The sequence below is a fragment of the Rathayibacter sp. VKM Ac-2857 genome, assembly GCF_013205025.1.
GTDB lineage: Bacteria > Actinomycetota > Actinomycetes > Actinomycetales > Microbacteriaceae > Rathayibacter.
In genome coordinates, this window is sequence record NZ_JABMLE010000002.1 from 726,270 (window position 1) to 782,773 (window position 56,504).

Consider the following 56,504-nt stretch of genomic DNA (forward strand, 5'->3'; position numbering starts at 1 on the left):
CACCGATATATCGTTAGTACATCGCCGACAGATCGTGAGCACTCGCTCCGACGGGCGAGACGGATTTCGAAAGGAATCCCCTGACACGAGACGAGACACCATGAACACCAGGAACTCCTTCCACGACCACAGCGACCGCTTCGACCGCTCGCACGGCGACCACGACCACGGCCACGGCGGCCACGACCAGCCCGGCCGGCGCGAGCGCCGCGGCCCCGGCGGGCACGGCCGCGGCTTCGGTCCCGGCTTCGGCTTCGGCCCGGGCTTCGGCGGCTTCGGTCCCGGCTTCGGCGGCCCCGGCTTCGGCCGCGGCGGCGGACGGGCCCGACGCGGCGACGTCCGCGCCGCCCTGCTCTCCCTCCTCGCCGAGAAGTCCTCGAACGGCTACGGCCTGATCAAGGCGATCGCCGAGAAGACGAACGGCTCGTGGCGCCCCAGCCCCGGCTCGGTCTACCCCACGCTCCAGCAGCTCGTCGACGAGGGCCTCATCACGGCCGTCGGCGAGGGCCGCGGCACCGAGTACCAGCTCACCGACGCGGGCGGCACCTACGTGCGCGAGCACGCCGACGAGCTCACCGCCGCCTGGGAGGCCACTCCCGGAGCGAGCGACTCGGACCGCGAGTTCGTCGAGAACTTCGGCAAGCTGATGGGCGTCGTCCAGCAGTTCCGCGGGGCCTCGGAGGCGCAGCGCGCCGCCGCCTCCGCGAAGCTCGACGAGACCCGCCGCGCGCTGTACCTGATCCTCGCGGACTGACGCGGCGGCGCCGCCGGCGGATCTCGATACGCCCGCGGAGCGGGCTACTCGATCAGCGTGAAGGGCACGCCCGCGGAGCGGGCTGCTCGATCAGCATGGATCGCCACGAGACGGCGGAGAACATGTTGGTCGAGTAGCCCCGCAGGGGCGTATCGAGACCCGGCGTCACCAGCAGGACGGGTCTGCAGACCCAGCGTCTTGACGGTGGGGGATCTCGATACGCCCGCGGAGCGGGCTACTCGATCAGCATGAAGGGCACGCCCGCGGAGCGGGCTACTCGATCAGCATGAAGGGCACGCCCGCGGAGCGGGCTACTCGATCAGCATGACGTCACGACGTCAGCGGTAGGAGGCGGCCAGGCGGGCGAGGCCCTCGTCGAGGGTGACCGCCGGCGTCCACTGGAAGTCGGCGCGGGTCGCGCGCTGGTCGAACCAGTGCGCGGTCGAGAGCTGCTCGGCGAGGAAGCGGGTCATCGGCGGCTCGTCGGCCCCCGGGCGCACCGCCCAGACGCGCTCCACGAGCGAGCCCGCGGCGCGCGCGACTCCCGCGGGGACCGACCAGGCCGGCGGCCGCACGCCCGCGGCCCGGCAGATCCCGGCGAGCAGCTCGGCCACCGGCCGGGGCTCGCCGTTGGTGACCACGTACGCACGGCCGTGCACCGCCTCCGCCCGGCCGAGCGCGGCGACGATCGCCGAGGCGGCGTTGTCGATGTAGGTGGAGTCGATCAGCGCCTGGCCGTCGCCGAGCAGCGGCAGCCGGCCGGTGCGGGCGCGCTCGACGATGCGCGCCACGAGCTGGGTGTCGCCCGGACCCCAGACCAGGTGCGGGCGGACCGCCGCGACGGCGAAGCCCGGCGCGTCGGCGCCCAGCGCCAGCAGCTCGGCCCGCGCCTTGGTGCGCGCGTAGTCGCCGCGGGCGCGCTCGGGATCGGCGGGCTCGGCGCCCTCGCCGATGATCGAGGCGCCGGAGTGCGCCACCGACGGCGACGACACCTGGACGAACCGCGTCACGCCCGCCTGTGCCGCGGCGGCCAGCAGCCCCCGCGTGCCGTCGACGTTCACCCGGACGAAGTCGGCCGGATCGCCCGCGAGCGACACCTTCGCCGCGAGGTGCACCACTCCCTCGCGGCCCTCGACCGCGCCCTCGACGGCGCTAGCGTCGGCCAGCGAGCCGCGCACGTCCTCCACCCCGGCCACTCCCGACGGACGGCGCTGGAAGGTGCGGACCTCGTGCCCCTCCGCCACGAGCCCCGCGGCCACGGCGCCGCCGAGCAGCCCGCTCGCCCCGGTGACGAGGACCCTCACGGCGCGACCATCCGGCCGCCGGCGAGGATCGACTCCGCCCAGCGCGCGAGCGCGGCCCGGTCGATCTTGGAGTTGTGCCGGATGTCGGTGGGCAGCGCCGGCACGACGAGCACGGCCGCGACCGGTGCGCCCACGGCCGCGCGGACCTCGGCGGCGAGCTCCTCGGAGGCGAGCTGCGTGCGGCGGGCGCCCTCGTGCCGCTCGACGACCGCGACGAGCTGCGCGACTCCGCGGGGCCCGACGCCGACGATCGCGGCGCGGGAGACGGCGGCGACGCGCGCCTCGATCCGCTGCTCCGGCCCGACGGGCGTCACGACGCCGTCGGCGGTGACGATCATGTGCGGCAGGCGGCCCTCGACCCAGAGCCGGCCGTCGGCGTCGATCCGCCCGACGTCGCCGGTGCGGTGCCAGCGCTCACCTGCGACGGCGCCGACGCGCGCGGCGCGGTCGGTCAGCCAGAGCCGCTCGTAGTGGTCCTCGACGTGCCCGGCCGAGACGACGATCTCGCCGGTGACGCCGACGAGCTCGGCCGGCTCGGGAGCCGCCTGTCCGTCGTCGTCGAGCGGCGCGATCCGGAGGCGGACGCCGGCGGCCGGCACCCCCACGCACACTCCCCCGCGCGGATCGTCGTCCGCGGCGGCCGCGCGGATGCCCTCGAGCGACGCGTCGGTGAGCAGCAGCCCCTCGGTCATCCCGTAGGGCGTGCGGGCCGACGCGTTCGGCATCAGCGCCTGGGCCTGCGCGAGCAGTCCCTCGGCGACGGGGGCGCCGGCCGAGAGGAAGGTGCGGACGCCGGCGAGCGCGCGGTGGTCGTCGGCGTCGAGGTCGCCGGCGGTGGCGACCACGTTGGCGAGCGCGGCGGGCGAGAGGAAGAGGACGGTCGCGTCGACGCGCGCCGCTGCGGCCGCCACCGCCCGCGCGGTCAGCGTGCGCGGGGAGGTGACGTCCATGTCCGGCGTCGCGGAGCGGGTGCCGAGCGCCGGGCCGAGCAGGGCGAACGGCGCGAAGCCGGCGACGAGCCCGGTCCCCGGTCCGATGCCGTACTGCCGGGCGAGTGCGTCGCGCACCCCGGCGAGCTGGCGGTGCGTGTAGACGACGCCCTTCGCCGGTCCGGTCGAGCCGGAGGTGAAGAGGATCGCGGCGGTCGCGTCGGCCGCGGGCGGCTCGCCGAGCGCTTCGGCGGAGGCTGCCAGTTCCGCACGGCCGAGCTCGATCAGCTGCCCGAGCGAGGTGTCGACGCCGAGCGCGAGGGCGGAGGCGCGCGGCAGCGTCTGCGTCGAGACGCGACCGCCCGGCCAGCCGAGCGCCCGGGCGACGGTGAGCCCCGGCAGCGCCCCGACGACGAGGTCCGGCCAGGCGCCGCGGACGGCGCGGGTCAGCCCGCGCAGGCCGAGGCCCGCGTCGGCGACGACCACGACGGCCCCGATCCGCAGGCAGGCGTAGAGCAGGGCGGTGAGGTCGGCGCCGGGCGGCACGAGCAGCGAGACGCGGTCGCCGGGCGCGACTCCCGAGGCGCGGAGCCCCGCGGCCAGCTCGCGGACCCGCCGCGAGAGCAGCCGCCAGGACACGGAGCGCGGGCCGCCTCCCCCGGGCGGCGCCATCTCGACCAGCGCGAGCGAGTCGTCCTCGACCCGCTCGTCGAGGTGCCGCCAGAGCGGCTCGATCGGCACCGTCGGGCGGTGCACGTCGGGCGCCTGGACGCCCGCGGTGACGTCGCCGAGCCAGGTGAGGACCGCGGCGGAGTAGTCGACGTCCTCCGCGAGCAGGTGGCCGGTGCCCTCGAAGCGGTGCACCTGCGCGTGCGGGAGGCGGTCGACGAGGTCGTCGAGGTAGCGGTCCGAGAAGATCGGGTCCAGCGGGCCCCAGAGCAGCAGCGCGGGGGTCTCGAGCGCGCGGACTCCGGACGCGATCCGCTCCAGCTCGGCGTGGCTCGGGTGCGCGGGGCCGACCGGGATGTCGGCGACGAACCCGCCGACGCCGCCGCGTCGCTCCGCCGAGCGGTAGGGGGCGCGGTAGCCGTCCTTGACGGCCTTCGGGATCGCGGGGTGCCCGAGGGCGAGCGTCGTCTCGAGGAACGCGGGCGTTCCGACCGTGGAGGCACCGAGCACGCCCGAGGCGAGGGCGAGCCGCAGCGGCGCGGGGATCGGCGCGTCGGCCGGCTGGTGGATCGCGGTGTTGAGCAGCATCGTGCCGCGCAGGAGCCCCGGGTGGTCGACCGCCCAGCCGAGCGAGACGACTCCGCCCCAGTCGTGGCCGAGGGTGACGACGTCGGTCAGGCCGAGCACGTCGGTGAGGTTCGACAGCTCGCGGACGCGGTCGGCGAGGGCGTGCAGCTCGCCGGTGCGCTCGGAGAAGCCCATCTCGAGCTGGTCGACGGCGACGACGCGCCAGGCCGGCTCACCGCGGCGGGCGGCGGCCACGGTGGCGGCGGCGAGGGCACGCCAGAGGTAGGACCAGGTCGGGTTGCCGTGCACGCAGAGGATCGTGCCGAGCGGCTCGGCGTCCCCCAGCGCGTCGGCGGTGTCGAGCAGGTGCCAGCGGCGCGGGACGCCGTGCGCGTCGGGCGCGTCGACGAGGCGCGACCAGGACGGATCGAGGCCGTCCAGTCCCGCCGGCGGCAGCTCCGCCGCCGAGGTCGAGCCGAGCGCGCGGCGGATCCTGGCGGCCGGGTGCCGGCCGGCGGCGGCGCTCACCAGGCGATCTCGAGCATCGCGGTGTTGATGCCGGAGCCGACGCCCAGCAGCAGGACGCGGTGGCCCGGCTCGAGGGTCTTCGACTCCTGCGCGAGGGTGATCGGGATCGACGCGGGGCCGACGTTGCCGAGCGTCGGGTAGGTGGTGGGCACCAGCTCGGGGTCGATGCCGACGGCCTTCACGAAGGCGTTGGTGTGCACGTCCGACACCTGATGCATGATGTAGCGGTCCATCCCGCCCCAGCTCCAGTCGCGCTTCGCCTCCTTCCAGGCGGAGACGACGAGCTCCATGCCGCCCTTGAGCAGCGCCTTCGCGTCGGTGAACATCCCGTCGACGCTGCCGACGCAGAGCTCGTTGAACTGGGTGGCCGCGCGGGTGATGCCGCCGAGGATCCGGTGGCCCTTGGGGTGCTCGTCGGCCGGGCCGAGGATCGCGGCCGCGGCGCCGGACCCGAGGGTCAGGCTCGCGAACTCGCTCATGAAGTCCTTGCGCTTGATGCCCTCGCGGCTGAGGCGCTCGATCGTGTTGACCTGGATCTCGTCGGCGTCCTCGCCGTCGATGATCATCGCGTACTTGATCTGCCCGGAGTCGATCAGCTGAGCCGCGAGCGTCATGCCGTTGACGAAGCCGAGGCAGGCGTTCGCGATGTCGAAGTTGATCGCGGAGGAGGGCAGGCCGAGCCCGTGGTGCAGGCGCACGGCGACCGAGGGCTCGAGGTGCTTGCGGGTGACCGAGGTGTTGATGATCAGCCCGATCTGGTCGGGCCGGATGCCGGCCTCGGCCAGCGCGCGCTTGCCCGCCTCGATCGCGGCGCCGTCGAAGCCCTGCTCGGGGCCCCAGTTGCGCCGCTCCTGCACACCGGCGACGCGCTGGAGGAGTCCGGTGGGGAGTCGCAGCCGCTTCAGCGCCGGCGCCAGTCGCGCGTCGATCTCTTCCGACGTGGTCACCCGGGGGGCCATCGTGGTAGCGACGGACAGCAATGCGACGTTGCGGTGCGTGGTCGTTGCGTTTCCGTCCAACGGAACTCCCTATCGAGTTGTCGATCTCGGCATGTGCCCCCGTGATTTTACGCTGTCGTTCCCCCGACGCTTGCTGGACACCGGCTGGACGCCAGCGACATGCACACTCCGGGGGCCTGCTGCGCGCTCTGGCGCGGAATCGCGCGCGTTCTCGACGGTGTCCTCCGGGGTGGCCACAGGCGACCCTCCGGTGTCAACCACCCGGCGCTCGGCAGCGGGAGTCGCGTCAGGTCCCCATCGCCCAGGGCTCGCGGTCGCCGCGGAGGCGGGCGGCGAGCGCCATCGCCTGCTCGTCGGTGAGGGTGGCGACGTAGTCGACGACGCCGCGGGCGCGGCCGAGGCGCTGCAGCGACTCCGCGTCGACGCGCGGGCGGCCGCGCTCGCCGGCCGGCAGCCAGTCGGGGCGGTCGGCGCGCAGGCGGAAGTAGCCGTCGGTCGCCAGCTCGATGAGGTCGAGCAGCTTCTGCGGGGCGCGCGGGCCGTCACGCGGATCGTCCAGCCAGGCGTCGAGGTGGGTGACCAGCGTCCCGAGCACCTGCGACTGGCCGCGCTGGTAGGTCGCGAAGTCGGGCCGGTCGATCACGAAGCGGGTGTGCACGAACTTCAGCACCGCGACGTCGTGCCAGGCGTCGGGCAGGAGGGTCAGGTGCCCCGAGCGCACGTTCGGCTCGGCGAGCACGAGCACCGAGCGCTGCAGCCGCCCGATCCAGGAGGAGACGAACGACTCGATCGCCCGCTCGGTGCGGGTGGAGCCGTCGAACGGCACCGCGAGCAGCCCCTCCACCAGCTCGGCCGAGACGCGCTCGACGGAGGAGCGGAAGTGCTCGTCGCTGGCGATCCACGGGTCGCGCGCCACCAGCCTCCGCCGCAGCATCTCCAGCGAGTGGCCGGGCGCCCGCGCCCAGAGCTCGTCCGCGTCGAGGGCGGCCAGGGCGTTCTGCTCGCGGAGGAACGCCCGGAACTCGACAGCCACAGCCGCCTGCTGCAGCACGCCCGCGCGGTAGAAGTCGTCGAGGTCGTGCAGCGAGTAGGCGATGTCGTCGGCGACGTCCATCACCGAGCACTCCAGCGTCTGCTGCCAGGGCGCGATCGCGGTGAAGCCGGTGCGGGAGTCGAGCAGGTCGTCGAGGTCGAGGGTGTAGGCCGAGAACTTGGGCGGCGCTGTCTCCCAGCGGCTGGCGGTCGAGCCGCGCGGCAGCTCGGTCGGGTCGGCGGTCTCGAGGTCCGGGCGGCAGACCGTGCGGCCCCACGGGTACTTGAGCACCGCGGCGCGGGAGGCGGCGGTGAGGTTGAGCCCCGCCTCGACCGTCTCGCAGACGTCGAGCTCGGAGAGGATCCGGAACGACTGCGCGTTGCCCTCGAAGCCCTCCTCGAGGCCGAGCTTCTCGCGGGCGAGGCGGTCGAGCGCCTGCTCGCCGAGGTGCCCGAACGGCGGGTGGCCGAGGTCGTGCGCGCTGGCCGCGGCCTGCACCACGACCGGGTCGCAGCCGCCGAGGCGCTCGACCAGCTCGCGCTGGGCGGTGTCGGTGGTGGTCAGCTGCATCGCGATCGCGCGGGCGACGGCGGTGACCTTGATGGAGTGGGTCAGCCGGTTGTGCACGACCTGGCCGACGCCGGAGGGCGAGATGACCTGCGTGACCGCGGAGAGCCGGGCGAAGTAGGGCGAGAAGCGGATCCGCTCGAGGTCGACCCGGTACTCCGGGAACTCCTCGCCGGTGGCGAAGCGGTCGACGGGCTCCGGAGTGCGCCGGTCGCGGCGGGTGTCGTGCGCCCGGTCGTCCGTGTGCGCGCGGTCGGTGTGGGGCAGTGCCGGTGTCGCCTCGTGCATGGGCCCACCCTACGGGCGGAGCTCCCCCGGCTCCCCGCGGCCCGGCTCGTCCCGCCCCGACTCGTCCCGCTCGAAGCGACCGCGAGGCGCCACCGCGATCAGCACGGCGGCGGCCACGACCGCGCCGAGGACGTACGCGGCGATGTCGAGCCAGGAGAAGGTGCTGCCGACGACGAGGCGCAGCGGCGGCCACAGCTCGACCAAGCGGGCGGCCGCTCCGATCGCCTGGAGCTGCTCCATCGCGATCGACCAGGCCAGCGCGACACCCGCGGCGGTCACCGCCGGGAGCCGCGGCAGCAGCACGCAGACGAGCAGCGCGACGAGCACGACGTAGAGGACGCTGCCGGCGAGGTCGGCGAACAGGCCGACCAGGAGGAAGCGCAGTGCGAGGCCGAGCGCGAGCGCGCCGAGGGCCGCGAGCGCGAACGGCAGCCGGGCCCTCATCGCGCCTCGCGGGCGCGGCGCACCCGGTCGAGGGCGAGGAGGAAGGTGCGGTCGTCGGCGACGGTCCAGCCGAGCGGCCCGGGGGAGGCGACCACGAGCGGCACCAGCACGCGGCGGCGCGCCCGCGCGGCGAGGGCGGCGGCGGAGGCGCGGGCCGCGTCGGAGACCAGGCCCCGGAAGCCCTGCCCCGCGGCGGCCCCCCGCTCCGGCCGTGCCGCCAGCACGGAGAGCACGACGGCCCGGACGCGGAACGCCCCGTGCGCGACCGTGCCGACCTCGACCGAGAGCACGTCGGTCCAGTCCGCGATGGCCAGCGCGTCGGCGCGCTCCCCGGCGAGCGCCGGTCCGTCGACACCGAGGGTGACGACGCCCGTGGCGTCCGGCGCGACGGCGGCGGCCGGGGCCGCGATCCGCCGCAGCGCCCGGTCGAACTCCCGTCCGCGCAGCAGCGCGATGCCGTCGGCGACGGCGGCGAACTCGGCCAGCCGCCGCCGGTTCTCCGGGGACGCCTGCCGCAGCTGCGCGGCGAGCGCGGCCCGCGCGCGGCGGACCTCGGCCGGCGAGGTGATCAGCGCGGTCGGCTCGAAGCGGCGGCGTGGCGGCAGCGGGTCGGAGGGCAGCGGATGCGCGGAGGCGTGCGGCGGCGGAGCGCCCCAGTCGGGTGTCTGTGCTGCGGCCATGTCCCCTCCTCCGGCGCGCTCGGGATCGTGATCGTCCTCCGGAGATTCTCTCCCCTCGCGCCTCCGCCTTGCCCGCGAGAAGCGCCGGGTCTACGATGGGGAGTACCCCCGGGGGGTATCTAGAACCGCCGGGCCCCCGCCCCACGCAAGGAGAACAGCATGACCGCGCACCTCGACCTCGGACTCACCGCCAAGGGCGCCGCCGGCGGATCCGGGGGTGGCTGCGGCTCGAGCGGCGCCTGCGCCTGCGGCGGCCACGCCTCCGCGCACGGTGGCCACGCCTCCGCGGGCGGTCGCCACGCCTCCGCGGGCGGCGCCTCCACGCAGAGCTTCGGCGTCGCCGGGATGACCTGCGAGCACTGCGTCCGCAGCGTCACCGAGGAGCTCGCCGCCTACCCCGAGGTCGACAGCGTCGACATCTCGCTCCTCCCCGACGGCGTCTCGACCGTCACCGTCGGCTCCTCCCGTCCGCTCGGCCGCGAGGAGATCGCCGCCGCCGTCGCCGACGCCGGGTACCGCCTCGCGCCGCTGGCCTGACGTGGCGGACGCAGCCCCGACCGGCCGCACAGAGGCACCCGCCGAGCTCGAGCTCGCGATCGGCGGGATGACCTGCGCGTCCTGCGTCGCCAAGGTCGAGCGCCGCCTGGACGCCCTCCCCGGCGTCCGCGCGAGCGTCAACCTCGCCCTCGAGCGCGCCACGCTCGCGCTGCCCGAGGGCACCACGGCCGCCGATGCGATCGCCGCGGTCGAGGCCGCCGGCTACACGGCGACGGTCACCGGAGCCGCGCCCGTCGCGGACGACGGCGCGGACGACGGCACCCCCTCCCGTGAGGAGGAGGCCGCCGAGGCCGAGCGCCGCGTCCTGCGCACCCGGCTCACCGTCTCGGCCCTGCTGGCCGCGCCGGTCGTGCTGCTGTCGATGATCCCCGCGCTGCAGTTCACGAACTGGCAGTGGCTCTGCCTCACCCTCGCCGCGCCCGTCGCGATCTGGGGCGCCTGGCCGTTCCACCGCACCGCCTGGCGGGCGCTGCGGCACGGCACGACCACGATGGACAGCCTGATCAGCCTCGGCACCACCGCCGCCTTCGCCTGGTCGCTCTACGCCCTCTTCCTCGGCGACGCCGGCCGCCCCGGGATGAGCATGCCCTTCGAGCTGCTCGGCACCCGCTCCGGCCACGACGAGATCTACCTCGAGGTCGCCGCCGCGGTCCCCGTGCTGGTGCTGGCCGGCCGCTGGCTCGAGGCCCGCTCCAAGCGCGACGCCGGTGCCGCCCTGCGCGCGCTGCTGCGGCTCGGTGCGAAAGAGGCGACCCGCGTCGCGGCCGACGGCTCCGAGGAGCGCGTCCCCGCCGCCGCCCTCGCGGTCGGCGACCGCCTGCGCGTCCGGCCCGGCGAGGTCGTCGCCGCCGACGGCACCGTCCTCGACGGCTCGAGCGCCGTCGACGCGAGCCTGCTCACCGGCGAGAGCGTGCCGGTCGAGGTCGGCCCCGACTCCGTCGTCACCGGCGGCGTCCTCAACGCGCACGGCGTGCTCACCGTCCGGGTCGACCGCGTCGGCTCCGACACGACCCTGGCCCGCATGGGCCGCCTCGTCTCGCAGGCGCAGGCCGGCAAGGCGCGGGTGCAGCGTCTCGCCGACCGCGTCTCCGCCGTCTTCGTGCCGGTCGTCGTCGTGCTCGCGCTGGCGACCCTCGTCGGCTGGCTGCTCGCCGGAGCGGACCTCGCCGCCGCCGTCTCGCCCGCCGTCGCCGTGCTGATCGTCGCCTGCCCCTGCGCGCTCGGGCTCGCCACCCCCACCGCCGTCCTCGTCGGCACGGGCCGCGGCTCGCAGCTCGGCATCCTGATCCGCGGACCCGAGGTGCTCGAGACGAGCCGCCGCGTCGACACCGTCGTCCTCGACAAGACCGGGACGCTCACCACCGGCGCCTTCACCGTCTCGGCGGCGAGCGACGACGAGTCGCTCCGCCTGCTCGCGGCCGTCGAGCGCGGTTCCGAGCACCCCCTCGCCGCGGCGATCGTGCGCGGCGCGGAGGAGCGCGGGCTGACCGTCCCGGAGGCGACCGGCTTCCGTGCGAGCGCCGGCTTCGGCGTCCGGGCCCGGGTCGACGGCCGCCTGGTCGTCGCCGGACGCCTGCGCTGGCTCGACGAGCAGTGGGGCTACGCGCCCGGCGACCTCGCCGCCCGCGCCGAGCAGGCCGCGGCCGACGGCGGGACCGTCGTCGGGATCGGCTGGGAGGGCGAGCTGCGCGGCTTCGCCGTCCTCCGCGACGAGCCGCGGCCCGAAGCGGCCCGCACCGTCGCGTCGCTCCGCTCTCGCGGACTGCGGGTGCTGATGCTCACCGGCGACAACCCGCGCGCGGCCTCGGCCGTCGCCGCCGCGGTCGGCCTCGACGAGGTCGTCGCCGAGGTGCTGCCGGAGGAGAAGCTCGCGGTGATCGAGCGCCTGCGCTCCGAGGGCCGCACGGTCGCCTTCGTCGGCGACGGCGTGAACGACGCGGCCGCCCTCGCCGCGGCCGACCTCGGCATCGCGATGGGCGCCGGCTCCGACGCGGCGATCGAGGCGAGCGATGTGACCCTCGTCGGGAACGATCTCGCCCGGGTGCCCGACGCGCTCCGACTCGGCCGGCGGACCCTCGGGGTCATCCGGGGCAACCTGTTCTGGGCGTTCGCCTACAACGTGGCGGCGATCCCGCTGGCGATGGCGGGCCTGCTCGGCCCGCTGGTCGCGGGGGCGGCGATGGCGTTCTCCAGCGTCTTCGTGGTGCTGAACAGCCTGCGGCTGCGCTCGTTCCGCGCGGAGTGACGTGCGCGGAGCGACGTGGTTGGCTGGGGGCATGCGCACCGAGACCCGCCAGGGCGTCCCCCTCCTCCTCGTCGACGACGACGGGCCCGCCCTCTCCACCTCGGAGGACGCGCTCGCGGTCATCGGCGAGATCTACGGCAGCGACGCCGAGACGATCGTCGTCCCGGTCGGCCGCCTCGACCCGGAGTTCTTCCGGCTCCGCTCCGGCATCGCCGGCGAGTTCGTGCAGCGCTTCGTGATGTACGGCAAGCGGCTCGTGGTCGTCGGCGACATCACCGAGCAGGTCTCGGCCTCGAGCACGCTGCACGACTTCGTCGTCGAGTCGAACAGCGGCGACCACCTCTGGTTCGTCCCCGCGCTCGACGCCCTCGACGCGCGGCTCGGCGCCTCCCCGACGGCCGAGGAGCCCGGCGCCGACGGCGGGGTGGAGCCGACCCCCGGCCCCGCGCGCTGATGCTGCGCCTGGACGGCCCGGTCCGGCTGCTCCTGCTCGCCGACACGCACCTCCCCAAGCGCGCGAAGGCGCTGCCCGACGAGGTCTGGCAGGCGGTCGACGAGGCCGACCTCGTCGTGCACGCCGGCGACTGGGTGGACGAGGCGACGCTCGACGCCCTCGAGGCGCGGGCACCGCGACTGCTCGCCGTCTGGGGCAACAACGACCCCGCCGGGCTCCGGACGCGCCTGCCCGAGGTCGCGCGGGCGGAGATCGCGGGCCTCGACGTCCGCGTCGTCCACGAGACCGGCCCCGCGGCGGGGCGGGAGGCGCGCGCCGACATCGCCCACGCCGGCGCCGACCTGCTCGTCTTCGGCCACAGCCACATCCCCTGGGACTCGCGGACCCCGACCGGGATGCGGCTGCTCAACCCCGGCTCGCCGACCGACCGCCGCCGCCAGCCCGCCGGCACCTACCTCACCGCGGTCGCCGACGCCGGCGAGCTGCGCGACGTGCGCCTCGTCGCACTCCCGGTCCGCGTCCCCGCCCGCTGAGGACGCCCTGGGCACCGCGACCTTCGAGACCGCTCAGCCGCGGGACGACCCGTTCCGGTCGTCGGCGCAAGGGGGTCACAGCGGAATACGGTCGGCCTAAGCTCTCGGAGATGACCAGCTCACACGACCACCCCGATTCCGCGCACCTGCGTCCGGACGGTCTCGACGACGCCACCGTCGCTGCGCTGGGCAAGCTCTCCGAGGCGCTCGAGACCGTCGAGCACGCGCGCGGTCTCCTCTACGGCTTCCACCGGCTGACCGGCGCCGCCGATCTCGCCCTCGGCGAGGCGGTCGACGCCTTCCGCGAGGCGGGGCGCGACGCGCTCGCCGACTCCCTGGAGAAGGAGCTGGTCGGCCGCAACGTCATCGAGGGCCGCTGGACCTTCCAGATCGTCGAGGACTACGACGACGGCTACTACGCCGCCTTCCGCGAGCAGGAGCGCGCGGCGCGCGACGAGCTCGCCGCCGGTCGCCGCCACCTCTTCGAGTCCGAGATGAAAGAGGACCGTCGCTCGCACGGTCTCCGCCACCACGAGTCCCGGCCGGGTCCCGAATGAACTCCGTGATCCGGATGCACGCCTCCCCGATGCGCGTGCGCGCCGTCACCCCCGGCTCCGACCGGCGCGGGACGCCGACGCCGAGCACCACGACGCGGCGCACCAGCCTCAGCATCGACGGCCGCCGCTTCCTGCTCGCGCTCTCCTTCGACACCGAGGAGCTGGAGAAGAAGCTCGTCGAGGCGGTCCGCGACCGCGGCGGCATGGTGAGCTTCACCGTCGCGGGCGACCGCGAGGTCTGCGTGCTCGTCTCCCCCGGCGTCGCCGTCATCCTCGAGCACGAGGAGGTGCCGGACGACGAGTTCGAGCCGGACGACGCGGTGCAGTACGACGACGTCGAGTACCTGACCTAGGCGCGGGCCGCTTCTGCGCGGCTCCGCTCCCGCGTCGCATCGCACCGTCCGCGGCTTTCGCGCTCTCCATTATTGACACGAGTAAACTCTGGTGCTGAACTGGGTCCGCCGCGCCACCGATCGTCGTCGGCACTAGGAGAAAACCATGACCTTCACCCTCGGAATCGTCGGCGCCGGCCAGTTCAGCCGCCACTTCGCCGATCTCTTCCACCGCCACCCCGGAGTCGGCGCGATCACCGTGACCGACGTCCTCGACGGCCGCGCGGAGACGCTCGTCGAGTCGGAGGGACTCGCCGGGACGCACGAGAGCTTCGAGGCGATGCTCGCCGATCCGGCGGTCGACGCCGTCGCCCTGTTCACGCAGCGCTGGACGCACGGACCCCTGGTGGCCCGGGCGCTGCGCGCGGGGAAGCACGTCTACTCCGCCGTCCCGATGGCGAGCGACGCCGACGAGATCGCGGAGATCATCGACCTCGTCTCCGCGACCGGCCTGACCTACATGATGGGCGAGACCAGCCAGTACAACCCGGCGACGGTCTTCGCGCGGCGCAAGTACGAGGAGGGCGCCTTCGGCCGGGTCTTCTACCTGGAGGGCGACTACCTCCACGACATGGACCACGGCTTCTACGACGCCTACCGCTACAGCGGCGGCGAGGACTGGAAGGCGACCGCCAGCTACCCGCCGATGTGGTACCCGACCCACTCCATTGGCGGCGTGCTCGGAGCCGTGCCGAGGCACGCGACCAGCGTGAGCTGCACGGGCATGCGCGACCACCTCGACGACGGGGTCTTCGACACGGACGTCAGCATGTTCGGCAACGACTTCTCCAACATGACCGCGCTGTTCGAGCTCGACGGCGGCGGCTCCATGCGCATCAACGAGTTCCGCCGGGTCGGCTACCCGTCCTTCCTCCGCGAGAGCCGCTTCCGCTTCTTCGGCACCGCCGGCGTGTTCGAGCAGCTCGTGCAGACGAGCGTCTGGCAGACCGGCGAGGGAGTCGAGGACGTGACCGAGCAGCTCGCCACGACCGCGACGATGGCGGACGACGATCCGCGCCTCGAGAACGTCTCCCCCGCGCTGCGCGCCGCCTTCGTCAGCGGCCACGCGCCGGTGCACGAGGAAGAGGCCGCGCGCCTGCCCGGCGAGCTCGAGGGCTCGCCGAACGGGCACGAGGGCTCGCACCACCTCCTGGTCGACGACTTCGTCCGGGCCGTCACGACCGGCACCCTGCCGACGGTGAACGCGTGGGTCGCCGCCCGCTACACGCTGCCCGGGCTCGTCGCGATGGAGTCGGCACGCCAGGACGGGGCGCGACTGCCCATCCCCGACCACGGCGACGCCCCCGTCGCTGTCGGAGCGCCGCTGCCGGTGCCGGCACGGGTCTGACGCGCTGAGCGGGGGCGGGCGCAGTGCCCGCCCCCTCTCACAGCGCCGGGTCCGGGCTCCCGGCGAGGAACGGCTCGAACGGGTCGGCACCGTCGGGGCCGACCCAGTCGTACTCGAGGACCTCGTCGCCCGCCGACCACCGCGACGGCGTGGGCGAGTGCAGCCAGTCGAGCGGAGCGACTCCCCCGGGCGTGCCGCCGTCCAGCGCCAGCCGCAGCGCCTGCGCGAGGTCGGCGTCGACGGCGTCGGTCCGCGTCGCGGGATCGACGGAGACGAAGAGCGCGGTCCCGCTTCGGGCGATCAGGTCGAGGAAGCGGCGGTTGAGCGCCCAGTCGGTGGCGGTCGTGCTGGGCACGCAGTCCGCATCGAGGGTGAAGAACGCGTCGTGCTGCGCCAGGCGGAACGCCAGGGCGTTGACGCCGACGCGGCGGGTGCGGTCCCAGTGCAGGCCGGAGGTGTCGTCGCCGACCCGCTGCGCGTGCACGAGCCCGGCAGCGAGGTGCCCGACGACGTTGCAGCCCAGCACCAGCGCCTCGCCGGCGGCGGCGCGCACCGTCGCGTAGAAGCGCACGAGCGCCTCGGCCGTGGTGACCGAGGGGTCGTGCAACGCGGGCCCGGAGCCGGGCGCCGCGCCGAAGTCCGGACCCCACGCGCCGAGGAGGTCGTAGGTCGAGAAGTCGTGCTTGATCAGCTCGAAGCCCCAGGCGCTGAACCGGGCCGTGTCCTCCGCGACGAGCTCGAGCACGGCGGGCGAGCTGGGATCGAGGGCGAGGGCCCCGTCGCGCCGGGCGCGGATCCCCTCGATCGACTCCTCCCGCGTCAGCAGCGGCCGGAACCAGACCCCCGGCCGCACGCCCTCCGCCCGGACGGCCTCCGCCGCCGCGGCCATGTCGGGGAAGCGGTCCGGGCGACCCGCCCGCCAGGGACCGGCGGAGGCCGCGAGCCCGTCGGCCGTCCCGGCGGAGCTCCAGCCGTCGTCGACGACTCCGAACGGGCGCACCGCGTGGTCGCCGACGAGCTCGGCGATGGTCCGCGCGTCGCGGACGACGGCGGCCAGGCCGAAGTCGCGGCCGTAGGCGTAGTACCAGTTGTTCGCGCCGACCAGGGGTCCGCCGGCGGTGAGCGGCTCCGGGCAGAGCCGCCGGAGGAGCGAGCGCTGGGCGGCGAGCGCCCCCTCGTCGCCGGAGATCACGTGCACGACGGCCGCGGTCAGCGTCCGGTCGCCGGGGACGGCCGCCGCGCCGCCGCTGCGCAGGTCGAGGATCAGGGTCACCCCGCGCCGGTCGACCTGCCAGAAGGCGAAGGACGCGCCGCCCACCTCGACGCCCCAGCCGTCGGTCGTGCCCGTGCGGGGACGGTGCACGAGGGCCGTCCAGGGCAGGATCCGCTCGGCGCGGACGCCGCGCCACTCGAGCTCGCCGTAGGAGCGCTCCCACGCGTCCCCGAGCACCAGGCAGTCCTCGGGGATCGCGCGGGCCCAGCGCAGCCGCACCCTCGACACGGCCGCGACGGCATCGACGTCGATCCGGAGACCGCCCGAGGCCGCCTCGCCGAGGTGGACGCGGACGCCCGATCCTCGGACGTCGGCGAAGGCGCCGTCGGGGTCGATCTGCACGTCGATCCGCGCGGGATCGCCGGGTGAAGTCGTCATCACTGCTCTCTCTCCGACCCGGCAGCACTGCACGGAGCCGAGGTCGACAGTAGTCATGTCCGAACATTCTTCCCAGTCTTGAATCCGCCCGGTTACTCGTGTAGCTTCCTTCGCAGCACGCTCCCCCGCATCGCGGAACGGGCGCCTCTCCCCCTGCTCGGACTATGACGAAGGAGTCATCTCTTGCTGCTTTCACGACGGTCGAACGCGCGACGAACCGGGTGCGGACGATGACGGCTCTCCGCGAGGGACGCACCCGCCAGGGCGCCGCCGCGGTCCGGATCCGCCCCACGATGTCGCTCGGCCGGCGCCGGGCGCGCCGCTCCGAGCTGCTCGTCGCGCTCGCCTTCATCCTCCCGGCCGCCGTCGGCTTCGGAGCCTTCTACGTCGTCCCGACGATCCGCGGCATCTACCTCAGCTTCACGGACTACAACCTGATGAGCGCGCCGTCGTACATCGGCTTCGACAACTACCTCCGCCTGGCGAAGGACCCGCTGTTCTGGAACTCGGTCGGCGTCACCCTCGAGTACGTCCTGATCAACATCGTCGTCCAGACGGTCGTCGCGGTCGGCCTCGCCGTGCTGATGCACCGCCTCACCCAGTCCGTGGTGATCCGCGGGGCGATCCTGCTGCCCTTCCTGATCTCGAACGTGATCGCGGCGATGATCTGGTTTCTGCTGCTCGACTACCAGCTCGGCCTCGTCAACAGCGTCATCGAGAACCTCGGGCTCACCCGCATCCCGTTCTTCGCCGACTCGAACTGGGCGATCCCGACGATCGCGCTGGTCAACGTCTGGCGGCACATGGGCTACACCGCGCTGCTGGTCTTCGCCGGTCTGCAGCTGATCCCGAGCTACGTCTACGAGGCGGCCGCGATCGACGGCTCGAGCGAGTGGCGGTCGTTCTGGAAGATCACGCTGCCGCTGCTGCGGCCGGTGCTCGCGCTGGTCCTCGTGGTCACCGTGACCGGCTCGTTCCAGGTCTTCGACACGGTCGCCGTGACCACCCGAGGCGGCCCGGTGAACGCCACGAGGGTCATGCAGTACTACATCTACCAGGTCGGCTTCGGCGAGAACGACTTCGGCTACGCCAGTGCGATCTCGGTCGTCCTCCTCGTCATCCTCGCCGGCGTCGCGCTGATCCAGCTCCGGCTGCTGCGCGCCGACCAGTCCGACCTCGCGTAAGGAACGCCGATGACCACTGCAGCTCCCATCGCCCCCGATCGCGCGGCCTCCCCCGCCGCTCCGATCCCCGCGCGCACTCGTCCGGCCCGTCGGCCCTCCCTCGGCCGCGTCGTCGCCTGGATCGCGCTGATCCTCGCCCTCGTCGTCACCCTCTTCCCCTTCTTCTGGATGGTGCGCACCGCGTTCTCGACCGGGAACGCCCTCGCCAGCGACACCACCTCGCTGCTGCCCGTCGACTTCACCTGGGGCGCCTTCGCCCGCGTGCTGGGCTTCTCCACCCAGGAGCAGGCCCTCGCCGAGGGCGGCTCGGGCGCCTCCGTGAACTTCTGGCTCTACCTGCGCAACTCGGTCGCCTACGCCACCCTGGTGACGCTCGGCCAGCTGCTCTTCTGCTCCCTCGCCGCCTACGCCTTCGCGCGACTGCGCTGGCCCGGCCGCGACGCCGTCTTCTTCCTCTTCCTCACCGCGCTGATGGTCCCGCCGATCTTCACCGCGCTGCCCAACTTCGTCCTGATGCGCGATCTCGGGCTCCTCAACTCCTTCATCGGACTCTCGCTGCCGACGCTGCTGATGACCCCCTTCGCGGTGTTCTTCCTCCGTCAGTTCTTCCTCGGCATCAGCCGCGAGATCGAGGAGGCGGCCGAGCTGGACGGAGCGGGCAAGCTGCGGATCTTCTTCCGCCTGATCGTGCCGATGAGCACGGCGCCGCTCGCGACGCTCGGCATCCTCACCTACATCAACACCTGGAACGACTACTTCTGGCCGCTGCTCGCCGGCAACACCGAGGACAGCCGCGTGCTCACCGTGGCCCTGGGCGTCTTCCGCTCGCAGACCCCGGGCGGCAGCCCGGACTGGGCCGGACTGATGGCCGCGACCGTCGTCGCCGCCATCCCCGTCCTCCTCCTCTTCCTCGCCTTCGGCCGTCGCATCGTCGACTCCATCGGCTTCTCGGGCGTCAAGTGACGGCCCCTCCCTCTTCTTCGTCCCCTCCCTCTTCTCCGCCCCCTCCCTCTTCTCCGCCCCCTCCCTCTTCCCCGCCCCCTCCCTCTTCCCCTTCTCTCTCCTCCCTTTCCCCATCCCTTCCCTCCCGTGCAATGAAGCAGCAGACAGGAACCAGCACCATGACCCGCATCCTCCGACGATCCGCCGCCGTCCTGGCTGGCACCACCGTCCTCACCCTCGGACTCACCGGCTGCGTCGGCGGCTCCGGCGGCGCCGCGAGCGGTGGCGGCGACAGCGCCGACATCGACACCAGCTCCGCCTCCGGCACCATCGACTACTGGCTCTGGGACAACAACCAGAAGGCCGCCTATCAGCAGTGCGCCGACGACTTCCACACCGCCAACCCGGACGTGAGCGTCACCATCTCGCAGTACTCCTGGGACGACTACTGGACCAAGCTCACCAACGGCTTCGTCGCCGGCACGGCCCCCGACGTGTTCACCGACCACCTCTCGAAGTTCGCGGACTTCGTCAACAACGGCCAGGTCGTCTCCCTCGACGGCGTCGTCGAGAAGGACGGCGTCGACGTCTCGCAGTACCAGAAGGGCCTCGCGGACCTCTGGGTCGGCGAGGACGGCGAGCGCTACGGGCTCCCGAAGGACTGGGACACCACCGCGATCTTCTACAACCAGGCCCTGGTGGAGGACGGCGGCTACACCGCCGACCAGATCGCCGGCCTGGACTGGAACCCGGACGACGGCGGCAGCTACGAGAAGGCCATCGCGCACCTCACCGTCGACGTCAACGGCGTCCGCGGCGACGAGGCCGGCTTCGACAAGACCCGCGTCGCCGTGTACGGCCTGGGCCTGGACGGCCAGTCCGGCGGCGGCAACGGGCAGACCCAGTGGTCGATGTACGCCGGCACCACCGGCTGGAGCTACACCGACAAGAACCCCTGGGGCACGAAGTACAACTACGACGACGAGCGCTTCCAGGCGACCATCGGCTGGATGGCGAAGGTCATCGACGAGGGCTACATGCCCTCCCTCGCGGCCGTCACCGGCAGCGACTCGACGCAGACCTTCGGCGCCGGCAAGTACGCGATGATCACCAACGGCTCGTGGAACATCAACTCCTTCTACGGCCTCAAGGACATCCAGGTCGGCACCGCCCCGACCCCGACCGGCCCCGACGGCAAGCGCGCCACGATGTTCAACGGCCTGGCCGACTCCATCTGGTCCGGCTCGGACAACAAGGCCGCCTCGGCCAAGTGGGTCGAGTACATGGCCTCCGCCGACTGCCAGAACGTCATCGGCGCCGCGGGCGTCGTCTTCCCGGCCATCCCCTCCGGCTCGGACGCGGCCCAGGCCGCCTTCGCCGAGCGCGGGATCGACGTCACGGCCTTCACCGGTCAGGTCGACGAGGGCACCACGTTCCTCTTCCCGATCTCCGACAACGCGGCGAAGATCAACGGCATCATGCAGCCGGCGGTCGACGCCGTCTTCGAGGGACAGGCCGACCCGTCGTCGCTGTCGTCGGCGAACGATCAGGTGAACGCCCTGTTCCAGTAGCCCGTCGGCCAGACTGGCGGAGAGGGGGCGATCGTGTCCCCCTCTCCGCCGATCGTCGCATTACTCGAGGAGGCACCCCGTGCCGGACATCACCACCCCCCGCAAGCGCCCGACCCGCAACGACGTCGCGGAGCGGGCGCAGGTGAGCTCGGCCGTCGTCAGCTACGTGATGACCGGGGCGAAGCACGTGACACCGGAGACGGCCAAGCGTGTGCGGACCGCGATGGAGGAGCTCGGCTACCGGCCGAACTCGACCGCTCGCGCCCTGCGCACCGGCCGGACGCACACCCTCGCCCTCATCGTCGCCGACGTCAGCAACCCGTTCTTCTCCGAGTACGCCCTCCAGCTCGAGATCGCGGCCACGGAGCGGGGCTACGCGCTGCTCATCGCGAACTCGCACGAGAGCCTCGAGACGGAGGTGCGGCTGCTCGACGAGATCGCGCAGCGCGGGGTCGACGGCGTGATGCTGTCGAGCGTCCGGCACGCGAGCGACCGCTCCTCCCTCGACTCGATCCCCGTCCCCGTGATGTGGATCGACGCCTTCCATCCCGCGGACGGCGCCGCCAGCGTCGGGGTCGACATCCGCCACAGCGCGCGGACCGTCGTCCAGCACCTCGCCGAGGTGCACGGCTGCCGCTCCGTCGGCCTCGTCATCGGCGCGAGCTCGCAGGACACCACCGACCCTCGCGTGCTCGGCTGGGCCGAGGCCATCGAGGAGATCGGCCTGGAGCCCGGACCGGTAGTCACCACCACCTGGACGCGCGAGGGCGGGATCGAGGCGGCGCGGATGCTCCTGGACACCCCGAACCGGCCGGACGCCGTCTTCGCCGGCTCGGACCTCCTCGGCATCGGCGTCCTCCGCGGCGCGGCGGACCTCGGGCTCCGGGTCCCGGAGGATCTCCGGATCATCTCCTACGACGGCACCGCGGAGTCCGCGTTCAGCGTTCCGCGGCTCACCTCCTTCAAGCAGCCGGTCCGCGAGATGGCCCGCGCTGCGATCGACACCATCATCGACTTCACGCCCGACAAGGCGCACCACACGCTGTTCCGCGGGGAGCTGCTCCTCCGGGAGTCCTGCGGCTGCACGTCGCCCGCGCCCTGAGCCGGCAGAACAGCCCGGAGCCGGGCAGAACAGCCCCGATCCGGGCAGAACAGGAACACTCACCGTGACACTCGCCACCCCCTCGACCGGAGTCGTCCTCCGCAGCGCCGGAGTCGCCCTCGTGCTGGACCTCAGCGACTCCCTGCTGCCGTCGGTCGCGCACTGGGGCGCGGACGGCGGCCCGCTCGATCAGGCGGCGTTCGACGCGCTGGTGCTCTCCGGCACCGCGCCGGTCGGTCCGAACGACATCGACGAGCCGATCCGCCTCGCCGTGCTCCTCGAGCACTCCACCGGCTGGACCGGCCGACCCGGCCTCAGCGGATCCCGCGCCGGGGCGGCCTGGTCGCCGTCCTTCCGCACGACGAGCCTCGAGCTCGACGGCGCGGCCCTGCCGGCCGGGGAGGTCACGGACTCCGGCGCGGGCACGCTCGTCGTTCGCGCGCAGGACGATGCCGCCGCGCTCGGCCTCGAGATCGTGATCGTCCTCGATCCCTCGGGCGTGCTGCGGATGCGGGCGGCGCTCACCAACCTCGGCGCCGACGGCTACCAGGTCGACGAGCTGCTGCTCAGCCTGCCCACCCCGCCCTCGGCGAGCGAGATCCTCGACTTCGCCGGCCGCTGGGGCAAGGAGCGGGTGCCGCAGCGCTCCGCCGTCACCATCGGCGCGCACCGCCGCGAGGGCCGGCACGGGCGGACCGGGGCGGACGCCGCCACCCTGCTCAGCGTCGGCGAGCCCGGCTTCGGCTTCGCCCGCGGCGAGGTCTGGGGGATCCACACCGCGTGGTCCGGCAACCACGTGCACCAGGTCGAGCGCGTGCACACCGGCGTGCAGACCCTCGGCGGCGGCGAGCTGCTGCTGCCCGGCGAGGTCCGCCTCGCCCACGGCGAGACCTACACCGGTCCGTGGATCCACGCCGTGTACGGCGACGGACTCGACGAGGTGGCGCGGCGCTTCCACCGGCAGCTGCGCGCCCGGCCGGGCCACCCGCACTCGGCGCGGCCCGTCACGATCAACGTGTGGGAGGCCGTCTACTTCGACCACGACCTCGACGCCCTCGTCGAGCTGGCCGACCGCGCCGCCGACCTCGGGATCGAGCGCTTCGTGCTCGACGACGGCTGGTTCGGGAGCCGCCGGGACGACCACTCCGGCCTGGGCGACTGGACCGTCTCCGGCGACGTCTGGCCGGACGGACTGCACCCCCTGGTCGACCACGTGCGCTCGCTCGGCCTGCAGTTCGGGCTCTGGTTCGAGCCCGAGATGGTCAACCCGGACTCGGACCTCGCCCGCGCGCACCCGGAGTGGATCCTCTCGACCGGCGACCGGACGCCCCCCGAGTCGCGCTGGCAGCAGGTGCTCGACCTGGGCGATCCGGACTGCTTCGCCCACATCCGCGACGCGATCCTCGCGATCCTCGACGAGTACGACATCGGCTACATCAAGTGGGACCACAACCGCGACCTCACCGACGCGGGCCGGCGCCCCGACGGCGCCCCGGGCGTGCACCGGCAGACCCTCGCGGTCTACCGGCTGATGGACGAGATCCGGGCCCTGCACCCGGGGCTCGAGATCGAGTCCTGCTCCTCGGGCGGAGCGCGGATCGACCTGGAGATCCTGGAGCGGACCGACCGCGTCTGGGTCTCCGACAACAACGACCCGCTCGACCGCCAGCAGATGAACCGCTGGACCAGCCAGCTGCTGCCGCCCGAGCTGATGGGGACCCACATCGCGTCGGGCGCCTCGCACACGACCGGCCGCGTGCACGACCTGTCCTTCCGTGCCCTGACGGCGCTGTTCGGCCATCTCGGCGTGGAGTGGGACCTGCGCTCCGCCGGTGACGAGGAGCTCGAGGAGCTGCGCCAGTGGATCACCCTGCACAAGCGGCTCCGGCCCCTGCTGCACGGCGGCGACCTCGTCCGCCTCGACCACCCGGACGAGACGATCGCGGTGCACGGTGTCGTCGCTCCCGACCGCTCGGCGGCCGTCTACTCCTACGTCTCGCTCGCTCGCGCCGGCGTCGTCTCCCCCGGGCGAGTCCGCCTGCCCGGCCTCGATCCGGAGTCGGTGTACCGGGTGGCCCCGATCGTCGTCGGCACGCGGGGCCTCGCCGACCGCGACGCGATCTGGTGGCCGCAGGACGGCGGGGCCTTCGAGCTGTCCGGCGCCCTGCTCGGCCGAGCGGGACTCGTCCCGCCGCTCCTGCACCCCGAGCGCGGGGTGCTCTACGAGGTGACGCGGGTCGGGAGCGTGCGTCCGCTCGCGAGCTGAGGCGGATGACTCCGGTCGTGCGGGCGCGGGCGGCACGGGCGCGGTAGGTTCGCTGCGATGAACACCTCGCGACGGGTCACTCGACGCGACGTCGCCCGTCTGGCCGGCGTCAGCGACGCCGTCGTGACGTACACGCTCACCGGGACCGCGCCCGTCGCCGAGGCGACCGCGGCCCGCGTGCGGGCGGCGGTCGCCGAGCTCGGCTACCGGCCGAACGCCACGGCGGCCGCCCTGCGGACCGGCACCTCGCAGACGATCGCGCTGCTCGCCCCGGTCGGCAGCCGGCGGGTGTTCAGCAATCCGTTCTTCACCGAGCTGGCCAGCGCCGTCGAGGACGCGGCGCGCGCCCGGGGCCTGGATCTGCTCGTGATCACGTCGATCCCGGACGTCGACACCCTGCACACCCGCCTCCGCGATCTGACGGCCCGGCAGATCGCCGGGGTGCTCCTCCTGGCGGGCGGCTCCGTCGACCGGGGCCCGATCGACGGCTTCGGTGTTCCCTGGCTGCAGCTGAACAGCAGCGACGAGTCGGCGGCGAACGGCGTCGGCGTCGACCTGGAGGCCGGCGCGGTCCTGGCGACCCGCCACCTGGTCGAGACGGGCCGACGCCGGATCGCCTTCGTCGGGGACGTCGAGCAGGACGACCGCGGCCGCTTCGAGGCCCGTCGGCGCGGGTGGGAGACGGCCTGCGTCGACGCCGGTCTGCAGCCGGGTCCCGCGCTCCGGGCCGACTACTCCCGCGAGGGCGGGTGGGCCGCGGGCCGCGTGCTGGCCGGCCTGTCGCCCCGGCCCGACGCCGTCTTCGCCGCCTCCGACCTGATCGGGATCGGCCTGCTCCGCGCGCTCCGGGATGCGGAGCTGCACGTGCCGGACGACGTCGCGGTCGCGAGCTTCGACGGCACCTGGGAGGGCGAGTACAGCGCACCGCCGCTGACGTCGCTCCGCCAGCCGCTCGAGCAGCTGGCCGAGGCCGCCCTCGACCGCCTGGTCGGCGGCGTCACGGGCTCGACCCTCCTCGAGGGGACCCTCGTCGTGCGCGCCTCGTCGGGGTAGGCGGGATGCGCTCGGGCCGGTCGCACGTCTTCAGACGGCGCCCGTCGAGGCCCAGAGGTGGAAGGCCGCGTGGGCGCGGTGAGGGCGCCAGGCCTGCGACGCGGCGTCGGCCGCCGCCGTGCTGATGCCGCCGAGCGCGCGGCGCAGCACGAGGTCGCCCGCGGGGAAGGCGTCCGGGTCGCCGAGCAGCCGGAGCCCGAGGTAGTCGGCGGTCCACGGGCCGATGCCGGGGATCGCGAGCAGGAGCCGGCGCTGCTCGGCCAGGTCGCCCGCGCGGTCGAGCACCAGCCCGTCGGCGAAGGCCCCGGCGACCGCGCGGACGGTCGCCGCGCGGGCGCGGGTCACGCCGATCGCGCCGCGGAGCTCCTCGAGCTCGCCGGCGAGGAGGGCCTCGGGCGTCGGGAACGAGTGGAGGCCCCACTCGCCCTCACTGCCGAACGCTGTCACGACGCGCCCGCCGAAGGTCCTCGCCGCCGCGACCGACACCTGCTGGCCGAGGACCGCCATCACGGCGGCCTCGAACGGCTCGGGGTACTGCGTCGCCCGGAGCCCGGGCCGGGCGGCGACCATCGGGGCGAGCAGCGGATCGCGGGCGAGGGCCGCTCCGATCGCCTCGACGTCGGAGTCGAGGTCGAACCAGGCGCGGACGATCGGGAGGACGGCGGAGTCGGTGGTCGTGACGCGGACGCCGGTCGCGGTCAGCTCGAGCGCGAGCGGCTCCGACCGCGTCCCGACGGTGATGAGGCGCTCGAGGTGCCGTCCGTCGTCGGAGACCCGCTCGACGCCGGGCAGCGAGTGGTGCAGGAGCAGGTTCGCGGCGCCGACGACGTCGAAGAGGCCGTTCGCGGGGAGGTCGACGGAGAGCGCGTCGGCGGGGCGGGGGTCTGCGGTGCCGGGATGTGCGGTGCCGGGATCGACGGCGCTCAGGGGAGGAGCACCACCTTGCCGCCGGCGCGGCCCGACTCGACCAGCGCGAGTGCCTCCGCCGCCGAGGCGAGCGGGAAGGAGGGACCGAGCACGACCTCCAGCGCGCCACGGCCGGCCCGCTCGAGCAGCGGTGCCCGGGCGGCGTCGCGCAGGGCGGTGCCGGGGTCGGCGCCGGCCCCGCCGCCGAGCAGCAGGACGCCGAGTGCCGCCCCGTGCTCGAAGCCGGCGACGGTGGCGATGCGCGAGCGGTCGGCGACGAGCGCGACCGAGGCGTCGAGCGCCTCGTCGGTCCCGGCCGTGTCGAGCGCGACATCGACGCCGTCGGGGGCGAGGGCGCGGACGCGCTCGACCAGACCCGCGCCGTAGCGGACGGACTCGCCGCCGAAGCGCTCGACGACCGCCGCGCCGCGCTCGCTCGAGGTGCCGAGCACGCGCGCCCCGCGCTCCCGCGCGAGCTGGACGAGGAGGCTGCCGACGCCGCCGCTCGCCCCGTGGACCAGGACGGTGTCGCCTGCGGAGACGTGCGTCGCCTCGAGCAGGTGCACCGCGGTCGTACCTGCGAGGAGGAGCCCGGCCGCCTGCTCCCAGGCGAGTCCCGGCGGCTTCGGCAGCACCGAGGCGGCCGGGACGACCAGCTCCTCGGAGTAGCCGCCGGAGACGCGGAAAACGACCACCTCGTCGCCGACGCGGACGTCGCTGACGGGCCCCGTCACTGCATCCCCGACGGCGGTGACCACGCCCGCGACCTCGCTGCCGGGCCGGACGGGCGTGCGCCCGCGCCCGAAGAGACCGCGGAGGAACTTCGCGTCGGCCGGATTCACGCCCGCGGCGCGCACGCGGATCCGCACCCGGCCGGCCGCGGGATCACCGGGCTCGACCGTCACCGCGCGGAGGGCCTCGGGCCCGCCGAAGTCGTCCGCCTGCATCGCCAGAACCACGGGGACCGCCTCTCGCGCGGGCCGCGATCGGCGGGTGTCGATCAGGAGAGGTCCGAGCGGGGCCGACGCTAGCAGCCGCCGCCGACACCGGGCCGGACCCCTGGGCGAGGAGTGCCGAACGAGTGTCGGACAACTGAGAACGCGCGTTCCCGCTGCGCCTACGATGGAGGGATGACGCCGCGAACCCTCGAAGGCCCGCCGCCCCGCGAGGCGATCCTCGCCGCGGCCGACCGCCTCTACTACGAGCGCGGGATCCAGTCGGTCGGCATGGACGCGCTGCGCACCGCCGCGGGCGTCTCGCTGAAGCGGCTCTACTCGGAGTTCCCGAGCAAGGAGGCGCTGGTCCTGGCGGTCCTGCAGGCCCGGCACGAGCAGTGGACGCTCGGCGTGCGCACCCGGGTCGCCGCCGCGACCGGCGCCCGCCCGAAGCTCCTGGCGATCTACGACTTCCTCTTCGACTGGTTCTCCGAGGACTCCTTCCGCGGCTGCAGCTTCATCAACGCCTTCGGCGAGTTCGGCTCGTCCAACCCCTCGGTCGCCGTGCTCGCCCGCGAGCACAAGGACACCTTCCAGCGCTTCCTCGCCGTGCTGACGGAGGAGGCGGGCGGCGGCGCCGAGCTGGCCGCCCAGCTCGCCATCCTCGCCGAGGGCGCCCAGACCACCGCCGCCATCTCGGGCACGCCCGAGTCCGCCCTGCACGCCCGCCGCGCCGCCGAGATCCTGATCGACGCGGCGACCCGCACGCCCTGACGCCGCGGCGCCCGTCGGGGCGAGCAGCCCGAACCATCTTGTTGGTCGAGTAGCCCCGCAGGGGCGTATCGAGACCCGCCGTCACCGGTACGGCTGGTCTGCACACTCGTCCTGCTGACCCCGGTGGGTCTCGATACGCCCGCTGCGCGCGCTACTCGACCAGCATGAGCCGCGTGCACCCCGCGTCGGCGGTGGGCCCGCCCATGCTGGCCGAGGAGCCGCCCCCGGCGGCGTATCGAGACCCGCCACCCCCTGGAACCTGCCCATGCTGGTCGAGTAGCCCGAAGGGCGTATCGAGCGGCGAAGCCGCTTCGCGTCTCGGTGGTGAGGGAAAGGACGCCGCTGCGCCGCGTCATGTTGGTCGAGTAGCCCCGCAGGGGCGTATCGAGACCCGCCACCACCAGCAGAGCGGGTCTGCAGACTCAGCGTCCTGACTGTGGTGGATCTCGATACGCCCGCTCCGCGGGCTACTCGATCAACATGGCTTTCCCCATACGTACTAGGTGATCTTTCCTAAGAGACCCACCACCGCCGAGCATCCGGGAGCGAGCCTCCTCCCCAACCCCTGATCTCACCGATCTCTCCCCGATCGGCCCGCATCCCCGCTCCGGTGTCGGTGGTCCCTGCTTGAATACGCGTATGACAGAAGACGAGACGGCAGCAGCACTCGCGGAGGTGCGCGACTGCTTCGACGGCGCCGCAGCCGACGAGCGCGCCACCTCGCCGACACGCATGAGGGCTGCGGAACGCCTGCACCGCGGCTACCGGGTCGCACTCACCGTCCCGGAGGCGTTCGCCCGCGGCGCGACCCGCAGCGAGACCCGCGACCTCGTCGAGCGCTCCCTCCGCGCCGAGGTCGCGGTGTCGTTCGGCCTGTCCGAGCGGGACGTCTCCCGCCGCCTCGAGACCGCGCAGATGCTGATGGAGCATCTGCCGCTCACCCGCGCGCTGCTCCGCGATGCCCGGATCCTCTGGGAGATCGGCGAGGCGATCTGCGCCACAGCGAGCAGCCTCCCCGAAAGCTCCCGCGCCGCCCTCGACGAGCGCGCCGCCGACGCCGCCCTCACGATGACGACGACGCAGTTGCGCCGGGCACTCGGCCGCTGGCGCGAGGAGCTCCACGAGGACCCTCTCGCCGCGCGGCACGCTCGCGCGAAGGAGGACCGGGCCGTCTGGGTCACCCCGGACGTCGACGGGATGGCCACGCTCTGCCTCTACGGCCCCGCACCCGCAGTGATGGGCGCGCACGACCGGCTTCGCCGCATCGCCCGCACCCTCCGGGACGACGGCGACCCCCGCACCCTGCAGCAGCTGAGCGCCGACGCCGCGGTCGACCTCCTCTGCGACGGCGACATCGCCGGCACGACTCCGAATCCCGACCACCGACCCGATTCGACGTTCGTCCCCGGCGTCCGCGCCGAGGTGCGACTCACGCTCGCGGCGTCCACCGCCGTCGGTCTCGACGACGCGCCGGCCGACCTCGACGGCTACGGACCCGTCCCCGCCGAGATCGCCCGCGAGCTGATCAGGACCGCTGCGTCCTTCACCCGGGTGCTCACCGACTCGGACACCGGCGCCGTCGTCTCGGTCGGCCGGACCTGGCGCGTCCCACCGCCGCAGATGCGCCTGCACCTCCAGCTCCGCGACCAGACCTGCCGCTTCCCCGGCTGCACCAGACCCGCCGCAACCAGCGAGGCCGACCACACGATCGAGTGGCGCAACGGCGGCGAGACCTCCCTCGAGAACCTCGTCATGCTCTGCGCAGCGCACCACCACGTGAGGCACGGCGAGCAGTGGAGCTACGTCAAGGACGACTCCGACGGAGCCATCACCTGGACGACCCCCACCGGCCGGCGGGTCGGCAATCGGCCACCGCCGCTCCCCGGGCGGCCACCGGACCCACCGCCGGGGCCCCGCTTCGACGACACACCCGCACCGTTCTGACGGTGGGGGATCTCGATACGCCCGCTCCGCGGGCTACTCGATCAGCGTGCAGAGCGTGCAGCTTCAGGGCGCGCAGCGCATGCAGCGCGTGCAGGGCACGTCGGTGCGGCCCCATGCTGGGTCGCGCCCCACTTGCTGGTCGAGTAGCCCGCAGGGTGTATCGAGACCCACCGTCACCGAACCTCCGCCCGCCGACGTCCTGGCACAGGTGGATCTCGATACGCCCGCTCCGCGGGCTACTCGATCAGCATGCAGCGCCCACAAGGCACGTCGGTGCGGGCCCACACGTGCCGGCTCTCCCCCGAACATGTTGGTCGAGTAGCCCGCAGGGCGTATCGAGCGGCGAAGCCGCTTCGCGTCTCGGTGGTCAGGGAAAGGACGCCGCCGCGCCGCGACATGCTGGTCGAGTAGCCCCGCAGGGGCGTATCGAGACCCACCGTCACCAGCAGGACGGGTCTGCAGACTCAGCGTCCTCACGGTGGTGGATCTCGATACGCCCGCTGCGCGGGCTACTCGATCAGCATGACTTTCCCCATACGGATGAGGTGATCTTTCCTAAGAGACCCACCGTCACCGAACCTCCGCCCACCGATGTCCGGGCACGGGTGGATCTCGATACGCCCGCAGCGCGGGCGGCGAGATCAGCAGCGGTCGTCAGGCCTCGGTGCCGCCGGGCGGGCCGACGACGAGGAGGGCGGCGAAGACGGCGGCGACGGCGGCCAGCACGAGGGCGGTCGCGAGGACCGGGCGGCCGAGCGCCCAGCGCAGCAGGCGGCTCGGGAGCCGCCGATCGCGCGGGTCGGCGCCCGCCGCGCGGCGCCACTCCCCCTCGAGGAGGCCGCGCCGCTCGAAGCCGCGCTCCAGCGGGATGGTCGTGTAGGGCACGACGGCGCTGGCCAGAGCGAGCAGGGTCGCCCCCGCCGACCAGCGCTGGTTCACCGCGAGGACGAGGGCGGCCGCCCCGTAGGTCAGGAACGCGAAGCCGTGGATCGGCCCGGCGACGCTCACCGGCCAGTCACCCACTCCGACGGCGTACTTGAGCAGCATCCCGACGAGCAGCAGCGTCCAGGTCACCGCCTCGAGGATCGAGAGAGTGCGGAACAGGCGGCGGGGGCTCATGGGATCGGCTCCGTTCGGGTCCGCGGCACTGCCCCGGACGGTCGGCGTCGGTCGACGATCGGCATCGGTCGACAGTCACCGGGAGACTACGACAGGGCGCCTCCCCGCCGGCTGAGAGGCGCCTCAGCCCAGGCGACCGAGGAGCGCGAGCGTCGAGGCGACTCCCACCGCCACCGCCGAGATCGCCGCGAGAGCCCCGTGCACACCGGTGCGCAGCGTCGCCCGCGGCTCGTCGTGCAGCCCCGACCACAGCCGCCGCGCGACCTCCTCGGCACTCGGACGCTGCGCCGGGTCGAGCCGGGTCATGTCGGTGAGCAGGCCGCGCCAGTGCGCCGGAACCGTGTCCGGCACGACCGGAGCGTGGTGCATCCGCTGCAGCGAGATCTCGAGGGTGGTCCCCGTGTAGGCACGGCGGCCCGAGACGGCCTCGAGCAGCACCAGGCCGAGGGAGTAGACGTCCGACGCCGGCCCGACCGTTCCGGAGCCGAGGCTCTCCGGGCTGAGGTAGGCGGCCGTCCCGACGAGGACGTCCGACCGGGTGAGCCGGGCGTCGTCGACCGCGCGGGCGATCCCGAAGTCGCTCAGCTTCGCCTCGTGCAGCGACCCACCGGCGGACACCGTCCGGGAGCGGACCAGCACGTTCTCCGGCTTCACGTCGCGGTGCAGGACGTCGCGAGCGTGCAGGTGGGCCAGCGCATCGGCGAGCTGCGCACCGACCTCGGCGAGCAGCCGCTCGTCGCCCGAGACGAACCAGCCGGCCGCCGGATCGGCCGCGTCGAAGTACTCCAGGACCAGGAACGCGAGCGCCCCCTCCTCGGTCGCGATCTCGCCCTGGTCGAGGATCTCCACGATCGACGAGTGGCGCGAGTCGATCAGCAGGCGCACCTCGCGCTCGCGGCGTGACCGCTCGTTCGGGGTGTCGGCCACCTCGCGGTAGACCTTCACCGCGACGGAGCGGGCGAGGCGCAGGTCACGAGCACGGAAGACCGTGGCGCTGCCGCCCTCGCCGATCCGCTCGAGCAGGAGGTAGCGGTCGGCCAGCGTCGTGCCGAGCAGCGGGTCGGCGGTGGGAGCGGCCGGTGCAGTGTCGAGCACGCCGTCCTCCACTTCCGATGAGATCGCTGGTCCACGAGATCGCTAGCTCGTCTAACTAGCTGAGTCATTCGTACCCTGTGCAGCCTCCTCGGACAAGCACCAGGACGGGGTTGTACATGACTAGATCTTCTTGCTACATGACTGTCTAAGCTGTGGTGCATGGATGAGGTCGCGCTGACTCGACCGGCTGCCGTTCGGCACCGGGGCACTGCGAGCGCGCCCGGAGCCGCCGAGGTCCTCGGCGCGATGCGCGCGTTCCGCACCGCCGAGAGCGCGATGCGCCGGCGCACGCGCGGATCGATGGGAATGGGCGAGAACGACCTGCTCGCCGTGCAGTTCCTCATGCGCCGCCAGCAGGGCGGCCAGCACGTCAGCCCGAAGGACCTCGCCGCCTACCTCGGCATCTCCTCCGCCTCGACGACCGTGCTGATCGACCGCCTGGTCAAGAGCGGCCACGTCGTCCGACAGCCGCACCCCAGCGATCGACGGGCGATCCGGATCGTCGCCACGCCCACCTCGCATCGCGAGGTGCGCGAGACCCTCGACGACATGAACCAGCGGATGCTGGAGGCGGCCGAGCGGCTCTCCGCCGACGAGGCGAGCGCCGTGGTCCGCTTCCTGCAGACCGTGCGCGAGATCGTGGAGGCCCCCGGGGACGGCCTCGAGGAGCTCGGCGAGGACGTCGCTCCCGAGCTCGGCATCGAGCGCCGACGCGCCTGATCGGGCCCCTTCGCACGTCCCGCTCTCCGTCGTGCCCTCCGCGTCACCGACCGTTCATCCGACCGGCTTGACATGGTTAGTCAAACTAGTAGAGAGTCTGTCTAGCGACAGGGTGCATCAATCCTGTTCGACGTGCGACAGGGAGAAGACCATGGGCAGCATCATGTACGGCACTCCTCCGGCGGCCATCGAGGTCGACGACCGGACTCTGGCTCACCTGCAGATCGTGATCATCAACAAGTTCCGCCGGGACGAGCGCTTCCTGCTCACGCTCGACGCGAGCCCCAACGCCGGGACCGGCCGCCGCGGCGTCTGGATGCACCCGACCATCCCGATCCAGTTCGACTTCAAGGGCAGCCGCCAGCCCACCATCAACCCCGAGTGGATCGAGGCCCTGATGGAACGCGCCAACAGTGGCGCCGGTCTGCGCATCGTTCCGGAGCCCGTCGGCGCGGCCGCGGTGCCGCTGCGTCGCGCGGAGCCCGCCGCCTGACCCGCGAATCCGCGGTTCGCCGCCCTCTTCGCCGATATCTGTCGGACTCTCCGAACTCTCTCGCAAGCTCTTGACATCCCGCGCCACTCCCCACTGACGGGCCTACACTTCGAGGGCGGTCCGGGTTCGTTCCGGCGGGCTCGACCCCGTGGCCGCACGCATGACCGGATGCCGGGTAGCGAGCCCCCCTCTCGTGGGCCCGGCATCCGGGTGCGCGGCGCACCCGAAGCGTCACCGCGATGCCCGCCGACAGGAGTCGGCGACATGACGATCGACACGACCATCGCCCCGCGCGCCTCGGCCGGATCCGGATCCCGCGAGGTGAGGCCCGGCGAGGAGTTCACCGCCGTGGTCGGCGACGACCTCGAGGTCTGGCGCGTGGTCGCGGTCCTCGGGATCCGGGTTCTCGCCGAGCGCGTCGCGAGCGGCGACCGGCACACCTTCACCCTCCGCTTCGTGCGCTACCGCCTGGCCCTCGCGGACGACGGCGGCGTCTAGGCGGCCTGCTCGGCCCGCACCGGGCCGGCGATGCGGGCGAACAGCCGGTCGAAGACCCTCCGGCGGTCGAACTGCAGGGCGTACTCTTGCGCGGCCGTCGCGCGCTGCGCCCGGTCCTCCGGCGTCAGCTCGAGCACGACGTGGTCCAGCAGGGCCGCGATCGTGTCCGGATCCTCGACCGGGGTGATGAACGCGTGCGCGCCGACCGCCTCGCCGATCCCGCCGGTCAGCGTGGTGATGACGGGGCCGCCGCCGGCCAGCATCTTCTCGGCGAGCGCGATGCCGAAGGTCTCCACGAACTCCGGTCGCGGCTTGCTGGGCAGCACGAACGCCGAGCAGCCGGCCATCAGGTAGGGCTTCTCCGCGTCGCCGACGTCGTCGAGGAAGCGGATCCGGTGCGCCAGCGGCGACGCGGCCGCGAGGCGGCGCAGCTCCGCCTCCTGCGGTCCGCGGCCGGCGATGACCAGCTCGTGGTCGGCGTGGACGCCGCTGCGCTCGTAGCCGGCGATCAGGTCCTCGACGCCCTTGGCCTCGGTCAGCCGCGAGAGGAAGAGCACGTAGCCGTCGGTGCGGAGCCCGCGGGCGCGCACGACCTCGTCGACGACGGCGGGATCGAGACCGGTGTAGGCGTCGGAGTCGATCGCCGGGTAGGAGATCTCGATCCGGGCCCGGCACTGCTCGGCGAAGCGGGTGCCGTGGACGGCGTCGATCCGCTCCGCCTCCTCGACGATCAGGTCCCGGGTGTACTCGGAGACCGCGACGCAGTGGTCCTGCGACAGGTAGGACGCGAAGATGTGCGCGGCCGCGCCGAGCCGGCCCTCCTCGACCGCCCGGCGGACGACGTTGGTGACGTCGGAGCCGACCGCCTCGGCGACCGTCGTGACGTCGACCGGGAGGCCGGTGCTCCAGGCCGCGCGCAGGGCGTCCGCCACCGCGAGGGTGTGCGGGCTGAGGTAGAGCGAGAGGCAGACGGTGGGCACGCCGTCGGTGAACAGCTCGACCAGGCGGCCGACCATGCCGGCCAGGAAGCGGCCGTCCGGCACCTTGTAGTCGCCGACCGGCTCCGGTCGCTCGACGATGATGCCCTCGCTGTAGGGGAGGACCGCGTCGAGCGGCTTGAGCGGGAGGCCGGCGGCCTGGAGCCGCTCGATCGGCCAGGTGACGATGCGCACCTCGTCGAAGCCGCGCTCGAGGGCGGTCTCGGCGAGGTTGCGGGCCTCGACCGAGTGCCCGCAGATCACCGGATCCGCGCGGACCACGATGACGAGTCGGTTCTGCACGGTGTGGGCGTGCGTGCTCTGGTCCATGGGGCTCCTTCAGGGGTGATCGGTGCGGAGGGGGTGGAGGCGGTCGGGGTGCTCAGTGGTGCGGGAACGACGGCGGGCGGTGCTCGGGGGCGCTCCCCCAACCGGTCGGCTCGGCGCCCAGGTGCAGTGTCAGCTCGCCGCCGCGGTGCAGCTCGGCGGCGGTGATCCAGCTCGCCTCGAGCGGTGCGCCGTTCAGCTCCGCGGACTGCACGTACTGGACGGGGCCGCCGGGCACCGGCTCGATGAAGCCGGTGGTGCGGATCTCGACGTCCGCCCCGCCCACCGCGATCGAGGCGCGCGCGAAGGCCGGCGCGTTGACCAGGAGCAGCCCCTGGCCGGCGACCGGGAAGAGCCCGAGGCTCGCCCAGACGTACCAGGAGCTGAGGCCCCCCGAGTCGTCGTTGCCGGGCAGGCCGCCGCGGCCCGCGCCGAAGCGCTGGTGCAGGACCCCGTGCACGATCTCGGCCGTGCGATCGGGCCGGCCCGCGTAGTGGTACGCCCACGGCGCGTCCATGTCGGGCTCGTTGTTCAGCCCCTCGAAGCGGCCGAGGGCCGAGCCCGCGAGCATCTCCACGCGGTCCGGGCGCAGTCCCGGCTGCACGACGGGCTCGGCGCCGTAGCCGAAGAACTCGTCCAGCTGCGCGACGAAGGCGTCGTCGCCTCCGCTGATCGCGATGCGGCCGGCCATGTCGTGCAGCAGGCGGAAGGAGTAGTTGTGCCGGGTGCCCTCGTAGTAGGTCGAGTCCTTGAGCAGGCCCGAGCGCAGGTCGTAGGCGTTCACCCACTGGGCCGCCCGCTCCTCGAGCTGGTCGGCGAGGAGGTGGTCGCCGACGTGCCGCGCCACGACCGCGGTGCACCAGTAGCCGTGCGCGAGGTCGAGGGTGTGGCTGATCGGGTGCGCCTCCCCCGCCGCGAGGAACTCCTCGCCGTAGGTGCGCTTGAGGTCCTCGCCCATGTGCACGAGCGCCGCCTCCCAGTCGATGCCGGGCAGGCCGAGCCGGCAGAGATCCGCGAGGAAGGTGTGCGCGAGCGCGCTGCCCTGGCGGGAGAAGCGGTCGCTGCCCTTGGCCATCCGGTAGCCGATCGGGAAGTTGCCCTCCTCCTCGCAGATGGTGAGCAGCGCTGCTCCGATCTCGACCGCGCGCTCGGGCAGGAGGGCCGTGAGCAGCGGGAGCTGGGTGCGGTAGATGTCCCACATCGTGCTGAGGTCGAAGACGAACGGTCCGTCGCTCGGCCAGAACGGGCTCTCGTCCGGGGCCAGGCACGGCTTGATCAGCGAGTGGTAGAGCGCCGTGGCGAAGACGGTCTCGCGCTCGGTCGAGGGGGTGTCCACGGCGATCGTGCGCAGGCGCTTCCGCCAGGTCTTGCGGGTGCGGTCGCGGCGCTGGTCGAAGCCGCCGGTCGTCGGCGGCACGTCGCGGTGCAGGTTCTCGCGGGCGCGCTCGGTGCCGCGGAGGGAGAAGCCCATCCGCAGCTCGACCGTCCGCCCGGCCGTGCTCGGCCCGGCCCACATCAGCCCGAACGGGCGGAGGGTCGTCGGGCGGATGTGGTCGAAGTCGAGCCGGGTGCCGCCGGGCATCAGCCGCCGGTCGTACCAGAGCATCTGCCGCCACTGCAGGGCGTCGCACTTGAGGTGGACGGCGAGCGGCGCGCCCTCCATGACGACCTCGCCCGCTGCGACTCCGGGCGAAATGGAGTGCAGCTGCGCGCGGAGCGGGATGGTGGCTCCGGACGGGATGGCCAGGCCGCCGAGTGAGAGGTCGACGACCACGCGGGCGCTGCGGTGCTCGGGGAAGGTGTAGCGGTGCACGACCGAGGCCGGTCCGACGGTCAGCTCGGCGCGGATCCCGGAGGAGAGTGTCGCGGCGTAGTAGCCGGGCTCGGCGACCTCGTCTTCGATCGCCCAGCTGCGGCCGAGCTCGTCGAGCGGCTCGAGCATCGGCGTGACGCGCAGGTAGTTGTAGTACTTGCGGATCGCGCCGGTGCCGGACTGCTGGAAGTGCGTGAAACCGGAGGCGACCAGGCCGTCCTGGATCGTCGGCGGGACGCCCTCGAGCGCGAGGTCGTAGCGGCCGTAGCCGGTCGGGTAGGCGCCGGAGTAGGAGCACGCGGACACCATCCCGAGCGGGAAGGTCGCGCCGGGGTGCGTGTTGCCGATCTGCGGCTTGGGCGACCACCAGGTCGCCGCGAGCCCGGTCGCGTCCGGGAGCAGGGTCGCCTCGGTGCCGAGGAACGGGTCCACCCGCTCGATCACCGGGTGCCCACCCGTCCGTACCCCGCCGCCGCCATGCCGTGACGCTAGGCAGCGCGGGGGGACGCGGGGTGTCGGCGGGGTGTCCGCCGGGCGACGGGTCGGCGACCGGACGGGGCCGCCGACCCGACACGCCTACGGGATCAGGCGCTCCGCGCGGTAGCGGTCGAACAGGGCCGTGAAGGAGTCGACGGTGCGGTGGTGCACGCCGAAGCCGGCCAGGCGCGACTTGCTGATGTCGGTGACCACCTCGATCTGCCGGCCGAGGTCGGCGTCGGTGTGCCACCAGGAGGCGACGCGCTGGAGGTCGGGCTCGATCAGGTCGTGCTCGCGGACGAGGCGCTGCCAGACCTCGTCGGCGCCGGCCATCTGCTGCTCGAGGGGCTGCGGCTCCTCGCCGGGGCCGACGGGCTCGACGCCGAAGTGCTCGGCGATCCGCGACCACATCCAGCGCCAGCGGAAGACGTCGCCGTTGACGACGTTGAACGCCTCGTCGCGGCCCGCCTCCGACGTCGACGCCCAGAGCATCTGCTCGGCGAGGACGGTGGAGTCGGTCATGTCGGTGAGGCCGTTCCACTGGGTGAGCGAGCCGGGGAAGACGAACGGCGTGCCCTGCGCGCGGTGGATCGACGCGGCGACGGCCAGCGTGAGGCCCATGTTCATCGCGTTGCCGACCGCGTGGCCGATCACAGTGTGCGAGCGGTGCACCGACCAGGTGAAGCCGTCGCGCTCGGCGGCGGCGAACAGCTCGTCCTCCTGCGCGTAGTAGAAGTTGGGCGCGTCGAGGCGCTCCTCCTCCTCGTGGAACGGGGTGTCGGGCATCGCGCCCTGGCCGTACGCCTCGAACGGGCCGAGGTAGTGCTTGAGCCCTGTGACGAGCGCGACGTGCTGGAGCGGTGCGTGCGAGAGCGCGGCGAGGAGGTCGCGGACCATGCCGCCGTTGACGGCGATGTTCTCCTCCTCCGTGGCCTGGCGCGACCAGGCGGTGAAGAAGACGTGGGTCGGCTTCTCGTCGGCGAGCACGCGGGCGAGGTCCTCGGCCGAGCGGAGGTCGGCGGAGAGCGGGGTGACGCCGGGGCGCTCGGCGATCGGCCGGCGGGAGAGGGCGGTCACGGGCCAGCCGCGCTCAGCGAGCAGGTCGACGAGGGCGGAGCCGCCGATGCCGGTGGCGCCGACCACGAGGGCGCGCTGCTCGGGAGTGGGGACCTCGGGAGTGGGGACGGTGGACGGGTCTGCTGCGGAAGTCATCCCTGAGGACAACGCGCGTCCCGGCCTGGCATTCCTGGGCGGGTCAGCCGACGGCGGGCAGCGGCTCGCCGTGGCCGTCGAAGGAGAGCTCGACGCCGGCCTCGGCGCACTCGCGGGCGATCAGGTCGAGGGCGTTCCAGAAGTACTGATTGCGCACCGGCCTCCGGGCGAGAGTGTTCTGCAGCGCGGACTTCGCCGAGCGCGCCGCATCGACCGCCGTCGAAGTGGCGTTCTCGTACTGGAGCGCATCGAGGGCGGTCTCGAACGCCTCGCGGTTCTCCGGGGCGGGGTCCGCCGCGAAGGCGTTCCACGACTCCTCCACGGGAGGGCAGAGGGCCGGGTCCTGGGTCTGCCCGGGGAGCGCGCAGCCGGTGAGGAGGAGGACGGGCGCGGCGAGGAGCGCTGCCGCCGCCCTGCTCCTCCGCCTCATCCGGGTGAGGGTACCGGCCGTCCGGGATCGTGATGTCGGAGGCGCGGGGTAGCGTCGGTGGGTGCGTGCTCCGTGGAAGAACCGTGAACCCGGGGCGCGACTCCCCCGCGACGTGAAGGTCCTCGGGATCGTCGCGTTCTTCGTGATGCTGGGGTTCGGCGTCGTCGTGCCGGTGCTGCCCGTGTACGTGCGGAGCTTCGGGGTCGGCTACGTCGAGGTCGGCGCGGTGGTGTCGGCGTTCGCGCTGATGCGGCTGGTCGCGAATCCGTTCGTCGGGCCGCTCGTCGACCGGGTCGGCGAGCGCATCGTGCTGGCGGTCGGCATCGGGATCGTCGCGGTCTCCAGCGCGCTCGTCGGGCTGGCCGGCGACTACGCGCACCTGCTGCTGCTGCGCGGGGCGGGCGGGATCGGCTCCGCGATGTTCTCGGTCGCCGCGATGACGCTGCTGCTGCGGACGGCGGATCCGGAGCGGCGGGGCCGGTCGATCGGCTTCTACCAGGGCGGGTTCCTGCTCGGCGGCATGGCGGGGCCGGCGGTCGGCGGCGTGCTGACGGCGATCTCGCTGACCGCTCCCTTCTTCTTCTACGCGGGCACGCTCGCGATCGCGGGGATCGTCGGGCTGGTGCTGTTGCAGCGGCCGGACCGGGAGGCCGACGCGAAGGCGGCGACCGCGGTCGCCAAGCCGATGCGCGAGGTGGCCCGTGATCGCCGCTATCAGAGCGCGGTGCTCGCGAACTTCGCGCTCGGCTGGTCGGCGATGGGCGTGCGCGCGACGCTCGTGCCGGTGCTCGTCGTCGAGGGGCTGGGCGACGAGCCGGCCTGGACGGGGATCGCCTTCGCGATCGCGGCGGTGGTGCAGACGATCGCGCTGGCGCCGGCCGGGCGCTTCGTCGATACGGTCGGGCGGCGGCCCGCGCTGATCGGCGGGTTCGCCGTCGCGGCCGTCGCGATGCTGGCGATGCCGCTGGTGCACGAGCTGTGGCTGCTGATCGCGCTGCTCTGCGTGTACGGAGCGGCGGCCGCGTTCATGGGGACGGCGCCCGGTGCGCTCGTCGGCGACGCGGCGGGCGAGCGCGGCGGGAAGCCGGTGTCGTTCTTCCAGGCGGCGTCGGACCTCGGCGGGGTCGTCGGGCCGCTGCTGGCGGGCGCGCTCGCGGACGCGGCGTCGCCGACGGCGGCGTTCGCCTCGGCGTTCGTGCTGCTCGGGCTGACCGCGGTGGTCGGGCTGCGCGTGCCGCGGCGCTGAGCCACGCGGGATCTCCTGGGAAGAGACGCCCGCAGGCATGCTGGTCGAGGAGCCGCGGAGCGGCGTATCGAGACCCGCCGTGACCAGCAGGCCGGGTCTGCAGACCACCGTCGGACGCTGGTGGATCTCGATACGCCCGCTGCGCGGGCTACTCGATCAGCATGCAAGAGGGCACGCCGGTGAGGCGTCCCGCACTGGTCGAGGCGTCCAGCAGCACCTGGACGCCTCGACCGTTCGAGGACGTCTCGGCGCGAGCATGCTGGTCGAGTAGCCGCGGAGCGGCGTATCGAGACCCGCCGTGACCAGCAGGCCGAGTCTGCAGACCATCCGTACGGCACTGGTGGATCTCGATACGCCCGCTGCGCGGACTACTCGATCAGCATGCACGAGGGCACGCCGGTGAGGCGTCCCGCACTGGTCGAGGCGTCCAGCAGCACCTGGACGCCTCGACCGTTCGAGGACGTCTCGCCGCGAGCATGCCGGTCGAGTAGCCGCGGAGCGGCGTATCGAGACCCGCCGTGACCAGCAGGCCGAGTATGCAGACCACCGCCGGACGCTGGTGGATCTCGATACGCCCGCTGCGCGGGCTACTCGATCAGCATGCACGAGGGCACGCCGGTGAGGCGTCCCGCACTGGTCGAGGCGTCCAGCAGCACCTGGACGCCTCGACCGTTCGAGGACGTCTCGCCGTGAGCATGCCGGTCGAGTAGCCGCGGAGCGGCGTATCGAGACCCGCCGTGACCAGCAGGCCGAGTCTGCAGACCACCGCCGGACGCTGGTGGATCTCGATACGCCCGCTGCGCGGGCTACTCGATCAGCATGCACGAGGGCACGCCGGTGAGGCGTCCCGCACTGGTCGAGGCGTCCAGCAGCACCTGGACGCCTCGACCGTTCGAGGACGCCTCGGCGTGAGCATGGTCAGGTGTTGCGGCCGCGGGCGTCGACGGGCCAGGTGGCGGTGGTGCCGTCGGCGCGGAGGACGCGGTAGTCGTCGGCGAGGTTGACGGCGACGCAGACGTGGTTGGGGGCGATGCGGATCCGGGTGCCGAGCGGCAGGTCGACGCCGGTGATGGTCGCGTGGTGCTCCGAGAGGACGGTGATGCGCGCCTCCGGGTGCTCGAGCAGGCGGCCGAAGCCGGTCGAGGCGGCGCCGCGGTCGGAGGAGAGCACCTTGCTGCCGGCGTCGGCGATCAGGTGGTCGTCGCGGCGGGCGACGATCGTCGCGAGCACGGTGACGGCGATCGACTCCGGGCCGATGGTGCCGATCTCCCACTGCTGCGCGTCGCCGAGGGCCGAGACGCCCGGGCGCAGCTCGGTGAGCACCGTGGCGTCGGCGAACTCGAGGGACGGGGTGGAGCCTCCGCTGATCACGCGGGCCGGGACTCCGGCGTCGGCGAGCGACGCGGCCGCGGCCGAGAGCGCGGCGGCCTCGTCGCGGGCCGCGGCCCGGCGGCCGTCGAGGGCGTAGCTGTGGCCCGGGAAGGTGAAGACCCCGACCACGTCGAGCCCGGCCTCGGCCGCGGCGGCGGCCACCGCGCCGGCCTCCTGCGGCGGCACTCCGCTGCGGTGGTGGCCGGAGTCGACCTCGACGACGACCTCGAGGCCCGCCGGAACCGCCGCGGCGAGGCGGTGCGCCGACTCCGCGGAGTCGACGCCGACCCGGACCCGCGCCCGCTCGAGCACGCCCCGCAGCCGGGCGGCACGCTCGGCGTCGAGCCAGAGCGGGTAGGCGATGAAGAGGTCCTCGACGCCGCCGGCCGCGAAGACCTCGGCCTCCGACACGGTCGCGACGGTCAGGCCGACCGCACCCGCCGCGAGCTGCCGCCGGGCGATCTCGAGCGACTTGTGCGTCTTGGCGTGCGGGCGCAGCGCGACACCGCGCTCGCGGGCCGAGCGGGCGGTGGCCGCGATGTTGCGGTCGAGGACCGCCTCGTCGAGGACGAGCGAGGGCGTGGGGACGCTGTCCGGAATGCGAGGCATGGCGCGATCATAGGGCGGCTCTCCTCTACGGTGAAAGGAGACGACGAGCGGCGGGGGCGGCGCCTCGACCGAGCCGGAGACGCGAAGGAGCGCCGCATGCGCGAGCAGGAAGCCCGATCCCACCACGAGGACTCCGCGGCGCGCGCGGCCTCCTTCGGTCAGGGCATGCTGGCCGCGACCTACGCGCTCCGGCACGAGAAGGGCCTCGACGTCGTCTTCCTGCTCCGCGGCACCGGCCCCGACTTCCTGATCGGGATGGGCGCCGCCTCGGACGACTTCCGCTCGGTCCTCTCGATCGGCCTCGACAGCCGCGACGGGGTGCTCCGCCCCACCGCGAGTCACACGATCGACGGCCGCCGCCGCGGAATCCCCGCCCGCGTGGTCTTCCGGAGCGACGGGGCGCTGGTCGTCGAGGCGAGCCCGCTGCCGCTGCGCGACCGGCCCGCGTCGCTGAAGTGCTGGTCGTTCGTCCGCTCGGGCGAGGACGAGCACTACTCCGACGTGGTGGGCTTCGTCGCCCCGGCGCTCGCCGACCTGCCGCCCGTGCCGCTGAAGACGCGACCGCGGGCTCAGGCGCGCCGCTAGGGTGTGCTCAGACCGGTCCGCCGCCGGTCGCCCGCGCCGACGGAAGGCCGAGCTCCATGGATCCCGACGACTCCCCGACCCTCGAGCAGACGCCGCCCCAGCGCCGGATCGTCACCACCCGCACCGGCGCCGTGGTCGCGGTCGGCGTGCTCGGCGCGGTGATGCGCACCGAGGGCGCCATCTACGGAACGGTGCTCTCGATCACGCTGATCGCCGTCGGCTGGAACGACGACACCGACCTCGACGTCCTGCTCTTCCTGCTCGGCTCGGTGACCGTGTTCTGGATCGCGCACCTGTACTCCGGGACGATCGCGCGCCTCCCGGAGTCGGATCCGACTCCGCGCACCGTGCTCGCCGCCGTGCGGGACACCGCCCGGCACTCGATCGGGATGATCGCCGCGATGATCGTGCCGGCGCTGCTGCTCGCGCTCGGGCCGCTCGGGCTGGTGGAGGAGTACACGGCCTACTACCTGGCGCTCGGGGCCGGAGTGGTGATCCTCGCCGTGCTCGGCTACCTGATGTCGGCGCGGCGCGGCAGCTCGTGGCAGCGGCGGGTGCTCAGCGCGCTCGTGACGACGCTGCTCGGGTTCGTCGTGGTGTGGCTGAGCACGCTGGTGCACTGAACTGCTGGTGCACTGAACTGCTGGTGCACTGAACTGCTGGTGCACTGAACTGCTGGTGCACTGAATCGCTCGACTCGCGGCGGGGGCGGCTGCCAGGCTGACGGGATGACCTCTCAGCCCTCCGCGCTCCGCCCCTTCGGCCCCTCGGGCGCCACGGTGACCCGGCTCACCCTCGGCACCTCCTGGAACCCCGACCGCGTCGGCTCGCTCGACACGGTGCCCGCACTCGAGCGCGTGCTCGACTCCGGCGCCGGCCGCCCCGTCTCGGTGATCGACACCTCCAACGAGTACGCGCTCGGGCACAGCGAGCGGCTGATCGGCGAGGCGCTGCGGGCGCGCGGCGGGGTCCCGGAGGGGATCACCGTCGTCACGAAGCTCGACCGCGACCCGGAGACCGGCAGCTACTCGGCCGAGCGGATGCGCCGCAGCCTCGACGAGAGCCGCGAGCGCCTGGGCATGGACGTGCTGCCGCTGCTCTACCTGCACGACCCGGAGCGGATCTCGTACGACGAGGCCTTCGCCGAGGACGGGCCCGTGCGCGCGCTCGTCGCGATGAAGGAGGCCGGCGTCGCGCTCTCGATCGGCATCTCGGGCGGGCCGGCGCCGATGCTGCGCCACTACGTCGACACCGGGCTCTTCGACGCCGTGATCACGCACAACCGGTTCACGCTGGTCGACCGCTCCTCCGAGGAGCTGATCGACGCCTCCGTCGCGCGCGGCGTCGTCGTGGTGAACGCCGCCGTCTACGGGGGCGGGGCGCTCGCGCGCTGGCCGGAGCCGGTCCGCACCTACGCCTACGCGCCCGCGCCGCAGGAGATCGTCGACGCGGTCGCCGCCATGGGCGAGGCCTGCGAGCGGGCCGGCGTGCCGCTGGCCGCCGCCGCCCTGCAGTTCTCGACCCGCGACCCGCGGGTGACGACGACGGTGGTCGGCGCGACGAGCGCGGAGCACTACGACGCGTTCGTCGCGGACGACGCGCTCGACATCCCCGACGCGCTGTTCGAGGAGCTGGAGTCGCTCGCGCCGCCGAGCTCGGTCTGGCAGGAGGCGCCGGGGGCGACCTGGCCGCGCTGAGCGACGGCGGGGCGTCGGCGGGGCGTCGGCGGACGCGCGAGGGGCAACAGCGGGCATACCCGGGCCGCTCCGTCGGTTGGGCCTGGGGTGACCGACACGACTGATACCCCTACCGACTCCCCCGCCCTCTTCCAGCCGCTGACCCTCCGCTCGCGCACCGCGCGCAACCGCGTCTGGGCCGCTCCGATGTGCCAGTACTCCGTGGAGGCGCAGGACGGCGTGCCGACGCCGTGGCACCTCGTTCACCTCGGCTCGCTCGCGCGCGGCGGCGCGGGGGTCGTGATCGTCGAGGCGACCGGCGTCGTTCCCGAGGGGCGGATCAGCCCCTGGGACACCGGGCTCTGGAACGACGTGCAGCAGGCGGCCTGGGGTCCGATCGTCGACTTCGTGCACGGGCAGGGCGCGCTCGCGGGCATCCAGCTCGCGCACGCCGGCCGCAAGGCGTCGACCTACCGCGAGTGGAGCGGGCGCGGCTCCGTGCCCGTCGACGAGGGCGGCTGGGAGACGGTCGCCCCCTCCGCCGTGGCGTTCGAGGGCTACGCGACACCTCGCGCGCTCGACGCGGAGGAGTTGCCGGGCCTCGTCGAGGCGTTCCGCGCCTCCGCCCGCCGCGCCGTGGACGCGGGCTTCGACGTGATCGAATTGCACGCGGCGCACGGCTACCTGCTGCACCAGTTCCTCTCGCCGCTCTCGAACCACCGCGAGGACGCCTACGGCGGCTCGCTGGAGAACCGCGCGCGGCTCCTGCTCGAGGTCGTCCGCGCGGTGCGGGCTGAGATCGGCGAGCTGCCGCTGCTGGTGCGCTTCTCCGCCACCGACTGGGCCGAGGGCGGCTGGACGCTCGAGGAGACGATCGCGGTCTCGGAGTGGGCGCGCGACGAGGGAGTCGACCTCTTCGACGTCTCGACCGGCGGACTCGTGAAGGGGACCGACATCCCGGTGGCGCCGCTCTACCAGGTGCCGTTCGCGCGCGAGGTGGGCCGGGCGACCGGCGCTCCCGTGGGCGCGGTGGGGCTGATCACGACGGCCGAGCAGGCCGAGGGAGTGGTGGCCGGCGGCGACGCGGACGTGGTGCTGCTGGCGCGCGAGCTGTTGCGCGACCCGCACGCTCCGTCGCGGATGGCGCGGGAGCTGGGGGCTCCGCTGGGGCTGGTGCCGCCGCAGTACGCGCGGGCCTGGCGCTGAGGCGGGCATGACGAAGGGCCGGACGCAGTGCTGCGGTCCGGCCCTTCGTGGTGGTGCTGAGTGCTGCTACTTCTCGTCGGCCTCGCCCTCGGAGTCGCTCGGGGCGTCCTCCTCGGGGTTGAAGTGCGAGTCGCCCGAGACGCCCAGGGCGATCCCGTCCTCGGAGTCGGGGATGGTGCCCTCGGTGCCCAGGCCGTCGGTCTCAGGAGTCCCGGAGTCCGGGGTGCTGTCGTCGGACATCGGGGCTCAGGCCTCGACGTCGCCGCGCCAGGCGCCGTCCGGCGAGCCCTTGGACTCGATGTACTCCTTGAAGTTCTTGAGGTCCTTCTTGACCGCGTGGCTGCCGGCGCCGACGAGCGAGCCGACGGTCTCGAGGAAGCCCTCGGGCTCCCAGTCGAGCTGCACGGTGACGCGGGTCTCGGTGTCCGAGAGCTTGTGGAAGGTGACGACGCCGGCGTGGTCGGTCTCGCCGCCGGTGCTGTTCCAGGCGACGCGCTCGTCGGGGTGCTGCTCGGTGATGTTGGCCTCGAACTCGCGCTCGACGGGGCCGACCTTGACCTTCCAGACGGTCAGGACGTCGGTGACCTGCTGGATCGACTCGACCTCGTCGAGGAACTTGGGGAACTCCTCGAACTGGGTCCACTGGTTGTACGCGACGGACACGGGGACGTTGACGTCGACGGTCTCGATGATCTGCGACACGGTAGTGCTCCTTGATGTCTCACTCGGTGTTCAGCAGGCCGCTGCTGCGGTCGCCTCCCTCGACGGTAGAGGCGAGCCGCCTGGGAGTTCACGTGGTTGCGGCTGGACGCAGACGTGGTACAACCCGGGAGCGGCGGCGGGATCTCGATACGCCCGCTTCGCGGGCTACTCGATCAACATGAGGCGCGAGCCGCTCGATCAACAGGGCGGCCCGCAACGCGGACCGCTCCGTTTCATGCTGGTCGAGTAGCCGCGGAGCGGCGTATCGAGACCCGACGTCTGCAGAACGGTGGATCTCGATACGCCCTCTGCGAGGGCTACTCGATCAACATGAGGCGCGAGCCGCTCCGTTCCATGCTGGTCGAGTAGCCGCGCAGCGGCGTATCGAGAGCCGCGGGTCAGTCGTCCGTGCCCGTGTAGCGGTAGGCGGTGAACGTCGGCGTGCCGGTCGTCGCGTAGAGGCCGAGGACGCGGCCGGTGAAGGAGGTGGCGGTCTCGGCGGTGAAGGAGCGGCCGTCGATGCGGGCGAGGGTGCGGGAGACGCCGCCCGCCTCCGCGCGGAGGACGAGGAAGTCGCTGGTCATCTGGCCGGGGCCGAAGCCGACGCCGCCGTCGCGCTCGGACTCCAGCATCAGCGTCACCGGGCCCTCGGGCAGCTCGGCGACCCACTCCTGCTCGAAGGACGGGATCACGGCGCGAGCGGTGACCCGCGTGCCGGAGCCGGTCGACTCCGCCTCGACGGACGCGAACGTCGTCTCGTCGTAGCGGACGGCCAGCCCGCCGACGCCGGCCGAGACGTCGACGACGACCGAGGCCTGCATCGTCTGGGTGAGCTGGCGGCGGCCGACGAAGGTGGGCTGCGGGTGGCGCAGGGTGCGCCCCTCCCCCGGCAGCGACAGCCGGCCGCCTTCGACACTGGCGAGCGCGGTCGGGAGGCGGCGCACGCCGATCCAGCCCGCGTCGAGCGGTCCGGAGAAGTCGACGTCGTCGCGCAGCGGACCGCGCGGCGCGAGCGCGACCGGCTCGGCGACCGGCCAGCCGTCCACCCAGGAGACCCGGGTGACGAAGGTCTCGCGGCCGAGCGCCGAGAAGGCGCGGGTCGCTCCCCGCGGGCGGACGCCGAGCAGCACGATCAGCGTCGAGCCGTCGGGGCCCTCCACCAGGTCGCCGTGGCCGGTGTTCTGCACCGGTCGGGTGGTGCCGCGGGCGGTGAGGAACGGGTTGCCGGGCGCGGTCTCGAACGGGCCGGTCGGCTCGTCGCTCCGGGCGATCGAGACGCCGTGGCCGCGCTCCGTGCCGCCCTCGGCGATGAGGAGGTACCAGACGTCCCGGCCGTCGACCGAGCGACGGTACAGGTGCGGCGCCTCCGGGAAGCCGCCGCCGGTGCCCGACCAGAGCGAGCGCGGCTCCTCCAGGATGCGGCCGGCCGCGAGGTCGACCCGCACCTGCTGGATGCCGAGGTGCGCGCCGGCCTCCTCGCCGCTCAGGATCAGGCCGGAGTAGGTGACGAACGCGGTGCCGTCCTCGTCCCAGGCGAGGTCCGGGTCGATGCCCTGGAGCGGGCCGCCGTCGGCGTCGGTCAGGACGGTGCCGTCGCTCCACTCGCCGGCCGGGTCGGTCGCGGTGAAGACGACGGTGCCGACGCCCGCGGGCACCGACACGATCACGTGGAAGAGGCCGTCGTGGTGCCGGATCGTCGGCGCCCAGACGCCGAGACCGGTGGGCACCTCCTCCACACCGATCTGCTCGGCGCGGGTCGCGACGTTGCCGACGCGCTCCCAGGTCTCGAAGTCGGTGCTGCGGTACACGGGGATGCCGGGCAGGTACTCGAACGTCGAGGTGACGAGGTAGTAGACACCGTCGACGCGGACGACGCTCGGGTCGGGATTGAAGCCGGGGATCAGCGGGTTGGGGAAGGGCGCACCCACGCCGCCGCTCATGCGCGCAGCTCCAGCTCGGTCACCAGCGGGACGTCCTCGAGCGAGGTGCCGAGGCGGATCGTGAAGGCTCCGGCCTCGTACTCCCAGCCGTCGTTCCAGGTGGCGAGCAGTCGCGTCGGCACCGTGACGGCGATCTGCGCACTCGCGCCCGCCTCCAGCGTCGCGCTCTCGAAGCCGACCAGCCAGCGCACCGGGCGCTCGACGGCGGAGTCGCGGCGCTCGGCGTAGGCCTGCAGCACGACCTTGCCGGCGCGCTCGCCGGTGTTCACGACGTCGACGAGGAGTTCGACGTCCTCGCCGCCGCGGACGGGCTCGGGGGTCGAGACCGCGACGAGCTCGAACGAGGTGTAGCCGAGGCCGTGGCCGAAGACGTAGGCCGGCTCCACCTCGCTGCGCAGCCAGGCGCGGTAGCCGATGTGGATGCCCTCGTCGTAGTGCAGCTCGCCGTCGGTCGGCAGCGTCGAGAGGACGGGGACGTCCTCGATCGCGACCGGCCAGGTGGTGGGCAGGCGTCCGCCGGGCTCGACGCGGCCGAGCAGGACGTCGGCGACCGCGTCGCCCATCTCCTGACCGCCGAAGTAGCCGACCAGCACGGCGGCGACCTCGTCGCGCCACGGCAGCAGCACGGGGGCGCCGGCGTTGACGACCACGACGGTGCGCGGGTTGACGGCGGCGACGGCGCGCACGAGCGCGTCCTGCTGGCCCGGCAGGTCGAGCGAGCTGCGGTCGTAGCCCTCGGACTCGACCGCGGAGTTGGTGCCGACCACCACGAGGGCGACGTCGGCGTCGCGGGCGAGCGCCACCGCCTCCGCGATCAGCTCGTCGGCCGGAGTGTCCTCGGGCTCGAGGCCGTAGGTGAAGCCGAGCGCGCCCTCGAGGTCTCCCTCGGCGTGCACGATGTCGTACTCGATCCGGATGTCGACGGGCGTGTCCGCGGTGACGGTCAGCGGCGCGGAGACCGAGGGCGGGGCGAGCAGTGCGGCGCCGAGATCGGAGCCGACGGCGGCGAGGGTCTCCTCGAGGAAGAGCGCGCCGTCCACGTAGACGCGGGCGGTGCCGGCGACGGCGAAGCCCAGGCGGACGGTCGCGTCGGCGGGCGGGGTGAGGATCGTCGAGAACTCGACGCGGGCCGAGGCGGCGATCGGGGCGGTGCCGCCGAACCAGACCAGCGAGGTGGCGCGGCGGTCCTCGACGAACAGCTCGGTGCCGTCCTCGGCGAGGAAGCGGACGCGCTGGCCGGGCTCGCCGGTGACGGGGTTGGTGATGGTGTCGAGGACGAGCGGGGCGACGCCGTCCTGCACGACCGCGCCGAGCGCGTAGTCGACGCGGGCGTGCGGCAGGGCGGCGCGGACGCCGTCGAGCGGAGTGACGACCTTCTCGGGCAGGACCGTCGCGGATCCGCCGCCCTGGGTGCGCGCCTCGCGGGCGTTGTGACCGATCACGGCGACGGAGCTGAGCGCCGACGCGTCCCAGGGCAGCTCGCCCTCGTTGCGCAGCAGGACGCTGCCGGCCGCGGCGGCCTCGCGGGCGAAGGCGCGGCCGTCCTCGACGAGCACCGGCTCGGCGACGGCGGGCGCGAAGCCCTCGAGCGCGCCGACACGGGCGGCCAGGCGGAGGATGCGGCGGACCTTGCGGTCGACGACGGACTCCTCGATCGAGCCGTCGCGGACGGCGGCGACGAGCGCCGCGCCCCACGGGCCGTCGGGGCCGGGCATCACGAGGTCCTGCGCCGCGCGGGCGCTGTCGACGGTGCGGACCGCGGTCCAGTCGCTGATGACGACGCCGTCGAAGCCCCACTCGCTGTTCAGCGGGGTCTCGAGCAGGTCGCTCTCGGTGGCGGTGGTGCCGTTGATCGAGTTGTAGGAGCTCATCACGAGCCAGGCGCGGGTCTCGACGATCGCGCGCTCGAAGGCGAGCAGGTAGAGCTCGCGGAGGGCGCGGTCGCCGACGCGCACGTCGACGGTGAAGCGGTCGGTCTCGGAGTCGTTCGCGATGTAGTGCTTGGGAGTGGCGCCGACGCCGTTCTCCTGCACGCCGGCCACGTAGGCGGCGGCGAGGTCGGCGGTGAGCACCGGGTCCTCGCTGAAGCCCTCGAAGTGGCGGCCGCCGAGCGGGGAGCGGTGCAGGTTGATGGTCGGGCCGAGGACGACGTCGACGTCCTTGCGGCGCGCCTCGACCGCGGCGGCGGCGCCGTAGCGGCGGGCGATCGAGCGGTCCCAGGAGGAGGAGAGCGCGGTCGCCGAGGGCAGGTTCAGCGAGGGCGAGCGCTCGTCCCAGACCTCGCCGCGCACGCCGGAGGGGCCGTCCGAGACGAGCATGCGGCGCAGGCCGATCTTCTCGATCGGCCAGGTGGTCCAGAAGTCGCGGCCGGTGAGCAGCTGCACCTTCTCCTCGAGGTCGAGGCGCCCGATCAGCTCGGTGAGCAGGGCGTCGGCGTCGGGTCCCTCGGCCGGGATGCGGGGAGCAGTGGAGGTGTCGGTCACGGGAAGTCTCTCTCTGTCGGGACGTGCTGATCCCTCCCGCGAGATGCCACTTTTGACGCGATCGCGCGGCGTGTCGCGCTCATAAGTGGCATCTCGCGGAAGGGGAGGGACGCGGCGCGCGTCCAGGGGGCGAGTGTCAGGGGTGGGCGGCCACGAAGGCTCGGCGCTCCTCGCGGCGGGTGGCCTGGCGGACCGGGTCGGCGACGGGGGCCGCCAGGAAGAGGCGCTGGGTGTAGGCGTGCTCCGGGCGGGAGGTGACCTGGTCGCCGTCGCCCCACTCCACGATCTCGCCGTGGTACATCACGGCGACGCGGTGCGAGAGGTGCCGCACGACGGCGAGGTCGTGCGAGACGAAGAGGTACGCGACTCCGGTGCGCTCCTGGATCTCGGTGAAGAGGTCGAGGACGCGCGCCTGGGTGGAGAGGTCCAGCGCCGAGACGGGCTCGTCGCAGACGATCAGCCGCGGCTCGAGGGCGAGCGCCCGGGCGATCGCGATCCGCTGGCGCTGACCGCCGGAGAACTCGCGCGGCAGGCGGTCGGCCGCGGACTGCGGCAGCCCCACCTGGTCGAGCAGCTCGCGCACCCGCTTGGAGGCGACCTTGGCGTCGACCTTCCGCACGGTGAGCGGCTCCACCAGGATCTGCTCGATCGTCAGCGACGGGTTGAGCGAGGTGTACGGGTCCTGGAAGACGACCTGGATCTCGGAGGAGAGCCCGCGGCGCTGACGCCGGTCGAGGTGCGCGATGTCGCGCCCGTTGTAGAGGATCTCGCCGCCGGTGACCGGGGCGAGCCCCAGCACCGCGCGGCCGAGCGTGGTCTTGCCTGAGCCGGACTCGCCGACCAGGCCGACCGTCTCGCCGGGACGGATGTCGAGCGAGACGCCCTTCAGCGCCTGGAAAGGCTTGGCACGGAAGCCCTTGCCCGGGTACTCGACGACGACGTCCTTGACGTCCAGCAGTAGCTCGGACGGTGCGGCGGGTGCGGCGCTCATCGGCTCGACTCCTTCACGGCGGTGGTGGCGACGAGCGGTCCGCGGGCGGGCCCCTCCTCGAGGATCGCGTCGAACAGGGCGCGGGTGTAGGGGTGACGGGGGTCGGCGAAGATCGAGCGCACGGGCCCGGTCTCGACGATCCGGCCATCGCGCATGACCGAGACGCGGTCGCACAGGTCGGCGACGACGCCGAAGTTGTGCGTGACGAGGATCATGCCCATGTTCAGCTCCGACTGCAGCTCGCGGAGCAGGTCGAGCACCTCGGCCTGCACCGTGACGTCGAGCGCAGTGGTCGGCTCGTCGGCGATCAGCAGGTCGGGGTCGCAGGAGACGGCGCCGGCGATCAGCACCCGCTGGGCCATGCCGCCGGAGACCTCGTGCGGGTAGGCGTCGAACGTGCGCTGCGGGTTGGGGATGCCGACCCGGGCGAGCAGGCCGAGCGCCCGCTCCTTCGCCGCCGCCTTGGAGAGGCCGAGACAGATCCGCATCGGCTGCACGAGCTGCGTGCCGATGGTGAAGGAGGGGTCGAGGTTCGACATCGGCTCCTGCGGGATGTACGCGATGCGCTTGCCGCGGAGCTTGGTCATCTCCTTCTCCGACAGGTGCGCGAGGTCCTGGCCGTCGAAGACGATCGAGCCGCCGGTGATCCGGCCGCCCTCGGGCAGCAGGCGCAGCACCGACCAGGCGGTCTGCGTCTTGCCGGAGCCGGACTCGCCGATCAGGCCGTGGATCTCGCCGCGGCGGACCGCGAGCGAGACGTCGTGGACGACCGTCTTCACCGAGCCGTCGTTCTGGCCGTAGCCGACCGAGAGGTTCGTGACGCGGAGGATCTCCTCGGCCACGTTCCTGTCAGCACCGGTCGCGCCGGCCTCCTCCTCGTGCACGACCGTCTTGGGCGCCGCGGCGTCCTCGTCGAGCATGGTCTGGATGCCGATCGTCGACAGGCTGGTCGGCACCGTCGCGGGCGCCGAGGCCGACTTGCGCTTCTTCGAGCGCTTGGCTCCGGAGGCGCTTCGCTCGAGCTCGTCGCGCATCGCGTTGCCCAGCAGGGTCAGCGCGATGGAGGTGAGCGCGATCGCGAGGCTCGGCCAGAGCATCAGGATCGGGGCGTTGAAGACGTTGGAGAAGCCGTCGTTGAGCATCGAGCCCCAGGTGGGGATCGACAGGTCGCCGAGGCCGAGGAACTCGAGTCCGGCCTGGATCGCGATCGCGATGCCGGCGACCAGCGAGGCCTGGATGATGACGGGAGCGCGGACGACGGTGAGGATGTGCCGGGCGATGATCCGGCCGTTGCTGAGGCCGGAGACCCGCGCCGCGTCGACGAAGAGCTCGCCGCGCACCGCGGTGACGGAGGCGTAGACCAGGCGGTGGAAGGCCGGCGAGAGCAGGACGCCGAAGATGGCCATCGAGAGCCACATCGACGGGCCGATGACGGCGCGGGCCGCCAGCAGCACGACGAAGCCGGGCAGCGCCATCACGAGGCCGGAGGTCCAGGCCGAGACGGAGTCGAACCAGCCGCCGAAGTAGCCGGCCAGCAGTCCGCTGGTGACGCCGATGACGACGGCGACGGCGAGTGCGACCAGGGCACCGGCGAGGCTGAACTGGGTGCCGAAGAGCAGTCGCGAGAGGACGTCGCGGCCCGCACTGTCGGCGCCGAGCAGGTGCGCGGCACCGGGCTCGGCGAGCACGTCCTGCAGCGAGGCGCGGTTGGGATCGGCCGGGGCGAGCAGCGGCGCGAAGATCCCGGAGAGGACGACGATCGCGAGGAAGACGAGCGAGACGAGCCCGACCGGGTTGTGCAGCAGGCGCCGGAAGAGGTGCGTGCGGGCGGCGCGCTCCTCCACTCCGACCGACGGGGTGCTGGCGGGCAGCGGAGTCGTGGCGGTCATGAGAGTCGCACCTTCGGGTTGAGCCAGCCCTGGAGCAGGTCGATGAGCAGGTTGACGATGACGACGATGATCGCGGTGACGAGCACGAGGCCCATCACCAGCGGGATGTCGCCCTGGGTGGTCGCGGTGACCGCGACCTGGCCGAGACCGGGGATCGCGAAGATCTGCTCGACGATGACGGCGCCGCCGAGGAGGCCGATGAACTGCACGGCGAGGACGGCGAGCGCGGGGCCGCCGGCGTTCCGCAGCACGTGCTGGAAGACGATCCGGTTGGCGGGCAGGCCGCGCGAGCGCAGGGTCCGCACGTAGTCCTGGCGGAGCGCGTCGATGACGGAGCCGCGGACCTGCTGGGCGACGCCGGCGATGCCGCCGATCGCGAGGGCGATGATCGGCAGGGTGACCGTGGCGATCCAGCCCGAGAACGAGTCGGTGAGGTTGACGTAGCCGGTCGGCTTGAACCAGCGGAGGTTGATCGCGAAGACGGTGACGAGGCCCAGCGCGATGAGGAAGCCGGGGATCGCGAAGCCGAGGATCGAGACCAGCTGCACGAGCTTGTCGGCCCAGCCGCGGCGGACCGCGGCCCAGACGCCGAGCACGACGGCGACGATCGCGGAGATGATCGTGGCGCCGATGACCAGGGAGAGCGTGACGGTGACGCGGGTGGAGATGGCGGTGGTGACCGCCTGCCCGGTGAACCAGGAGCTGCCGAGGTCGCCGGTCACGGCGTGGCCGAGCCAGCCGAGGTACTGCGACCAGATCGGCTGGTCGAGGCCGAGCTGCGCGGCCCGCTGGGCCACCGCCTCCGGCGTCGCGTTCTGCCCGAGGATGCGGCGGGCGATGTCGCCGCCGCCGAGATAGAGGAGTGCGTAGGCGACGACGGAGATCAGCACCACGAGGATGATCCCCGAGATGACGCGTCGCAGGATGAACCTGGTCATCAGTGGTCCTTCGAACGGAGGAGGGCGCGGACGCGATCAGCGGATCGGGCGGCGCGAAGAGAGGGAGCGGGGGCCGGCCGTGAAGCCGGCCCCCGCCGATCCGGATCAGGCCGGGGTGCCGATCACGCTGGGGTAATCGCCCAGAGGTACGGGTAGGCGTTGCCCGTCTGGGTCTCGACCTTCGTGTTCGCGTCGGTCACGAAGCTCGACTGCTGGCGGTACCAGGGGGCGAACCAGGCGTTCTCGACCGTGTAGGCGTTGACGGCCTGGACGGCGGCGGCGTAGCCGGACTCGTCCGCGGTGCGGACGGCCTCGATCAGCGTCTCGAGCTCGGGGTCGGCGTTCTTGAAGGGGTTGAAGATCGCGTTGGGGCTGAGCTCGAAGTTGATCAGGGCCCAGTCGGGGTCCTGCTGCAGCGTGAGCCAGGTGGCGGCGTACTTCGGGGCGAGGACGTCGGCGATGAAGTTGTTGCCGGCGTCGGTGTAGGTGACGGTGATGCCGACCTCGGAGAGCTGCTGCTGGATCAGCGTGAAGGTCGAGGAGCCGACGAGCGAGCTCGAGGGCATGTTCAGCTCGAAGCCGTCCGGGTAGCCGGCCTCGGCGAGCAGCTCCTTGGCCTTCTCGGGGTCGTAGGGGTAGTCGTCGTCGAGCGACTCGTCGTAGCCCTCGGAGGAGGTCGGGAAGATCTGCGTGGTCGGAGTGCCGTAGCCCTGGCCGATGGCCTTCAGCAGCGACTCCTTGTCGAACGCGTAGTTGATGGCCTGGCGGACGCGGACGTCCTTCAGGGCCGGCGCGATGGTGCCGTCGCGGTCGAGCAGCAGCAGACCGGTCCAGTTGAGCTCGAAGGGGTTGACGGTGAAGCCCGACGCCTCGATCTCCTTGAGGTCGTTGTTGTCGACCGTGTTGGCCGCGTTGACCTGACCGCCCTTGATCGCGTTCACCAGAGCGGTGGAGTCGCTGTAGACGTTGATGTTCAGGTTGTCGTAGTGGACCGAGTCCTCGTCCCAGTAGCCGTCGCGCTTGGTGAAGGCGTAGGAGGTGCCGATGACGGTCTTGGCCGCGTCGAGCTCGTAGGGGCCGGAGCCGACCGGGACGGTCTGGATGTCGGCGGACTCGAAGGCGGAGGGCGCCTCGACGAGGCCGGCGTTCTGGGTCAGGTAGAAGAGGAAGGTCGGGTTGGCCTGCTTGAGGGTCACCGTGACGGTCGAGGCGTCGGTCGCGACGGCGTCGGCGAGATCGGCCATCTTGTTCGTGTCGGGCGAGTTGCCGTCGCGGAAGCGGATCAGGTTCTGCGCGACGGCGTCGGCGTCGAGCGTCGATCCGTCGGAGAAGGTCACGCCGTCGCGGATCTTCAGGGTGAGGACGGTGTTGTCCTCGTTGTAGGTCCACTCGGACGCGAGGCCCTCGGTGATGGTGCCGTCGGGCTCGGCCCGCAGCACGCTGTCGTAGACGGCCTGCATGTACGGCGACTCGTTGGCCCAGTACGAGTCCGCCGCGGCGAACGTCGACAGGGTCTGGATCGCACCCAGCGTGAGCGTCTCGCTCGAGCCGCCGGAGGCGCCTCCGCCGGAGTCGGCCGCGCAGCTGGTCAGGCCGACCATCGTGGTGACGGCGATCGCAGCGGCCGCCAGCCTCTTCCATCGGAACATCTTCGGTCTCCAGGTTCTCCCGGTTCTCCCATGAACCGGTGCCGAGGAAGCTAACACGAAAAACAGATGACCCCTAGGTTTTTGAGAGAAAAACTTCGGCCCGTTAGGTTTTCGTGATTCTCGTGACCGTTCACATCCGGGAGCACCTCCGGAACCGGGCTCTGACGGGCGTGTTCCTGAAAGCCGAATCCGCGCCAGGTTTTTGACTCGGAAACCTCTAGCGGCTAGGTTTCTCGCACCGGAGGCTCCGAGCCCCCTCGCAACGATGCGCCAGGAGGCACTTCATGGCACTCCCCACCTCTCCCCCGCGGCGACCGCGCGGGCAGTACGCCAAGACCGCCGCCCGGCGCGCCGAGATCGTGGCCGCGGGCCTGGAGGTCTTCTCCGCGAGCGGCTACCACGCCGCGTCGCTGCGCGAGATCGCCGAGAAGGTCGGGCTCAGCCAGGCCGGCGTGCTGCACCACTTCGCCAACAAGTGGGAGCTGCTCTCGGCGGTGCTCACCCTCCGCGACGACCACTCGATCGTGCGGGTGCCCAGCGGCGACGCCGTCCCCGGGATCGACACGGTCCGCGCGCTGATCGACCTGGTCGCCTACAACACCGAGATCCCCGGCCTCGTCGAGCTGCAGTGCGTGCTCTCGGCGGAGGCCACCCACGCCGACCACCCGGCGCACGAGTACTTCGCGAACCGCTACCGCTTCATCGTCGACCTGTTCACCGGCGCGTTCGGCGACATGCTGACCCGCGGGCAGCTCGTGCCGGGCGTGGACCCGCGCAGCGCCGCGATCCGCGTCATCGCGACGATGGACGGGCTGCAGGTGCAGTGGCTGCTGCAGCGCGACGCCCTCGACATGCAGGCCGAGTTCCGGCGCACCGTGCAGACCCTGACCACCGTGGAGGTGTGACCGTGGGCTTCTCCCG

The 56,504-nt window shown here is 73.1% G+C and carries 50 protein-coding genes (1 of these 50 only partly in view); 26 read left to right on the forward strand and 24 right to left on the reverse strand.

All coding sequences use genetic code 11. The features are described from left to right. Positions 1-100 precede the first annotated feature (100 nt). Positions 101-754, forward strand: coding sequence for a PadR family transcriptional regulator (locus tag HQQ86_RS10690; protein ID WP_173288062.1), 654 nt, complete (start codon positions 101-103; stop codon positions 752-754). 338 nt (positions 755-1,092) lie between these two features. On the opposite strand, the gene HQQ86_RS10695 is transcribed toward HQQ86_RS10690, so the two are convergent. The 6 genes from HQQ86_RS10695 to HQQ86_RS10720 all read right to left on the reverse strand — a co-directional run bounded on the left by HQQ86_RS10695 (position 1,093) and on the right by HQQ86_RS10720 (position 8,722). Further along, positions 1,093-2,058, reverse strand: a complete 966-nt coding sequence (locus HQQ86_RS10695; protein WP_173288063.1) for an NAD-dependent epimerase/dehydratase family protein — start codon at positions 2,056-2,058, stop codon at positions 1,093-1,095. After that, positions 2,055-4,751: an alpha/beta fold hydrolase gene (locus HQQ86_RS10700; protein WP_367948619.1), complete on the reverse strand. Its 2,697-nt coding sequence runs from the start codon at positions 4,749-4,751 to the stop codon at positions 2,055-2,057. The genes HQQ86_RS10695 and HQQ86_RS10700 overlap by 4 nt, the downstream gene beginning before the upstream one ends. Further along, positions 4,748-5,770 (reverse strand): 3-oxoacyl-ACP synthase III, encoded by a 1,023-nt coding sequence (locus HQQ86_RS10705; protein WP_123446645.1) that lies wholly within the window; start codon positions 5,768-5,770, stop codon positions 4,748-4,750. Before HQQ86_RS10705 ends, HQQ86_RS10700 begins: the two co-directional genes overlap by 4 nt. A gap of 226 nt (positions 5,771-5,996) precedes the next feature. Then, positions 5,997-7,598: a deoxyguanosinetriphosphate triphosphohydrolase family protein gene (gene dgt, locus HQQ86_RS10710; protein ID WP_173288064.1), complete on the reverse strand. Its 1,602-nt coding sequence runs from the start codon at positions 7,596-7,598 to the stop codon at positions 5,997-5,999. 9 nt (positions 7,599-7,607) lie between these two features. Beyond that, positions 7,608-8,042, reverse strand: a complete 435-nt coding sequence (locus HQQ86_RS10715) for a DUF2809 domain-containing protein (RefSeq protein ID WP_173288065.1) — start codon at positions 8,040-8,042, stop codon at positions 7,608-7,610. Then, positions 8,039-8,722: a hypothetical protein gene (locus HQQ86_RS10720; RefSeq protein ID WP_173288066.1), complete on the reverse strand. Its 684-nt coding sequence runs from the start codon at positions 8,720-8,722 to the stop codon at positions 8,039-8,041. Before HQQ86_RS10720 ends, HQQ86_RS10715 begins: the two co-directional genes overlap by 4 nt. A 159-nt stretch (positions 8,723-8,881) precedes the next feature. Between HQQ86_RS10720 and HQQ86_RS10725 the strand changes: the two genes are divergently transcribed. The 7 genes from HQQ86_RS10725 to HQQ86_RS10755 all read left to right on the forward strand — a co-directional run bounded on the left by HQQ86_RS10725 (position 8,882) and on the right by HQQ86_RS10755 (position 14,809). Continuing rightward, entirely contained in the window at positions 8,882-9,259 is a 378-nt protein-coding gene (locus HQQ86_RS10725; protein WP_173288067.1) for a heavy-metal-associated domain-containing protein, read from the forward strand. Position 9,260: 1 nt separating this feature from the next. After that, positions 9,261-11,525, forward strand: coding sequence for a heavy metal translocating P-type ATPase (locus HQQ86_RS10730; protein ID WP_367948620.1), 2,265 nt, complete (start codon positions 9,261-9,263; stop codon positions 11,523-11,525). Between the two features lie 31 nt (positions 11,526-11,556). Further along, positions 11,557-11,979, forward strand: coding sequence for a DUF4180 domain-containing protein (locus HQQ86_RS10735; RefSeq protein WP_173288068.1), 423 nt, complete (start codon positions 11,557-11,559; stop codon positions 11,977-11,979). Next, positions 11,979-12,512, forward strand: a complete 534-nt coding sequence (locus tag HQQ86_RS10740; RefSeq protein WP_173288069.1) for a metallophosphoesterase — start codon at positions 11,979-11,981, stop codon at positions 12,510-12,512. Before HQQ86_RS10735 ends, HQQ86_RS10740 begins: the two co-directional genes overlap by 1 nt. A gap of 110 nt (positions 12,513-12,622) precedes the next feature. Further along, the gene (locus HQQ86_RS10745; protein WP_173288070.1) at positions 12,623-13,069 is read left to right on the forward strand and encodes a hypothetical protein; all 447 of its coding nucleotides are present in this window, start codon (positions 12,623-12,625) and stop codon (positions 13,067-13,069) included. Continuing rightward, positions 13,066-13,422 carry a hypothetical protein gene (locus HQQ86_RS10750; protein WP_173288071.1) on the forward strand — a complete coding sequence of 119 codons (357 nt, stop codon included), beginning with the start codon at positions 13,066-13,068 and terminating at the stop codon, positions 13,420-13,422. The genes HQQ86_RS10745 and HQQ86_RS10750 overlap by 4 nt, the downstream gene beginning before the upstream one ends. Positions 13,423-13,567: 145 nt before the next feature. Next, positions 13,568-14,809, forward strand: coding sequence for a Gfo/Idh/MocA family protein (locus HQQ86_RS10755; RefSeq protein ID WP_173288072.1), 1,242 nt, complete (start codon positions 13,568-13,570; stop codon positions 14,807-14,809). A 37-nt stretch (positions 14,810-14,846) separates the two neighbouring features. On the opposite strand, the gene HQQ86_RS10760 is transcribed toward HQQ86_RS10755, so the two are convergent. Beyond that, on the reverse strand, positions 14,847-16,460 hold the full coding sequence (locus HQQ86_RS10760; RefSeq protein ID WP_216845311.1) for a hypothetical protein: 1,614 nt from the start codon (positions 16,458-16,460) through the stop codon (positions 14,847-14,849). Positions 16,461-16,753: 293 nt separating this feature from the next. Between HQQ86_RS10760 and HQQ86_RS10765 the strand changes: the two genes are divergently transcribed. The 6 genes from HQQ86_RS10765 (at position 16,754) to HQQ86_RS10790 (ending at position 24,578) form a co-directional block, all read left to right on the forward strand. Further along, entirely contained in the window at positions 16,754-17,644 is an 891-nt protein-coding gene (locus HQQ86_RS10765; protein ID WP_123732896.1) for a carbohydrate ABC transporter permease, read from the forward strand. A 9-nt stretch (positions 17,645-17,653) separates the two neighbouring features. Next, positions 17,654-18,607, forward strand: a complete 954-nt coding sequence (locus HQQ86_RS10770) for a carbohydrate ABC transporter permease (protein WP_173288074.1) — start codon at positions 17,654-17,656, stop codon at positions 18,605-18,607. A gap of 158 nt (positions 18,608-18,765) precedes the next feature. Further along, a complete protein-coding gene (locus HQQ86_RS10775) occupies positions 18,766-20,157 on the forward strand; it encodes a sugar ABC transporter substrate-binding protein (RefSeq protein ID WP_132437488.1) in 1,392 nt (463 codons plus the stop codon). A 79-nt stretch (positions 20,158-20,236) separates the two neighbouring features. After that, positions 20,237-21,259 carry a LacI family DNA-binding transcriptional regulator gene (locus HQQ86_RS10780; RefSeq protein ID WP_173288075.1) on the forward strand — a complete coding sequence of 341 codons (1,023 nt, stop codon included), beginning with the start codon at positions 20,237-20,239 and terminating at the stop codon, positions 21,257-21,259. A gap of 64 nt (positions 21,260-21,323) precedes the next feature. Continuing rightward, entirely contained in the window at positions 21,324-23,525 is a 2,202-nt protein-coding gene (locus HQQ86_RS10785) for an alpha-galactosidase (RefSeq protein ID WP_173288076.1), read from the forward strand. Positions 23,526-23,582: 57 nt separating this feature from the next. Next, positions 23,583-24,578, forward strand: a complete 996-nt coding sequence (locus HQQ86_RS10790) for a LacI family DNA-binding transcriptional regulator (RefSeq protein WP_173288077.1) — start codon at positions 23,583-23,585, stop codon at positions 24,576-24,578. A gap of 30 nt (positions 24,579-24,608) precedes the next feature. On the opposite strand, the gene HQQ86_RS21755 is transcribed toward HQQ86_RS10790, so the two are convergent. Next, complete coding sequence (locus HQQ86_RS21755) at positions 24,609-25,505, reverse strand: DNA-3-methyladenine glycosylase (RefSeq protein WP_301952314.1); 897 nt, start codon at positions 25,503-25,505, stop codon at positions 24,609-24,611. Continuing rightward, entirely contained in the window at positions 25,502-26,443 is a 942-nt protein-coding gene (locus HQQ86_RS10800; protein WP_367948621.1) for a zinc-binding alcohol dehydrogenase family protein, read from the reverse strand. The genes HQQ86_RS21755 and HQQ86_RS10800 overlap by 4 nt, the downstream gene beginning before the upstream one ends. Positions 26,444-26,614: 171 nt before the next feature. Here HQQ86_RS10800 and HQQ86_RS10805 point away from each other — a divergent pair, with 171 nt between their 5' ends. Beyond that, positions 26,615-27,193 (forward strand): TetR/AcrR family transcriptional regulator, encoded by a 579-nt coding sequence (locus HQQ86_RS10805; RefSeq protein ID WP_173288081.1) that lies wholly within the window; start codon positions 26,615-26,617, stop codon positions 27,191-27,193. Positions 27,194-27,832: 639 nt separating this feature from the next. Next, the gene (locus HQQ86_RS10810) at positions 27,833-29,137 is read left to right on the forward strand and encodes an HNH endonuclease signature motif containing protein (protein ID WP_173288083.1); all 1,305 of its coding nucleotides are present in this window, start codon (positions 27,833-27,835) and stop codon (positions 29,135-29,137) included. Positions 29,138-29,791: 654 nt separating this feature from the next. Here the strand turns inward: HQQ86_RS10810 and HQQ86_RS10815 are convergent. After that, a complete protein-coding gene (locus HQQ86_RS10815) occupies positions 29,792-30,256 on the reverse strand; it encodes a DUF3817 domain-containing protein (protein WP_173288084.1) in 465 nt (154 codons plus the stop codon). A 123-nt stretch (positions 30,257-30,379) separates the two neighbouring features. Beyond that, the gene (locus HQQ86_RS10820) at positions 30,380-31,351 is read right to left on the reverse strand and encodes a serine/threonine-protein kinase (RefSeq protein WP_173288085.1); all 972 of its coding nucleotides are present in this window, start codon (positions 31,349-31,351) and stop codon (positions 30,380-30,382) included. A gap of 159 nt (positions 31,352-31,510) precedes the next feature. Here HQQ86_RS10820 and HQQ86_RS10825 point away from each other — a divergent pair, with 159 nt between their 5' ends. The 3 genes from HQQ86_RS10825 (at position 31,511) to HQQ86_RS10835 (ending at position 33,062) form a co-directional block, all read left to right on the forward strand. Next, positions 31,511-32,071, forward strand: a complete 561-nt coding sequence (locus HQQ86_RS10825; protein ID WP_173288086.1) for a MarR family winged helix-turn-helix transcriptional regulator — start codon at positions 31,511-31,513, stop codon at positions 32,069-32,071. Between the two features lie 151 nt (positions 32,072-32,222). Next, on the forward strand, positions 32,223-32,564 hold the full coding sequence (locus tag HQQ86_RS10830; protein WP_160090734.1) for an ATP-dependent DNA ligase: 342 nt from the start codon (positions 32,223-32,225) through the stop codon (positions 32,562-32,564). Positions 32,565-32,828: 264 nt separating this feature from the next. Beyond that, positions 32,829-33,062, forward strand: coding sequence for a hypothetical protein (locus tag HQQ86_RS10835; protein WP_173288087.1), 234 nt, complete (start codon positions 32,829-32,831; stop codon positions 33,060-33,062). Here the strand turns inward: HQQ86_RS10835 and HQQ86_RS10840 are convergent. From HQQ86_RS10840 to HQQ86_RS10855, 4 genes are all read right to left on the reverse strand, one after another. Continuing rightward, positions 33,059-34,369 (reverse strand): glycosyltransferase, encoded by a 1,311-nt coding sequence (locus HQQ86_RS10840; protein WP_173288088.1) that lies wholly within the window; start codon positions 34,367-34,369, stop codon positions 33,059-33,061. The genes HQQ86_RS10835 and HQQ86_RS10840 overlap by 4 nt on opposite strands. 52 nt (positions 34,370-34,421) lie before the next feature. After that, the gene (locus HQQ86_RS22035) at positions 34,422-36,623 is read right to left on the reverse strand and encodes a glycoside hydrolase domain-containing protein (RefSeq protein WP_173288089.1); all 2,202 of its coding nucleotides are present in this window, start codon (positions 36,621-36,623) and stop codon (positions 34,422-34,424) included. Positions 36,624-36,755: 132 nt separating this feature from the next. Further along, entirely contained in the window at positions 36,756-37,868 is a 1,113-nt protein-coding gene (locus HQQ86_RS10850; protein ID WP_173288090.1) for an SDR family oxidoreductase, read from the reverse strand. Between the two features lie 43 nt (positions 37,869-37,911). After that, positions 37,912-38,298 (reverse strand): hypothetical protein, encoded by a 387-nt coding sequence (locus tag HQQ86_RS10855; protein WP_173288091.1) that lies wholly within the window; start codon positions 38,296-38,298, stop codon positions 37,912-37,914. A gap of 61 nt (positions 38,299-38,359) precedes the next feature. Here HQQ86_RS10855 and HQQ86_RS10860 point away from each other — a divergent pair, with 61 nt between their 5' ends. Beyond that, a complete protein-coding gene (locus tag HQQ86_RS10860) occupies positions 38,360-39,544 on the forward strand; it encodes an MFS transporter (protein ID WP_243587693.1) in 1,185 nt (394 codons plus the stop codon). Positions 39,545-40,462: 918 nt separating this feature from the next. Here the strand turns inward: HQQ86_RS10860 and HQQ86_RS10865 are convergent. Beyond that, the gene (locus HQQ86_RS10865) at positions 40,463-41,524 is read right to left on the reverse strand and encodes an alanine racemase (RefSeq protein ID WP_173288092.1); all 1,062 of its coding nucleotides are present in this window, start codon (positions 41,522-41,524) and stop codon (positions 40,463-40,465) included. A 96-nt stretch (positions 41,525-41,620) separates the two neighbouring features. Here HQQ86_RS10865 and HQQ86_RS10870 point away from each other — a divergent pair, with 96 nt between their 5' ends. From HQQ86_RS10870 to HQQ86_RS10885, 4 genes are all read left to right on the forward strand, one after another. After that, positions 41,621-42,109 carry a hypothetical protein gene (locus tag HQQ86_RS10870; protein ID WP_173288093.1) on the forward strand — a complete coding sequence of 163 codons (489 nt, stop codon included), beginning with the start codon at positions 41,621-41,623 and terminating at the stop codon, positions 42,107-42,109. A 56-nt stretch (positions 42,110-42,165) separates the two neighbouring features. Next, entirely contained in the window at positions 42,166-42,732 is a 567-nt protein-coding gene (locus tag HQQ86_RS10875) for a hypothetical protein (protein WP_173288094.1), read from the forward strand. Positions 42,733-42,837: 105 nt separating this feature from the next. Beyond that, positions 42,838-43,806 (forward strand): aldo/keto reductase, encoded by a 969-nt coding sequence (locus tag HQQ86_RS10880; RefSeq protein WP_173288095.1) that lies wholly within the window; start codon positions 42,838-42,840, stop codon positions 43,804-43,806. An 87-nt stretch (positions 43,807-43,893) separates the two neighbouring features. After that, positions 43,894-44,991 carry an NADH:flavin oxidoreductase/NADH oxidase gene (locus HQQ86_RS10885; protein ID WP_173288096.1) on the forward strand — a complete coding sequence of 366 codons (1,098 nt, stop codon included), beginning with the start codon at positions 43,894-43,896 and terminating at the stop codon, positions 44,989-44,991. 66 nt (positions 44,992-45,057) lie between these two features. Here the strand turns inward: HQQ86_RS10885 and HQQ86_RS10890 are convergent, their stop codons facing one another. From HQQ86_RS10890 to HQQ86_RS10925, 8 genes are all read right to left on the reverse strand, one after another. Next, positions 45,058-45,231, reverse strand: coding sequence for a hypothetical protein (locus tag HQQ86_RS10890; RefSeq protein WP_173288097.1), 174 nt, complete (start codon positions 45,229-45,231; stop codon positions 45,058-45,060). A 6-nt stretch (positions 45,232-45,237) separates the two neighbouring features. Next, complete coding sequence (locus tag HQQ86_RS10895) at positions 45,238-45,693, reverse strand: SRPBCC family protein (RefSeq protein ID WP_123446671.1); 456 nt, start codon at positions 45,691-45,693, stop codon at positions 45,238-45,240. A 398-nt stretch (positions 45,694-46,091) separates the two neighbouring features. After that, on the reverse strand, positions 46,092-47,633 hold the full coding sequence (locus HQQ86_RS10900) for a glycoside hydrolase family 43 protein (protein WP_173288098.1): 1,542 nt from the start codon (positions 47,631-47,633) through the stop codon (positions 46,092-46,094). Further along, on the reverse strand, positions 47,630-49,951 hold the full coding sequence (locus HQQ86_RS10905) for a glycoside hydrolase family 3 protein (protein WP_254072070.1): 2,322 nt from the start codon (positions 49,949-49,951) through the stop codon (positions 47,630-47,632). Before HQQ86_RS10905 ends, HQQ86_RS10900 begins: the two co-directional genes overlap by 4 nt. Before the next feature lie 301 nt (positions 49,952-50,252). After that, positions 50,253-51,107 carry an ABC transporter ATP-binding protein gene (locus HQQ86_RS10910; RefSeq protein ID WP_123705418.1) on the reverse strand — a complete coding sequence of 285 codons (855 nt, stop codon included), beginning with the start codon at positions 51,105-51,107 and terminating at the stop codon, positions 50,253-50,255. Further along, positions 51,104-52,996: a dipeptide/oligopeptide/nickel ABC transporter permease/ATP-binding protein gene (locus tag HQQ86_RS10915; protein ID WP_173288099.1), complete on the reverse strand. Its 1,893-nt coding sequence runs from the start codon at positions 52,994-52,996 to the stop codon at positions 51,104-51,106. Before HQQ86_RS10915 ends, HQQ86_RS10910 begins: the two co-directional genes overlap by 4 nt. Next, a complete protein-coding gene (locus HQQ86_RS10920) occupies positions 52,993-53,934 on the reverse strand; it encodes an ABC transporter permease (protein WP_173288100.1) in 942 nt (313 codons plus the stop codon). Before HQQ86_RS10920 ends, HQQ86_RS10915 begins: the two co-directional genes overlap by 4 nt. 122 nt (positions 53,935-54,056) lie before the next feature. Continuing rightward, entirely contained in the window at positions 54,057-55,583 is a 1,527-nt protein-coding gene (locus tag HQQ86_RS10925) for an ABC transporter substrate-binding protein (protein ID WP_173288101.1), read from the reverse strand. Positions 55,584-55,867: 284 nt separating this feature from the next. Here HQQ86_RS10925 and HQQ86_RS10930 point away from each other — a divergent pair, with 284 nt between their 5' ends. Both HQQ86_RS10930 and HQQ86_RS10935 read left to right on the forward strand, forming a co-directional pair. Continuing rightward, positions 55,868-56,488, forward strand: coding sequence for a TetR/AcrR family transcriptional regulator (locus HQQ86_RS10930; RefSeq protein ID WP_123705422.1), 621 nt, complete (start codon positions 55,868-55,870; stop codon positions 56,486-56,488). A gap of 2 nt (positions 56,489-56,490) precedes the next feature. Next, on the forward strand, positions 56,491-56,504 hold the 5' end (the start) of the coding sequence (locus HQQ86_RS10935) for a DUF5605 domain-containing protein (protein WP_173288102.1). It continues 1,741 nt past the right edge of the window; only the first 14 of its 1,755 coding nucleotides appear in the window; the start codon lies at positions 56,491-56,493; its stop codon lies off the right edge, out of view.

What these genes read in the sequence shown, in the direction of transcription:
- HQQ86_RS10690 (WP_173288062.1), top strand. Translation starts at nt 101, where the DNA reads ATGAACACCAGGAACTCCTTCCACGACCACAGCGACCGCTTCGACCGC.
- HQQ86_RS10810 (WP_173288083.1), top strand. Translation starts at nt 27,833, where the DNA reads ATGACAGAAGACGAGACGGCAGCAGCACTCGCGGAGGTGCGCGACTGC.
- HQQ86_RS10870 (WP_173288093.1), top strand. Translation starts at nt 41,621, where the DNA reads ATGCGCGAGCAGGAAGCCCGATCCCACCACGAGGACTCCGCGGCGCGC.
- HQQ86_RS10840 (WP_173288088.1), bottom strand. Translation starts at nt 34,369, where the DNA reads ATGGACCAGAGCACGCACGCCCACACCGTGCAGAACCGACTCGTCATC.
- HQQ86_RS10850 (WP_173288090.1), bottom strand. Translation starts at nt 37,868, where the DNA reads ATGACTTCCGCAGCAGACCCGTCCACCGTCCCCACTCCCGAGGTCCCC.
- HQQ86_RS10805 (WP_173288081.1), top strand. Translation starts at nt 26,615, where the DNA reads ATGACGCCGCGAACCCTCGAAGGCCCGCCGCCCCGCGAGGCGATCCTC.
- HQQ86_RS10910 (WP_123705418.1), bottom strand. Translation starts at nt 51,107, where the DNA reads ATGAGCGCCGCACCCGCCGCACCGTCCGAGCTACTGCTGGACGTCAAG.
- HQQ86_RS10915 (WP_173288099.1), bottom strand. Translation starts at nt 52,996, where the DNA reads ATGACCGCCACGACTCCGCTGCCCGCCAGCACCCCGTCGGTCGGAGTG.
- HQQ86_RS10760 (WP_216845311.1), bottom strand. Translation starts at nt 16,460, where the DNA reads ATGACGACTTCACCCGGCGATCCCGCGCGGATCGACGTGCAGATCGAC.
- HQQ86_RS10775 (WP_132437488.1), top strand. Translation starts at nt 18,766, where the DNA reads ATGACCCGCATCCTCCGACGATCCGCCGCCGTCCTGGCTGGCACCACC.
- HQQ86_RS10920 (WP_173288100.1), bottom strand. Translation starts at nt 53,934, where the DNA reads ATGACCAGGTTCATCCTGCGACGCGTCATCTCGGGGATCATCCTCGTG.
- HQQ86_RS10765 (WP_123732896.1), top strand. Translation starts at nt 16,754, where the DNA reads ATGTCGCTCGGCCGGCGCCGGGCGCGCCGCTCCGAGCTGCTCGTCGCG.
- HQQ86_RS10770 (WP_173288074.1), top strand. Translation starts at nt 17,654, where the DNA reads ATGACCACTGCAGCTCCCATCGCCCCCGATCGCGCGGCCTCCCCCGCC.
- HQQ86_RS10930 (WP_123705422.1), top strand. Translation starts at nt 55,868, where the DNA reads ATGGCACTCCCCACCTCTCCCCCGCGGCGACCGCGCGGGCAGTACGCC.
- HQQ86_RS10825 (WP_173288086.1), top strand. Translation starts at nt 31,511, where the DNA reads ATGGATGAGGTCGCGCTGACTCGACCGGCTGCCGTTCGGCACCGGGGC.
- HQQ86_RS10900 (WP_173288098.1), bottom strand. Translation starts at nt 47,633, where the DNA reads ATGAGCGGCGGCGTGGGTGCGCCCTTCCCCAACCCGCTGATCCCCGGC.
- HQQ86_RS10750 (WP_173288071.1), top strand. Translation starts at nt 13,066, where the DNA reads ATGAACTCCGTGATCCGGATGCACGCCTCCCCGATGCGCGTGCGCGCC.
- dgt (WP_173288064.1), bottom strand. Translation starts at nt 7,598, where the DNA reads ATGCACGAGGCGACACCGGCACTGCCCCACACCGACCGCGCGCACACG.
- HQQ86_RS10740 (WP_173288069.1), top strand. Translation starts at nt 11,979, where the DNA reads ATGCTGCGCCTGGACGGCCCGGTCCGGCTGCTCCTGCTCGCCGACACG.
- HQQ86_RS10875 (WP_173288094.1), top strand. Translation starts at nt 42,166, where the DNA reads ATGGATCCCGACGACTCCCCGACCCTCGAGCAGACGCCGCCCCAGCGC.
- HQQ86_RS10905 (WP_254072070.1), bottom strand. Translation starts at nt 49,951, where the DNA reads ATGCTCGTCTCGGACGGCCCCTCCGGCGTGCGCGGCGAGGTCTGGGAC.
- HQQ86_RS10880 (WP_173288095.1), top strand. Translation starts at nt 42,838, where the DNA reads ATGACCTCTCAGCCCTCCGCGCTCCGCCCCTTCGGCCCCTCGGGCGCC.
- HQQ86_RS10725 (WP_173288067.1), top strand. Translation starts at nt 8,882, where the DNA reads ATGACCGCGCACCTCGACCTCGGACTCACCGCCAAGGGCGCCGCCGGC.
- HQQ86_RS10720 (WP_173288066.1), bottom strand. Translation starts at nt 8,722, where the DNA reads ATGGCCGCAGCACAGACACCCGACTGGGGCGCTCCGCCGCCGCACGCC.
- HQQ86_RS10865 (WP_173288092.1), bottom strand. Translation starts at nt 41,524, where the DNA reads ATGCCTCGCATTCCGGACAGCGTCCCCACGCCCTCGCTCGTCCTCGAC.
- HQQ86_RS10835 (WP_173288087.1), top strand. Translation starts at nt 32,829, where the DNA reads ATGACGATCGACACGACCATCGCCCCGCGCGCCTCGGCCGGATCCGGA.
- HQQ86_RS10790 (WP_173288077.1), top strand. Translation starts at nt 23,583, where the DNA reads ATGAACACCTCGCGACGGGTCACTCGACGCGACGTCGCCCGTCTGGCC.
- HQQ86_RS10830 (WP_160090734.1), top strand. Translation starts at nt 32,223, where the DNA reads ATGGGCAGCATCATGTACGGCACTCCTCCGGCGGCCATCGAGGTCGAC.
- HQQ86_RS10925 (WP_173288101.1), bottom strand. Translation starts at nt 55,583, where the DNA reads ATGTTCCGATGGAAGAGGCTGGCGGCCGCTGCGATCGCCGTCACCACG.
- HQQ86_RS10755 (WP_173288072.1), top strand. Translation starts at nt 13,568, where the DNA reads ATGACCTTCACCCTCGGAATCGTCGGCGCCGGCCAGTTCAGCCGCCAC.
- HQQ86_RS10890 (WP_173288097.1), bottom strand. Translation starts at nt 45,231, where the DNA reads ATGTCCGACGACAGCACCCCGGACTCCGGGACTCCTGAGACCGACGGC.
- HQQ86_RS10715 (WP_173288065.1), bottom strand. Translation starts at nt 8,042, where the DNA reads ATGAGGGCCCGGCTGCCGTTCGCGCTCGCGGCCCTCGGCGCGCTCGCG.
- HQQ86_RS10855 (WP_173288091.1), bottom strand. Translation starts at nt 38,298, where the DNA reads ATGAGGCGGAGGAGCAGGGCGGCGGCAGCGCTCCTCGCCGCGCCCGTC.
- HQQ86_RS10735 (WP_173288068.1), top strand. Translation starts at nt 11,557, where the DNA reads ATGCGCACCGAGACCCGCCAGGGCGTCCCCCTCCTCCTCGTCGACGAC.
- HQQ86_RS10815 (WP_173288084.1), bottom strand. Translation starts at nt 30,256, where the DNA reads ATGAGCCCCCGCCGCCTGTTCCGCACTCTCTCGATCCTCGAGGCGGTG.
- HQQ86_RS10745 (WP_173288070.1), top strand. Translation starts at nt 12,623, where the DNA reads ATGACCAGCTCACACGACCACCCCGATTCCGCGCACCTGCGTCCGGAC.